The organism is Nocardioides sp. CCNWLW239 (assembly GCF_037137035.1).
Lineage (GTDB): Bacteria > Actinomycetota > Actinomycetes > Propionibacteriales > Nocardioidaceae > Nocardioides.
The window spans coordinates 399800-455995 of the sequence record NZ_JBBBNW010000002.1 but is presented as its reverse complement, the minus strand read 5'-3'; the positions used below and the strand labels follow the sequence as shown (position 1 = coordinate 455995).

General features: G+C 68.7%; 52 protein-coding genes and 2 pseudogenes (2 of these 54 only partly in view). 28 read left to right on the top strand and 26 right to left on the bottom strand.

All coding sequences use genetic code 11. The features are described from left to right. The 3 genes and pseudogenes from WBG06_RS08120 to WBG06_RS08110 form a co-directional block, all read right to left on the bottom strand. Window positions 1-861 carry the 5' portion of a tyrosine-type recombinase/integrase gene (locus tag WBG06_RS08120; RefSeq protein ID WP_336736084.1) on the bottom strand. Its footprint begins 270 nt before the window's first position, so 861 of the gene's 1131 nt are visible here — the first part of the coding sequence; its start codon is at window positions 859-861; its stop codon lies off the left edge, out of view. Continuing rightward, window positions 858-1097, bottom strand: coding sequence for a helix-turn-helix transcriptional regulator (locus WBG06_RS08115; protein ID WP_336736083.1), 240 nt, complete (start codon window positions 1095-1097; stop codon window positions 858-860). The genes WBG06_RS08120 and WBG06_RS08115 overlap by 4 nt, the downstream gene beginning before the upstream one ends. A 328-nt stretch (window positions 1098-1425) precedes the next feature. Continuing rightward, window positions 1426-2078 (bottom strand): annotated as a pseudogene (locus WBG06_RS08110) (DUF3631 domain-containing protein). A 72-nt stretch (window positions 2079-2150) separates the two neighbouring features. On the opposite strand from WBG06_RS08110, the gene WBG06_RS08105 reads away from it, so the two are divergent. The 4 genes from WBG06_RS08105 (at window position 2151) to WBG06_RS08090 (ending at window position 5469) form a co-directional block, all read left to right on the top strand. Further along, window positions 2151-2516 carry a hypothetical protein gene (locus WBG06_RS08105; RefSeq protein ID WP_336736082.1) on the top strand — a complete coding sequence of 122 codons (366 nt, stop codon included), beginning with the start codon at window positions 2151-2153 and terminating at the stop codon, window positions 2514-2516. Window positions 2517-2611: 95 nt separating this feature from the next. Continuing rightward, complete coding sequence (locus tag WBG06_RS08100) at window positions 2612-3436, top strand: hypothetical protein (protein WP_336736081.1); 825 nt, start codon at window positions 2612-2614, stop codon at window positions 3434-3436. Continuing rightward, window positions 3429-3959, top strand: coding sequence for a type II toxin-antitoxin system VapC family toxin (locus tag WBG06_RS08095; protein ID WP_336736080.1), 531 nt, complete (start codon window positions 3429-3431; stop codon window positions 3957-3959). Before WBG06_RS08100 ends, WBG06_RS08095 begins: the two co-directional genes overlap by 8 nt. Before the next feature lie 145 nt (window positions 3960-4104). Then, window positions 4105-5469 (top strand): hypothetical protein, encoded by a 1365-nt coding sequence (locus WBG06_RS08090; protein ID WP_336736079.1) that lies wholly within the window; start codon window positions 4105-4107, stop codon window positions 5467-5469. Between the two features lie 396 nt (window positions 5470-5865). On the opposite strand, the gene WBG06_RS08085 is transcribed toward WBG06_RS08090, so the two are convergent. Next, window positions 5866-6324: a tyrosine-type recombinase/integrase gene (locus WBG06_RS08085; RefSeq protein WP_336736078.1), complete on the bottom strand. Its 459-nt coding sequence runs from the start codon at window positions 6322-6324 to the stop codon at window positions 5866-5868. Here WBG06_RS08085 and WBG06_RS08080 point away from each other — a divergent pair. Then, window positions 6304-6762 carry a hypothetical protein gene (locus tag WBG06_RS08080; RefSeq protein ID WP_336736077.1) on the top strand — a complete coding sequence of 153 codons (459 nt, stop codon included), beginning with the start codon at window positions 6304-6306 and terminating at the stop codon, window positions 6760-6762. The genes WBG06_RS08085 and WBG06_RS08080 overlap by 21 nt on opposite strands. Before the next feature lie 54 nt (window positions 6763-6816). On the opposite strand, the gene WBG06_RS08075 is transcribed toward WBG06_RS08080, so the two are convergent. Further along, window positions 6817-7200 (bottom strand): hypothetical protein, encoded by a 384-nt coding sequence (locus WBG06_RS08075; protein ID WP_336736076.1) that lies wholly within the window; start codon window positions 7198-7200, stop codon window positions 6817-6819. 922 nt (window positions 7201-8122) lie between these two features. On the opposite strand from WBG06_RS08075, the gene WBG06_RS08070 reads away from it, so the two are divergent. From WBG06_RS08070 to WBG06_RS08055, 4 genes are all read left to right on the top strand, one after another. Beyond that, window positions 8123-8710 carry a type IV toxin-antitoxin system AbiEi family antitoxin domain-containing protein gene (locus tag WBG06_RS08070; RefSeq protein WP_442945415.1) on the top strand — a complete coding sequence of 196 codons (588 nt, stop codon included), beginning with the start codon at window positions 8123-8125 and terminating at the stop codon, window positions 8708-8710. 232 nt (window positions 8711-8942) lie between these two features. Beyond that, on the top strand, window positions 8943-9611 hold the full coding sequence (locus WBG06_RS08065; protein WP_336736074.1) for a nucleotidyl transferase AbiEii/AbiGii toxin family protein: 669 nt from the start codon (window positions 8943-8945) through the stop codon (window positions 9609-9611). Window positions 9612-10029: 418 nt separating this feature from the next. Beyond that, window positions 10030-10968, top strand: a complete 939-nt coding sequence (locus WBG06_RS08060) for an NAD-dependent epimerase/dehydratase family protein (protein WP_336736073.1) — start codon at window positions 10030-10032, stop codon at window positions 10966-10968. After that, window positions 10965-11459, top strand: a complete 495-nt coding sequence (locus WBG06_RS08055; RefSeq protein WP_336736072.1) for a nuclear transport factor 2 family protein — start codon at window positions 10965-10967, stop codon at window positions 11457-11459. The genes WBG06_RS08060 and WBG06_RS08055 overlap by 4 nt, the downstream gene beginning before the upstream one ends. Window positions 11460-11493: 34 nt before the next feature. Here the strand turns inward: WBG06_RS08055 and WBG06_RS08050 are convergent, their stop codons facing one another. From WBG06_RS08050 to WBG06_RS08035, 4 genes are all read right to left on the bottom strand, one after another. Beyond that, complete coding sequence (locus tag WBG06_RS08050) at window positions 11494-12291, bottom strand: SDR family NAD(P)-dependent oxidoreductase (protein ID WP_336736071.1); 798 nt, start codon at window positions 12289-12291, stop codon at window positions 11494-11496. 89 nt (window positions 12292-12380) lie between these two features. Then, window positions 12381-14744 (bottom strand): arylsulfatase, encoded by a 2364-nt coding sequence (locus WBG06_RS08045; RefSeq protein ID WP_336736070.1) that lies wholly within the window; start codon window positions 14742-14744, stop codon window positions 12381-12383. A gap of 71 nt (window positions 14745-14815) precedes the next feature. Next, window positions 14816-16438, bottom strand: a complete 1623-nt coding sequence (locus WBG06_RS08040; RefSeq protein ID WP_336736069.1) for a BCCT family transporter — start codon at window positions 16436-16438, stop codon at window positions 14816-14818. A 179-nt stretch (window positions 16439-16617) separates the two neighbouring features. After that, window positions 16618-17556 (bottom strand): LysR family transcriptional regulator, encoded by a 939-nt coding sequence (locus WBG06_RS08035; RefSeq protein WP_336736068.1) that lies wholly within the window; start codon window positions 17554-17556, stop codon window positions 16618-16620. A 257-nt stretch (window positions 17557-17813) separates the two neighbouring features. On the opposite strand from WBG06_RS08035, the gene WBG06_RS08030 reads away from it, so the two are divergent. The 3 genes from WBG06_RS08030 (at window position 17814) to WBG06_RS08020 (ending at window position 20953) form a co-directional block, all read left to right on the top strand. Continuing rightward, a complete protein-coding gene (locus WBG06_RS08030) occupies window positions 17814-18317 on the top strand; it encodes a hypothetical protein (protein ID WP_336736067.1) in 504 nt (167 codons plus the stop codon). 410 nt (window positions 18318-18727) lie between these two features. After that, complete coding sequence (gene wecB / locus WBG06_RS08025) at window positions 18728-19900, top strand: non-hydrolyzing UDP-N-acetylglucosamine 2-epimerase (RefSeq protein ID WP_336736066.1); 1173 nt, start codon at window positions 18728-18730, stop codon at window positions 19898-19900. 33 nt (window positions 19901-19933) lie between these two features. Beyond that, on the top strand, window positions 19934-20953 hold the full coding sequence (locus WBG06_RS08020) for an App1 family protein (RefSeq protein ID WP_336736065.1): 1020 nt from the start codon (window positions 19934-19936) through the stop codon (window positions 20951-20953). Between the two features lie 380 nt (window positions 20954-21333). On the opposite strand, the gene WBG06_RS08015 is transcribed toward WBG06_RS08020, so the two are convergent. Continuing rightward, window positions 21334-23823, bottom strand: coding sequence for a LuxR C-terminal-related transcriptional regulator (locus WBG06_RS08015; RefSeq protein WP_336736064.1), 2490 nt, complete (start codon window positions 23821-23823; stop codon window positions 21334-21336). A gap of 363 nt (window positions 23824-24186) precedes the next feature. Here WBG06_RS08015 and WBG06_RS08010 point away from each other — a divergent pair, with 363 nt between their 5' ends. Genes WBG06_RS08010 through WBG06_RS07990 form a run of 5 tightly spaced genes read left to right on the top strand, consistent with a single transcriptional unit; the run spans window position 24187 to window position 29575 of the window. Beyond that, window positions 24187-25488, top strand: coding sequence for an MFS transporter (locus tag WBG06_RS08010; RefSeq protein ID WP_336736063.1), 1302 nt, complete (start codon window positions 24187-24189; stop codon window positions 25486-25488). Continuing rightward, window positions 25485-25874 (top strand): RidA family protein, encoded by a 390-nt coding sequence (locus WBG06_RS08005; RefSeq protein WP_336736062.1) that lies wholly within the window; start codon window positions 25485-25487, stop codon window positions 25872-25874. Before WBG06_RS08010 ends, WBG06_RS08005 begins: the two co-directional genes overlap by 4 nt. Further along, window positions 25871-26527, top strand: a complete 657-nt coding sequence (locus WBG06_RS08000; RefSeq protein WP_336736061.1) for an RraA family protein — start codon at window positions 25871-25873, stop codon at window positions 26525-26527. Before WBG06_RS08005 ends, WBG06_RS08000 begins: the two co-directional genes overlap by 4 nt. Before the next feature lies 1 nt (window position 26528). After that, window positions 26529-28208, top strand: coding sequence for a thiamine pyrophosphate-dependent enzyme (locus WBG06_RS07995; protein ID WP_336736060.1), 1680 nt, complete (start codon window positions 26529-26531; stop codon window positions 28206-28208). After that, the gene (locus tag WBG06_RS07990; RefSeq protein ID WP_336736059.1) at window positions 28208-29575 is read left to right on the top strand and encodes an aldehyde dehydrogenase family protein; all 1368 of its coding nucleotides are present in this window, start codon (window positions 28208-28210) and stop codon (window positions 29573-29575) included. Before WBG06_RS07995 ends, WBG06_RS07990 begins: the two co-directional genes overlap by 1 nt. A gap of 12 nt (window positions 29576-29587) precedes the next feature. On the opposite strand, the gene WBG06_RS07985 is transcribed toward WBG06_RS07990, so the two are convergent. Next, complete coding sequence (locus WBG06_RS07985) at window positions 29588-30733, bottom strand: PucR family transcriptional regulator (RefSeq protein ID WP_336736058.1); 1146 nt, start codon at window positions 30731-30733, stop codon at window positions 29588-29590. A 137-nt stretch (window positions 30734-30870) separates the two neighbouring features. Here WBG06_RS07985 and WBG06_RS07980 point away from each other — a divergent pair, with 137 nt between their 5' ends. The 4 genes and pseudogenes from WBG06_RS07980 to WBG06_RS07965 all read left to right on the top strand — a co-directional run bounded on the left by WBG06_RS07980 (window position 30871) and on the right by WBG06_RS07965 (window position 35869). After that, window positions 30871-32196 (top strand): MFS transporter, encoded by a 1326-nt coding sequence (locus WBG06_RS07980; protein WP_336736057.1) that lies wholly within the window; start codon window positions 30871-30873, stop codon window positions 32194-32196. A gap of 13 nt (window positions 32197-32209) precedes the next feature. Then, window positions 32210-33520, top strand: coding sequence for an ArgE/DapE family deacylase (locus WBG06_RS07975; protein WP_336736056.1), 1311 nt, complete (start codon window positions 32210-32212; stop codon window positions 33518-33520). A 164-nt stretch (window positions 33521-33684) separates the two neighbouring features. Then, window positions 33685-34968: pseudogene (locus WBG06_RS07970) on the top strand (acetate--CoA ligase family protein); the annotation flags it as partial. A gap of 124 nt (window positions 34969-35092) precedes the next feature. Continuing rightward, complete coding sequence (locus WBG06_RS07965) at window positions 35093-35869, top strand: acetate--CoA ligase family protein (protein WP_336736055.1); 777 nt, start codon at window positions 35093-35095, stop codon at window positions 35867-35869. On the opposite strand, the gene WBG06_RS07960 is transcribed toward WBG06_RS07965, so the two are convergent. The 7 genes from WBG06_RS07960 to WBG06_RS07930 are packed head-to-tail and all read right to left on the bottom strand — an operon-like array spanning window position 35797 to window position 43756. Further along, window positions 35797-36771: a bile acid:sodium symporter family protein gene (locus WBG06_RS07960; RefSeq protein WP_336736054.1), complete on the bottom strand. Its 975-nt coding sequence runs from the start codon at window positions 36769-36771 to the stop codon at window positions 35797-35799. The genes WBG06_RS07965 and WBG06_RS07960 overlap by 73 nt on opposite strands. Continuing rightward, window positions 36768-37631, bottom strand: coding sequence for a PaaX family transcriptional regulator (locus WBG06_RS07955; RefSeq protein WP_336736053.1), 864 nt, complete (start codon window positions 37629-37631; stop codon window positions 36768-36770). The genes WBG06_RS07960 and WBG06_RS07955 overlap by 4 nt, the downstream gene beginning before the upstream one ends. 22 nt (window positions 37632-37653) lie before the next feature. After that, window positions 37654-40035 carry a bifunctional salicylyl-CoA 5-hydroxylase/oxidoreductase gene (locus WBG06_RS07950; RefSeq protein WP_336736052.1) on the bottom strand — a complete coding sequence of 794 codons (2382 nt, stop codon included), beginning with the start codon at window positions 40033-40035 and terminating at the stop codon, window positions 37654-37656. Further along, window positions 40032-41675, bottom strand: coding sequence for an AMP-binding protein (locus WBG06_RS07945; protein ID WP_336736051.1), 1644 nt, complete (start codon window positions 41673-41675; stop codon window positions 40032-40034). The genes WBG06_RS07950 and WBG06_RS07945 overlap by 4 nt, the downstream gene beginning before the upstream one ends. Further along, window positions 41672-42574: an acyl-CoA thioesterase gene (locus WBG06_RS07940; protein ID WP_336736050.1), complete on the bottom strand. Its 903-nt coding sequence runs from the start codon at window positions 42572-42574 to the stop codon at window positions 41672-41674. The genes WBG06_RS07945 and WBG06_RS07940 overlap by 4 nt, the downstream gene beginning before the upstream one ends. Beyond that, window positions 42571-43056 carry a cupin domain-containing protein gene (locus WBG06_RS07935; protein ID WP_336736049.1) on the bottom strand — a complete coding sequence of 162 codons (486 nt, stop codon included), beginning with the start codon at window positions 43054-43056 and terminating at the stop codon, window positions 42571-42573. The genes WBG06_RS07940 and WBG06_RS07935 overlap by 4 nt, the downstream gene beginning before the upstream one ends. Window positions 43057-43084: 28 nt before the next feature. Further along, the gene (locus tag WBG06_RS07930; protein ID WP_336736048.1) at window positions 43085-43756 is read right to left on the bottom strand and encodes a fumarylacetoacetate hydrolase family protein; all 672 of its coding nucleotides are present in this window, start codon (window positions 43754-43756) and stop codon (window positions 43085-43087) included. A 57-nt stretch (window positions 43757-43813) separates the two neighbouring features. Between WBG06_RS07930 and WBG06_RS07925 the strand changes: the two genes are divergently transcribed. Continuing rightward, entirely contained in the window at window positions 43814-44245 is a 432-nt protein-coding gene (locus WBG06_RS07925; protein WP_336736047.1) for a RidA family protein, read from the top strand. 120 nt (window positions 44246-44365) lie between these two features. Here the strand turns inward: WBG06_RS07925 and sodN are convergent, their stop codons facing one another. Together sodN and WBG06_RS07915 are read right to left on the bottom strand one after the other, a co-directional pair. Beyond that, window positions 44366-44761 carry a superoxide dismutase, Ni gene (sodN, locus tag WBG06_RS07920; protein WP_336736046.1) on the bottom strand — a complete coding sequence of 132 codons (396 nt, stop codon included), beginning with the start codon at window positions 44759-44761 and terminating at the stop codon, window positions 44366-44368. A 47-nt stretch (window positions 44762-44808) separates the two neighbouring features. Beyond that, on the bottom strand, window positions 44809-45336 hold the full coding sequence (locus WBG06_RS07915; RefSeq protein WP_336736045.1) for a flavin reductase family protein: 528 nt from the start codon (window positions 45334-45336) through the stop codon (window positions 44809-44811). A 209-nt stretch (window positions 45337-45545) separates the two neighbouring features. On the opposite strand from WBG06_RS07915, the gene WBG06_RS07910 reads away from it, so the two are divergent. The 4 genes from WBG06_RS07910 to WBG06_RS07895 are packed head-to-tail and all read left to right on the top strand — an operon-like array spanning window position 45546 to window position 49583. Then, complete coding sequence (locus tag WBG06_RS07910) at window positions 45546-46556, top strand: TerC family protein (RefSeq protein WP_336736044.1); 1011 nt, start codon at window positions 45546-45548, stop codon at window positions 46554-46556. A gap of 15 nt (window positions 46557-46571) precedes the next feature. Further along, window positions 46572-47762 carry a sensor histidine kinase gene (locus WBG06_RS07905; RefSeq protein ID WP_336736043.1) on the top strand — a complete coding sequence of 397 codons (1191 nt, stop codon included), beginning with the start codon at window positions 46572-46574 and terminating at the stop codon, window positions 47760-47762. Window positions 47763-47772: 10 nt separating this feature from the next. Continuing rightward, on the top strand, window positions 47773-48468 hold the full coding sequence (locus tag WBG06_RS07900) for a response regulator transcription factor (protein WP_336736042.1): 696 nt from the start codon (window positions 47773-47775) through the stop codon (window positions 48466-48468). Window positions 48469-48524: 56 nt separating this feature from the next. Continuing rightward, window positions 48525-49583, top strand: coding sequence for a hypothetical protein (locus WBG06_RS07895; protein ID WP_336736041.1), 1059 nt, complete (start codon window positions 48525-48527; stop codon window positions 49581-49583). A gap of 54 nt (window positions 49584-49637) precedes the next feature. Here WBG06_RS07895 and WBG06_RS07890 read toward each other — a convergent pair whose 3' ends face one another. From WBG06_RS07890 to WBG06_RS07865, 6 genes are read right to left on the bottom strand one after another with little or no spacing between them, the layout of a single operon-like run. Then, a complete protein-coding gene (locus WBG06_RS07890; RefSeq protein ID WP_336736040.1) occupies window positions 49638-49964 on the bottom strand; it encodes a putative quinol monooxygenase in 327 nt (108 codons plus the stop codon). Between the two features lie 27 nt (window positions 49965-49991). Further along, on the bottom strand, window positions 49992-50786 hold the full coding sequence (locus WBG06_RS07885) for an acetoin reductase (RefSeq protein ID WP_336736039.1): 795 nt from the start codon (window positions 50784-50786) through the stop codon (window positions 49992-49994). A 54-nt stretch (window positions 50787-50840) separates the two neighbouring features. Next, on the bottom strand, window positions 50841-51320 hold the full coding sequence (locus WBG06_RS07880; RefSeq protein ID WP_336736038.1) for a DUF1097 domain-containing protein: 480 nt from the start codon (window positions 51318-51320) through the stop codon (window positions 50841-50843). Between the two features lie 12 nt (window positions 51321-51332). Continuing rightward, window positions 51333-52367 (bottom strand): NAD(P)-dependent alcohol dehydrogenase, encoded by a 1035-nt coding sequence (locus tag WBG06_RS07875; protein ID WP_336736037.1) that lies wholly within the window; start codon window positions 52365-52367, stop codon window positions 51333-51335. Continuing rightward, window positions 52364-53122: an iron-sulfur cluster assembly protein gene (locus WBG06_RS07870; RefSeq protein ID WP_336736036.1), complete on the bottom strand. Its 759-nt coding sequence runs from the start codon at window positions 53120-53122 to the stop codon at window positions 52364-52366. Before WBG06_RS07870 ends, WBG06_RS07875 begins: the two co-directional genes overlap by 4 nt. 1 nt (window position 53123) lies before the next feature. Next, entirely contained in the window at window positions 53124-54167 is a 1044-nt protein-coding gene (locus WBG06_RS07865; protein WP_336736035.1) for an amidohydrolase family protein, read from the bottom strand. A 152-nt stretch (window positions 54168-54319) separates the two neighbouring features. Between WBG06_RS07865 and WBG06_RS07860 the strand changes: the two genes are divergently transcribed. Then, window positions 54320-55822 carry a GAF domain-containing protein gene (locus WBG06_RS07860; RefSeq protein ID WP_336736034.1) on the top strand — a complete coding sequence of 501 codons (1503 nt, stop codon included), beginning with the start codon at window positions 54320-54322 and terminating at the stop codon, window positions 55820-55822. Window positions 55823-56036: 214 nt separating this feature from the next. Beyond that, window positions 56037-56196, top strand: the start of a protein-coding gene (locus WBG06_RS07855) for a nitrate- and nitrite sensing domain-containing protein (RefSeq protein ID WP_336736033.1). Its footprint extends 1466 nt past the window's final position; only the first 160 of its 1626 coding nucleotides appear in the window; its start codon is at window positions 56037-56039; the stop codon falls past the right edge of the window.

Genomic DNA, 56196 nt, shown 5'->3' with positions numbered 1-56196 from the left:
CCGATGACCGGTGGCGGTTACGAAGAGCAGGTCGCGGCTCGTGCGCCCTGCCATGAGTGCTACGACGGTGGGAAGTACCCGATCGGCGAGCGGGACAAATCTCGACTTCCCCGACTTGGTTCGTTTCGCTTCACCTCCCTCTGGGGCGGCGCGTCGTACGTAGATCCCCGGGATTGGCTGTAGCGCGACATCGCTAACCCTCACCTCTCGCAGCTCCGACCACCGAAGCCCGGTCCAGCCAGCGACCAGCAGAATGTCCGCGAGCCTCGCCAGATCGCGGGCCCTGTCCGTGGCGCGTATCAGACTCACCGAATCGCGGGCAGCGAGCTGGGCGGCATCAGCGACGAGCGTTTCCAACTCCGCCTCACTGAACGGCTGCATCTCGGTCGCGACCTCGCTCGCCTTAGGCACCCTGGTCGGGGTCACAGGGTTGTGCTGGACCATTCGCTCGCGCACGGCCCATGCGAAGAACGACGACAGGGAGGCGCGGTATCGCTTGACCGACTTCTCGGCGAGCCCGCCCCGGTGGAGCGACACCAGGGCGCGTGAGACCTCGCGTTCGGTGACGCTCCCGATCTGAAGGGCCGCGAGCGACGTCGGGGTGAGTCGCACGACCGCCGCATCGGCAACGTACGTCTTCGGGGCAACGGTGGCCTTGCGCTCCTCCAGCCACATCGGCAGAGCTTTGCGTACCGTCACCTGACCGGCGCGGCGGTCGAACCCACCCGCGAGCGCTGCACGCTCGCGGGTGAGCCAGTCGACAGCCTCGCGCCGCGTGTCGAACATCTTCGTTCCGATGTCGGTGCGCCCCTGCTTCAGGCGGGCCTGCCAACGGCCGTTCGGCATCTTTCGGACGTTCACGCGGCCACCTCCTCGAGCCAGGACAGAACATCGCTCCGGCGGTAGCGGGGAGAGTCGGGTGAGAGCCAGTAGACCCGCGGGCCCTTGCCAGTTGCTCGCCAGCGGCAGAGCGTCGAGGGTGTGACCTTCAGGGCTTTCGCCACCTCCCGCGATGTCCACAGGATCGGGAGAGCGTCGGCGATCTCCTCGTGCAAGTCAGCGACCGTCAGGTGGTCGCGGCGGGTGTTCTTGCTCATCGCTGGGCCTCCGATGCAAAGGTCGAGTGAGTGTTTGATCCGTCGTGGTTGGCGAGCTGTAGTCGGCAGGTCGGGAGGGGGTAAGCCGTACCAGCCGTACCAGCCGTACCAACGGCGTATTTCGGCTGGTCAGATGCTGTTTTGGGGTGGTACGGCTTTGGTACGGCTGGTACGGCTTGGGGATTTTGGTACGGCTTTGGTACGGGCCGATTTTTCAAGCCGTACCACCCGAAATCGCGGTTTGACCTGGGAAAACAGTGGCTTGGTACGGCTGGTACGGCTGGTACGGCTGGTACGGCTTGGGGCCCTAGAACCGTGGTCGGGTTGGTCATCGGTGGGCCTCCGGATCGCAGGTCGGGTGGGTATGGGTGCCGTCGTCGTGGGCCAGAGGTTGGCGACAGACGACGCAGGTTGGGATAGCGAGTTGGGTCTCGGCTGTGGGGGTGCAGTAGCGGGCCCAGGCGTCGGCGAACACGGTGCGCTGGTAGCCCTTGGCCTGTCCGGTGTCGAAGCGGATGGTGTCGGAGCGGATGTCGAAGTCTCGAAGCAGGAACCCGAGCTTCATCGCGGTCAGCCCGGTGTTCTGGTAGGTCGCTCAGGGGGCCTCGATATCGGCCTTCAGACGCTCCAGGAGCACCGCGGTGGGCAATGCCTCGGCGTCACCAAATGCGGCCCTGCAGTCGGTCAGGAGACGCGTTTGCAGGGTGGTCTGTGCGTTCGCGTCGCGGGTCTCGGTCAGGATCACGCATGCGTCACGGGCGAGGTCGGCCAGGACCCGCCGGCGAGATCGGCGATCGCGAGGAGTGGCTCCCAGGTGTCGGCGGCGCGGTCCTCGACCGGCATGTCGGGCATGGCGGATCCGAGGTGGTCGAGGTGGGCCCTGACCCACTGGTTCAGCCGGTTGCGGAGGTTGTCGAGGGCTGGACCATCACGGCGGGTTCGGTAGGGCGCGACCGACTCACCAGGTGCGCGCCGGCGCATCTGGATCACGACGGCGCGGTCCTCGATGGTGTCGGGCAAAGGAGTCGACCCGACGTGACAAGAGGACGCCGTATGCGGCCGATCAAGCGGCCGAACCGACGCGACGACGAGATCACGATCGCTGGCCTGACCGGCGCCGCGGTATTCCTGGCTGGAGAGCGCGGTGACAGGGCCGCAGCTGAGGCCGAGCTTGCCGCCAGGGCGACGCAGCCAGACCCCGACACCGGACGATCGCGGGTGCGCGCCGAGCTGCTCGAGGAAGCCGCCGGCTACAACCTCGCCACCTGGCAGCACGACCCCCATGGACATTGGCTAGGTCGAGACGCCGCTCTGCTCCTGGTCGACGCGGGCGCCAACGCCGAGCGGGTCAAGGCGATCGCCGCCGAGAGGCTCCCCAAACTCCAAACCTCTGAGCCGCCTGGCATCGGTAACCCCTAGGGTGCCGCTCCTCGTATCCCCAGAATGGGTCAGCTTCTTTCCTGGAACGTGTAAAGCCCCGACCGAAACGCGGGGTCAGCGCTAGCGTCAGCCGCATGGCAGCAGTTTCAGCGATGGAGGTGCAGGTCACCCAGGGTGAGCGTCAGCCGGACTTCACGCAGTGGCTGAGCACGCTTCGAGCGATGCCGGTTGTGCTTCTTGACCTCGATCGAGCGACAACTCCTGGCAAGAACGTGCCGAGACCGCATTGGGTCGTTGACGACATTCGCCATGAAGGTGCGTCGTTCTACGTGCGCGTGACGGCGGCGCCGCACAGTCGCCGTCGAGACCATGAGTCGCTCATGGCTCCAGTCACGACTCTCGTGTCTGGCGTGAAAAGTCTCCGCCGCGATCCTGAACTCCCAGCGTTCTTCAGTGAGGACACGGTCCGGCGACTTCTTGATGTCGCCAACCCGCGGGACGGCATCCGCGAGGTATCCGTCGCTGCGGTCAATGGTGCTGTCGGGCCGTACGAAGCGTTGGACGAAGTTGTGCGTGAGCATGCTCGGACAGCGGTGCGCCAAGCGGAGAAGTCCATCGGATCCATTACTGGCCGGCTAACAGCACTCAACGCAACGAGCAAGGGACTACGGATCGCGCTTCACGACCCCGTCTCGCGGCGGACGGTCAAAGGGACCGCGCCCCTCTCGCTGAAAGAAGATCTGCGGATGTGGTGGGACCATCGCGTAACGCTTCGCGGCACTATTACTCGAAATCAGGCTGGGCAGGCACTGATGATTGCGGTCAGAGACGCTGAGTTGATGCCGGAATCAGCGCCAATGGGTGGGCCTGTCGCGGATCAACTGTACGGTGCTGACGAAAATTGGACCGGCGGCATGAGCGTCGATGACTACGTGAGTCGGGTGCGTCGTCGTGCCTAAATACAAACCAGAAGAACCGCCTCTGATCTACGCCGACTCTGACGTCTACCTCGACCTGATCACGAAGAACAAGCAGCCGCACCTCGGCACCGGCGAGCAGCGAGGCAGGGCTGCCTACGAATTGTTCCGTGCGGTCGATGAAGGCCGAGTCAAGCTTGCGGCATCGTCACTCGTGCAGGCGGAGGTCGGAGCTAACGGGGAGTCCCAGAAGCAGACTGAGCGTATCCGCATGCTACTTGAACGTTGGTGGACAAGCCCCGAGACAATTTGGCGAGAAGTCGATCGCCACATTGCTCGGAAGGCGATCGAGCTGTCCATTGAATGGCGGGGAAGGGGGATTGGTGATAGCAAGATGTCAGCAGCCGACGCGACGCACCTGGCCGTGGCGGTCGATCTCGGCTGTGACTTCTTCTTCACCTACGATCATGGATTCCCGCACAATCAGAGTGTCAATGGCGTCCAGGTGATGCGTCCCGAAGTTGTCTGGCCTCAGACGTTGCTCGACCAGGCCGTGGGCGAGTAGTTGTCCCTTGAGCTCGCTCATCGAGCCCGGCCGGGTCTTGGCGCCATCGTCGACAGGTCGACCACGAACGATCGTCGGGGTAGTAGAGCCCCGAAACATTTCAAACCTCATGCGCGCAACCAGTTAGCCGTGCCAGTGTTGTCTCGTGGAGAGCGAAACTGCGTCGATGCACTCACCGGACTGGACTGCCGAGGCGGGGAAGATGGGCGACGAGTTCTTGGCTCGCATGGATGCAGCCGCCGAACTGCTGGACTTCGCTGCGGCATCACCAGAGCGCGAAGTCGACTTCGAGATCATGAGCTTCGGGCTAACAGGCGAGCAGCTTAAGAAATTTGGCAAGAGTGCTAGGGATCTTGCTCAAGTGCTGCTGAAGTTCGTGGACAAAGACCCCGACTTAAGGCCAAAAGAGAGGCAAGTGGTTAAGCTCGAAGACCCCACAGTGGCGCGCGTCATATACAAACTGTTAAACCGGGTCGGTCACAACGGACGTATGCCGTCCCGTCGCACGGTTCTCCTCCGCTCGATGCTTGCGCATCAAATCAGCGAGTTTGAATTCACCTTGAGTCAGCTGATTCGCCTGATTCTTGTGTCGCGCCCAGAACTTCTAAGCGGGAATGCGAGCATCACCCTGGCGGAACTTGAAGGGTTGGGCGATGTCGCGAGTGCTCGTGAGTTGGTCATCGAGCGCAAGGTCGACGACATTATGCGCTGCTCGATGGACGAATGGTCTTCGTGGTTCAACGGCATTGGGGTGAAGTTCAAAGAAATGACCGATGACTGGTCGACCTTCGTGGAGATCTTTGCTCGCCGAAACCTTATGATTCATACAGGCGGGAGGGTTTCGGAGCAGTACGTGCGGCAACTTAGAGATGCGAACAAGTCGCCCGCTGAGATGCCCGGTGTTGGTGATCAGTTGGACTTAGACGAAGAGTATCTGCTCGAAGCTAGCGAACAACTATTGGCGTTTGGGTTCCTGCTCATAACTGGAACTTGGCTGCAGGTCAACAAGGCTACCGCCAGCAAAGCCGAGGCTTGGATCTCGACGCGGTTGGAGCAACTGCTTGAGAGGCAGCACTACCGCGCTGCTCGCGTCATAAGCAACACTGTCCTATCCAAATCCCGGGGGCGGCTTCGAAGGCCGACAGAGATTTCGTTGCAGATAATGCTGTGGACAGCGCGTAAAGAGCTCAACGAATCTGAGGCCGTCATGCGCGAGGTCACCGCATGGGATCCCGGAGGCCTCGATCTCCGATACTCCCATGCTCGCTCGGTCCTCATCGAGGACGATGACCGAGCCGTATCGGAGATTAAGGAACTGCTTCGCCGGAACGACCTTACGACGGTTGACCTTCTAACCTCCCCGCTGTATCGCGAGATCATTGATCGCCGCGGGCAGGAATTGATATCGACTAAAGCCGTCGAAGCCCTCATCGCTGAACAACGGGTCGCAAACGCTCTCCCGGCCTCGGTCGCCCTGGATCCCGGAGACGGCGGCCAGAAGGACCAATGAGTAGCGTTCTTCTACATCCGGTTTCGTGGGGAGGCACGGCAAGAGGCTGGCGATGAGAGTGGGGCGGGCCGCTACCGACAGGGACACTTCCGGGGAGGCTTCCCATCGGTGCAGGCAGACAGCGTCGGGGAGCCACGTCACCGCCAAGGATTCTCCTGATGCACGTGGTCGTGTGCCGACCGGTCATTCGAGACTCTGAACGTTCCCCCCCGATTCCCCCCGATGGTGCAACGACGTGCAATCGATACAACGCTCGACCGCAGCGCGCAGCGGATCGAACGCTGCCGACAAGCCTTCGCAATGAGAAGGCCAGGGGTTCGAATCCCCCAGCTCCACCACTAGAAACCCGGTTCTGACCAGCCACAACACGGCGGTGAGAGCCGGGTTTTTTGCTTGTCATTCGTCCCCCTCGGCGGTTTGTGGCCCCCCGGTGGCCCCCGGGCCGTTCTGGCGTCCCTTCTTGGGGTCGTCGTTGAGCCGATCCAGGCCCGCCGCGTCAGCGCCAGTGCCGAGGAAGTGGAGGTAGAGATTCGTGGTCGCGATCGACTCGTGACCCATCCACTCCTTGACTGTCCCGACATCGACACCACGAGCCAGCCACGGGCAAGCCGCAGTGTGGCGGAGGTCGTGAAGTCGTCGCCCCTGGCCGGTCTGCTCCCACTTCAAGGTTCGGGTGACGGCACCTCGGTGGAGGGTTGCCCCGGTGTCGGTGGTGAACAGAAGATCGTTGGCCTTCTTGCCGGTGGTCATCTGCTGCACGAGCGGGAGTACGCGGTTGGCGAGGGGGACCCGACGAGAGCGACGGCCTTGGTGGACTTGGTCTCGTGACCCTCGGTGTCGAGGGAGTACGCCCACTTCGAGCGGCTCAAGGTTGGGCCAGGGCGGACGGTTGGCTATCGGCTGGCCGACGCGGGAGCGCTCCAGGCGCTGAGGGAGCGAGGCGCGATCGTCTGGGAGAACCAGCGATACGGAGCCACGTACGTAGTCGACGAGCCTGGGTTGCTCGACGCTCTCAACCGAGGCGTACCGATCATCCATCTCGGGCAGCCCGAAACAGTTGACGCCGTCCTCGCTATCGAGGCTCCCGTCACTTGGACCGTCGTCGAACTCACCTGCCCGGAGCCCATCGCCTTAGAGCGACTTCGAGCACGCGGTAGCCACGATCTAGACGAACGCCTCGACGCTTGGCGCGAGACTCCGAGACTCCCGACCGCAGACGTCAGGATCGACACCAGCGAGACAGCGCCCGACGGGGCAGCGCACCGGATAGATCGAGTCGTCCGACCCGTGTGATCCAGACCGGTGGCTGATGACTTGGTCGACCGGCATCGAGGCGACAAGGTTCGATCAGTGTTCTGGCTCCCAGCGAAGGAACACCCAGTCCTCACCGGGCAACAGATCGCGGGTCGCGTGAGGGATTGCCCGGAACTTCACGGACACCTCGGGCGGGTAGTCAGCGATGCAGTACGTCTCGGCCAGGGCAACGCACTCCGCTTGCACCTCGCCGACGTCGCCCTCGTACAAGAAGCGACCTTCGATCGTGCCTTGCTCCGAGGAGCCTTCGTACCGCACGGCCACGCCACGCAGGTCCGCCGTGACCTGCTCCCAGAGGGCGCGCATCATCGACAGCATCACGTCTGACCGCATGTTCGTCACGGGGTCGAGTATCGCCTCCTCTTGGGCGACCCGGGTCAGAAGGTCCCCGACCGGTTTCGTGAGAAATTTCTTCACTGACTAAATTTCTCCACTGACTCAAGGCGGCCTTCGGCCGCGTGCGCGGCCTCCGGGGGCGTGCGGCCTGGCGGCCGGTCCCCCTACGTGCCGCGCAAATGAAGAAGAGCGCCCAGTCCCTAGACCAAGCGCTCACTCTCCAAGCCGTCGACCAGATCGACCCGACCCGCTAGCCGTCCGGGACCCTGCGCCCCGACGCCGACCAGGCCGACAGGTTCAGCAGCTCGACGACCGGACCCGCATCGTCACGTACGTATCCGGTGCCCCCGGCGATCATCGTCACGTCGGCCGCCAGGCACGGCAGGGAGCCGATGACGAGGGGGAGGGGGCCGCCGCTACCGGCAGAGACATTCCCCGCGATGCTTTCGGGATCGATGTAGTTAGGCAGCGTGGGGGCGAGCCCCCAGACCCCCCGCCAAGGGGGCCAGGTGCCGGATCAAGTGACGCTCCGCCCCCGCGATACGGACTTGGTGGGTGGATTGGATTTGTGCCCCCAGGTGCCCCCCCCGGCGTCGAAATTGGGGTGTCGGAATGCAACGCATGCATTGGCACCTCCACGCGGGGAAGACATCGATTCCATGGGATGACACGCCTTCCCAATGAGAAGGCCAGGGGTTCGGATCCCCTCAGCTCCACCACCTGAAACCCGGTTCTGACCAGCCATAACAAGGCTGTCGGGGCCGGGTTTATTGCTTGTCATTCGCCGGTCTCCTTGTCGCGCGTACCTCCGGCGTACCCCGCGGCCGACTCCGATAGCCACGCGGATCCCGCGCGGCCCAGGCGCCAGGCGCTGCAAGCCACATCGAGTCGCCACCTGGGCCAGTGACGAACGGTGTTCGCGATCGGGCCTGGTGGGTCGAGGCGTAGCCGTGTGTGGATCAAAACCATACACCCTGACTTTGAGCGTGTATGGTTTTGATCCATGGTGGGGTTGGAGTCGCTCCCGGCGACGTTCACGGCCAGGATGGCCCGTGGGATGGAGGTGCATCCCAGGGATCTGTATCGCTGGCGAGACAGCGGCGAGGTCGTTGAGTTGTCGCGAGGGGTGTTTCGCCGGGCGGATGCGCCCGAGCCCTCGCACCCGGATCTGTTGGCCGTGGCGACGCGGGCGCCACGGGCGGTCGTTTGCTGTGCGAGCGCTGCAGTGGTTCATGGGCTGAGCGACGAGATGGAGCCGTCCGTCCAGATCGCGGTCTCCGTGGCTCAGAACGCGCCGCGCATTTCCTATCCGCCGACCACAGTGTTCCGGTTCGATGCCGAGACGTTCGAGTTCGGCCTTTCGCGGGTGGAGGTGGCCCCGGGAGAGTTCGTACGCATCTACGACTCGGCGCGGACAGTGGTGGACCTGATGCGCCTGCGACACCGACTCGGCGAACCGCTGGCTCACACGGTGCTGAACCGATACCTGGAACGCCCAGGCAACAGACCCGCACCAGTGCTCGAGTACGCACGCGCACTCGGCGTGGTCGGGCCGGTGCGGTCGGCGCTGGACATCGCGGGGGCACGATGAACAGGCCGACGAGGGAGAGCGCTGCCGGGCGGGCATATCTGGATCTGCAGAACCGCGCCCGCCGGGAAGGACGACGCACCCAGGACCTGCTGACGATGTACGTCGTGGAGCGATGGCTGGCTCGGATGAGCGCATCACCGTACGCCGGTGACTTCATCCTCAAGGGCGGGATGCTCCTGGCGAGCTTCGGGAGCCGGCGCCCGACCACGATGCGGACGCACTGGCTCGGAACATGCCCGCCGAGGAAGACGCTGTCGCGGCCAGAGTCGTCGAGATTGCAGGGATGGCCGACCCTGACGACGGCGTCGTTTACCTGCCCGAGACCGTCAAGGCGGCGATGATCCGGGACGACGCGCTCTACTCCGGGGTCCGTGTGACCATGGATGCGACGCTGGGCACGGCCCGGTTGAAGCTCAAGTTGGACATCAACTTCGGAGACCCGATCACGCCGGAGCCGTCCGTGATCGAGCTGCCCGCGCTGCGACCAGGCGCCGACCCTGTGCGGATATTGGGGTATCCGATCGCAACCGTGCTGGCGGAGAAGATCTCGACCGCGATCGATCTCGGGCCGGCGAGCACAAGAGTGCGGGACTGGGCCGACATCTACACCCTCGTCACGACCCATGACCTCGATGGTGCCGAGGTGCGCGCGGCAGTGACGGCCACCATGAACTTTCGAGGCGTCGTCGTCAGAACACTGTCTGACGCGGTCGGTGACCTGGTGAAGGTCCGGGCTTCGGCGTACGTGGCGTATCGACGCGGGCTCGGTGCCGATGGCGAGCATCTCCCTGCGACCTTCGATGATGTCGTGGAGATGGCGGTCCGGTTTGCCGACCCGGTGCTGAGTGCCGACGCCCCCGGTGCTGCGCAGTGGCGGGCAAAGGCGCGGACATGGTCCTGAACTCCGCGAATACTCCGCGAAAACCCCTTCGCGAGACTCCGAGATCGGTCGAGACGATGAGGTAGCGTGGAGTTCGTCAGCGACGTCGATGACGGACGTTCGCCCAGGTCAAACGGTGGTTCTCAGAAACCGGCCGAGAAACTCCAAGGGATCCGGCGCCCGAAGAAGGGCGCCGGGCACCAAGAGAAGGCCGGGGGTTCGAATCCAATCGGTTCCGCCAGCGGAAAGCCGGTTACTACTTGCAGCTTCATGGAAGGAAGGCCCGGTTTCTAAGAGCCAAGGAGAGGATTACACCGAGGAACGTCCGTCTCCTCGACCCCGGAAACGGTGACCTGGCTCCCGGTCATCGGGATCGACGAGCCATCGAGAGAGCCGAAGGCGTTGGGTGGGTGATGACGCCGTGGAACGAGGAGGACGTATGAAGATCTTGGTCGTGGGTGGCACCGGCATGATCGGCGGGCACATCGCTCGGTTGCTGGCCGAGCGGGGCGAGGACGTCACGATTGCGGCACGCGGCGAGGTCGCGGAGGACTCACTGGTCGTCGGGTTCCCGGTGCTGCGTGGCGACTATGTCGAGGGCACCTTCACCGCGGCTTCGCTGGCGTCCTTCGACGGGGTCGTGTTCGCCGCCGGCCAGGACATCCGGCACAAGCCGCGCGACCTCGAGGAGGCTGACGAGTCGGCGTACTGGGACGCGGTGCAGAGTGAGGGCATCCCGCGGTTCGCAGAGCTGTGCAAGCGCGCCGGCGTGCGTCGCTTCGTGCAGGTGGGCAGCTACTACCACCAGGTTCTGCCCGAGATCGCCGAGCGTGATCCGTACGTGCGCGCACGCCAGCTCGCCGACGAGCGCACGCGTGCTCTGTCCGACGAAGACTTCGCCGCGATCACCGTCAACCCACCCAACATCGTCGGTGTCGTCCCCGGCATCGCGTTGCGGCGGTTCGCGACGATGGTCCGGTGGGCTGACGGCGACCTGCCGGACATCCCCGACCATGCACCGGCCGGTGGCACCAACTACATGTCGGTGCGCTCTCTCGCCGAGGCGGTCGCCGGCGCGCTCATGAACGGCGAGGGCGGGCGGGCGTACTTGGTGGGCGATGAGAACCTCACCTTCACCGAGTTCTTCCAGCTGATCTTCGACGCCGCGGGCGGCGGGCGGAGCCTGGAGGAGCGCGATGAGCCGCATCGGTTCCTGCCGGATGCGGCGATCGTGCCCGGACGTGGCTACGTGCTGTCCTACGAGCCAGATCCCGATGAGACCGACCTGCTCGGCTACGCCCGTGGCGACGTCCGTCGCGAGATCGAGAGCATCGTCGCGCAGGTGCGCGAGCTCCAGGCGGCCGAGGCCGCGGGGTGACCGCCGAAGTCGGCCCGGGCCAGGGCGAGGTCAGCGGGGGTGACCGGGCAGCGCTCGGCGACCTGGTCCACCGCTATGCGGCCGCCGTCGACGATGGTCGACCAGAAGTGGTCGCCGGGCTCTTCGTCGAGCAAGGGGTCCTGGTCGTGCCGGCAGACCCACGCCGCGTCGGGGAGACGCTCGTGCACCAGGGACGGGAGGCGGTGGCGGCCGCGGTGATGCAGGCGACCGGTCTGCACGTGACGTACCACGCGATCGTCGGCGCGACGTTCACGCCGGGCCGGGATCGCGACGAGGTGATCGGCCGGGTGGCCTGCACCGCACATCATGTGCGGGCGCCCGGCGAGGACGACGCGGCCGTGGATGACGTCTGGTACATCGTCTATCGAGACCGCTACGTGCGTATCGCCGACGGGTGGCGGTTCGCACGCCGCGAGCTCACGCTCGGCTTCCGGGAGAGACGCTCGGTCAAGGTCCCTCGGGAGGGGTAGTGGTCCGGCTCGACCGCGCGCGTCCGACCAGGGCTCAGGTGTGCTGGGGAAAGTTGGTCCAGCCCTTGCCGTCGACGCGTGCGTACCACCCCGACGCGGCCAGGGTGCCGCCGTCGACCGGGATGGTGTGCCCGGTCAGGTAGGAAGCACCGTCGGTGGTGAGGAACTCGATGACCCGCGCGTACTCGTCCACATGGCCGAAGCGGCCCACGGGCACCCAGGTGGGGATCCTGGCCTCGTCCTTCCCGCGGAGCATCGCTGCCGCCGGCGTCTGCTGGCTGTCGGCCAGATCCGGCGCGATCGCGTTGACCCGGATGCCGTGTCGCGCGACCTCGACCGCCAGGCTCTTCGTGAAGGCCGAGACTCCGGCGTTGAAGGCGGAGTACGCCGCATGGCCCGGGATGCCGCGGAAGGCCTCGACGGTCGAGATGTTCACGATGTAGCCGCTGCTCTGCTCGATCATGTGGGGCAGTACGGCGTGGCTGACATCGAGCACGTGGCGCAGGTTCAGCTCGTAGAGCCGTTGCCATTGCTCCGGCGTGCTGCGCACGAAGTCCTTGGAGGCGGGCCGGAAGTCGCCGACGTTGTTGACCAGTACGTCGATGCGTCCCGCGACGCGCAGAGCCCGTTCGACCAGCCGGTCGGCGACCTCGCGTTCCACGATGTCGCCGACCACGACCTCGCAGCGACCACCGGCCCGCTCGACCTCGGCCCGGGTCGCCTCGGCACCGTCGGGATCGATGTCGTTGAGCACGACGATGTCCCCGCGGCGCGCGAGCCGTCGCACGGTCGCGCCTCCGATGCCGTGCGCTCCGCCCGTCACGATCGTCACGTTGCCATTGTCCACGCCAGCAACCTAGCACTTGTTTGGTTGCTGCTGTCCGGTCTCTGCTCACTCACCGGGAGCTTCGTCCTCCGCCCTCACTGGGAGAGGAACACGCGTTGGCGACGCTGCTCCTCGGTGCCGGCATCGTCGGATGCGGCCGGCCCGTCGAGGTCGATCCGCACCGTGTGTACGGTGCCGGTGAAGGCGTTGTCGGCCGCGGCGTACTCGTCGGAAACGGGTGTGCCCAGGTCGACCCCGACGTCCAGCGTCTCGTCGAACGAGAAGTAGTAGGGGATCGTCCGCTCGACCCGTCCGTGAGCGACCTTGACCCCGTCGACCACCAGGACGGTGTCGCCACCGCGGCCGTGCCCGCCCCCGTCGTAGTGGAACTCCATCCGGATCTGGTGGCGCCCGGGGGACAGCTGCTCCTCGGCGCCGACGGTGAAGTGGGTCAGGTCGAAGTAGTTGTAGTCGTAGCGGACCGTGCCTCCGACGCAGTAGAGGGACCAGCCTCCGAAGCGTCCGCCCTGAGCGACGACGACTCCGTCGGCGCCGGTCGCGGGCACCTCGATGTCGGCGGTGATGCTGTGGGAACGGTTCTTGACGTTGGGCGTGGTCTCCTCGGTGAAGCGCCGCATGCCACCGCGGTAGGTGACCGAGCGGCGGTCTCCGATCAGGTCGACGCGTCCGGCCAACGTGGGGTTCTCCCGCTCGGTCACGCGGGGATCGAGCGGGAACACCTGGTGCTTCGCGGCCTCGATGAGGAACAGCTCCTGCAGCTCGCGCAGCAGCTGCGGGTGCTCTGCGGCCAGGTCGTGGGCCTGCGAGAAGTCCGAGTCGACGTGGTAGAGCTCCCAGACGTCGTCGCTGAAGCGCTTCCCTCCCTGCGGGACCATCTCCCAGGGCGTCCCGTGCCGCGTCACCGCCATCCAGCCCTCGTGATAGATGCCGCGGTTGCCGCACATCTCGAAGTACTGGGTACGCCGCCGCCCGGCCGCGTCGGCGTCGTCGAAGGTGTAGCGCATGCTCGAGCCCTCGATCGGCTGCTGGGCGACCCCGGCGACCGAGGCGGGCTGGGGAACGCCGGCGCAGTCGAGGATCGTGGGGAGGATGTCGATGACGTGGTGGAACTGGTCGCGGACACCGCCACGTTCGGCGATCCCCGCGGGCCAGTGCACGACCAGGCCGTCCCGGGTCCCGCCGAAGTGGGATGCGACCTGCTTCGTCCACTGGAACGGGGTGTTGAGCGCCAGCGCCCATCCGACGGGTGCGATCGGATAGGTCTCCGGGCCACCGATCCGGTCGATGTCCGCGATCATCTCCTCGGGATCGTCCACGAGGCCGTGGCCGAGCCGGTGCTCGACCGTGGTGCCTTCGATGCCGCCCTCGCCGGATGCGCCGTTGTCGCCGAGCAGGTAGACGAACAGCGTGTTGTCGAGCTCGCCGAGCTCGTCGAGCGCGGCGACGAACCGCCCGACCTGGTGGTCGGCGTGCTCGGTGAACCCGGCGAAGGTCTCCATGAAACGTGCCGACAGCGCACGTTGCGTGTCGGAGAGCTCTTCCCAGTGCGGTACGCCGTCTGCCCAGCGGGCCAGCTCGGCATCGGCCGGAGCCACGCCGAGCCGCTTCTGCTCGGCCAGCGTGAGCTCTCGTTGCTCGTCCCAGCCGTGGTCGAACCGACCTTGATACCTCTCCCGCCACTCCGGCGCGACGTGCAGCGGGGCGTGCGAGGCGCCCAGGGCGAGATAGGTGAAGAACGGCCGGTCCGGCGCCAGGGTGCGCTGGGTGCGTACCCACTCGATCGCTCGGTCGGCGAGGTCCTCGGAGAGGTGGTACCCGTCCTCGGGCCGCCGGTCCGGCTCGACCGGCGTCGTGCCCTCGTACAGCAGCGGGTACCAATGGTTCATCTCCGCACCCATGAACCCGTAGAAGCTGTCGAAGCCCTCGCCGGTCGGCCAGCGGTCGAACGGGCCCACCGGGCTGATCTCGCGCGGCGGGGTCTGGTGCCACTTGCCGAAGGCCGCGGTGCTGTAGCCGTTGCCCTGCAGGATCTGGGCGATGGTGGCCGCCGACTGCGGCCGGAACCCGTTGTAGCCGGGCGCCGATGTGGCCATCTCGGTCGTGCCGCCCATCCCGACGGAGTGGTGGTTCCGACCGGTCATCAGGGCTTGGCGGGTCGGTGAGCACAGCGCTGTCACGTGGAAGCGGGAGTAGCGCAGACCGCCCTCGGCCAGAGCCTCTGCTGTCGGCATCGTGCACGGGCCGCCGAATGCGCTGGACGTCCCGTAGCCCAGGTCGTCCATGACGACGATCACGACGTTCGGCGCTCCCTCCGGAGGCGAGGTCGGGCGCACCGGTTCGAAGTCGGCGGTCTGGTCCTCGATGCCGTGGGCGGTGGCGACGACCTGCGCTCGGTCGGGCTCGGGCAGCACATGCCGGTCAGCGTGGAATCGGGTCATGACGGGTCTCCTCGGAGGCTAGGCGGGGATGGATCAGGTCGGGCGGAGGGCTCAGGTCGTGCCGAGGTACGTCACGGTGGGTCGTCCCCGGCTGGTTCGGTCGCGCGGCCGGCCCTCGGGGTCTCGAGCTCGGCGCCCTCGAGCTGCGGGACAGGTCCTCTCCACGCGACGCGCGGTCTCGATGCTGTGGAGCGTTCGACTCGCTCCTCTTGCCGGAGCGCCTTGACCCAGCACCAGGCGACGCCGACCAGTACGAAGGTGAACGGCACGGATCCGAGGACAGCCGCCTGCTGCAAGGACACGAGTCCGCCGACGAGCAACAGTGCACAGGCGATGCCGCCCATCAGGATTCCGAGCGTCGCCACGATGATCCGGGGCGGTCTGATCTCGCCGTGGGAAGCCATGGTCGCCATCACCACTGACGCGGCGTCCGCGCCGCTGATGAAGAACAGCGCGATCAGCACCACGCAGACCGCCGAGGTCAGCACGGGGAGCGGCAGGGCGTCGAGAGCCGTGAACAACGACAGCTCCGGTGTTGCCAGCGCTCCCACGATGTCGGCGGCGCCGCTGCGTTGCAGCTCGATGCCGGTGCCGCCGACGACGGCGAACCACAGGAACCCGAAGCCGGTCGGCGCCACCACGACACCCAGGACGAACTCGCGGATCGTGCGTCCGCGGGAGATGCGGGCGACGAACATGCCGACGAAGGGGGCCCACGAGACCCACCAGGCCCAGTAGAAGATCGTCCAGCCCGCCATCCACTGCTCGTTGCCCACCCCGGTCTGCAAGGACATCGGGAGCACCTTGATGACATAGGTGCCGATGGACTCGATGCCCTCCGAGATGACGAGCACGGTGGACCCGCCGGCGATCAGGAAGAAGCAGAACATCAGGATCGTCGCGCGCATGCCGAGGGTCGCGAGGAAGTTGATCCCCTTCTCGACGCCCGAGGTGGCCGAGACGACGAAGATCCCGGTGACGACGAGGATGAGCAGCACGGCCGTCAGGTTGGATTTCGGTACGTCGAGAAGGTAGTTCAGGCCGCTGTTGAGCTGGAGCCCGTTGAGACCGAGCGCGGTCGCCGTACCGAAGAGAGTTGCCACGATCGCCAGCGCGTCCACGAGTCGCCCGAGCGGTCTGTGCGATGCGTTCGGCCCGAGCACCGGTGTCAGGGTCGAGCTGACCAGGATCGGCAGTCCCTTGCGGAAGCCGAAGTAGGCCATCGCGCCGCCCATCACCGCGTACATCGCCCAGCCGTTGAATCCCCAGTGGAAGTAGGTGTAGCGGAGGGCGACCAGCGCTGCCTCCTCCGACTGTGGCTCTGCCAGGCCGTGCGGAGGAGTGGTCCAGTGCGAGACCGGCTCCGCGATGCCGTAGAAGAGCAGACCGGCTCCGAGGCCGGCGGCGAACATCATGGAGATCCACGAGAAGGTCGCGAACTCCGGGCGTGAGTCGTCGGGTCCGAGTCGGATGCGGCCCCAGGGGTGCACGAGGAAGAAGATGCAGAGCACCAACCCGCTGAACGCGATCAGGACGAAGGCCCACCCGAAGTTGCTGATCACCCAGTCGAGCGCGGTGGACATCACCGCTCCGAGGGTTGCGGGGGAGAGGAGACCCCAGGTGACGAAGCCGGCGATCAGCGTTGCCGACCCCCAGAAGACGGCTGGGTCCACGCCCTTCATGTACCGATTCATCGGGGCCTCCCGGCGCTCATCGGAAGCGGCTCGTCGTGCCGGTCCCGCTCGGTTCATCGAGTTTCGGTCCAGGGCGTTGGTGCGAGCAACGGCGACTGGGCTAGACCAGCGATAGCCGCTGGCTATGACCCAGGACACAGGGAGGAGCGGGTCCACGCGTGTGGTGACCGCGCTGGTCGCTAGTGGCCGGGGGCCGCTCTGTCAGGTGCGTCCTGAGCACCGGCGGCGCAGGCTCTGACGCAGAAGTCGACGAACCGCAGGGCAAGGTCGCTGGCCTTGCGCTTGCGCCAGATCACGTGCACCGACCGGTGCAGCGGAGGGTCGAGCGGGTGTACGCGCGCCCCCTTGGCGGCGGCGTCGTCGGCCATCGCCTGCGGCAGGACCGCGGCCCCAGCGCCCGCCAGGACCAGGGGCGCCACCGCGGCGAGGTGAGCCGTCTCGACGGCCACATCGGTCGAGAGGCCGACGGCCTCAAGCGGTTCGGCGACGATGCCGCGCAGCACGGTGCCGTCGGGGGTGCACACCAGACCCTGCTCCGAGAGCGCACCGATCGTGATGGGTTCCTCGTCGTCGCGGCCGAGCGTCGGCACCGCGGTCGCGTCTGGTGGGCAGACGGCCATCATCTCGAGGTCGGCCAGCCATCGGCTCGCCAGGGTTCCGCCGGGAGGAGTGCCGTCGACGAGGCCGAGCTCCGCGCCGCCCATCCGCACGGTGTCCAGCACGTCGCCGTGCCACACCGGGTCAGCGACGGTGACCTGGACGCCGGGATGTAGCGCGCGAAATTCTCCGATCAACCGGGCCAGTGGCTCGACCGCCCACAACGTGTTGGTGATGACGGACAACCGGCCGAAGCCGGCCTGCGACACGGCGCGCACCGCGCCGCGCGCCACCTCGAACGATCGCAGCGACCGTCGGGCGGGCTCGAGCAGGGCCTCGCCGGCGGGGGTGAGACGTACGCCCCGGCCGTGTCGGTCGAACAGCCGGGTGTCGAGATCCCGCTCGAGCCACCCGATGGCGTTGGACAGCGACGGCTGGGCGATGGACAGCGCTTGAGCCGCGCGGGTGAAGCTTCCCAGCTCCGCTACCGTCACGAAATACTCGAGGTGGCGCCGGTCCATGCGGGGAGCATAGTGCGTCGACACGGCGGTGAGCCGCGGGCGAGGACGGGGAGGAGCCGTGCTGTTCGAGTCATCGCGGGATCACGGACGGCCACGTCAGAGCGGTCACGGCCACCACCGCCACTCCCGGCAACGCCGCCGAAGACGCGGTGATCGACGATAACGGCGATGAGCGCGCCGCGCCGGGCGTAGCATGAACGTGCGCCGTGTGCGTCAACCGGGGGGCGGCGCAATCGCCGGCACCACCGGAGGGCCCTGTGAACAAGGCTTTGCTGAACTCGCTGACCGAGAAGGAAGCGGCTCTCGTCCGCGAGGCGGACCCTGCTGCTCTACGCGAGCTGGACGAGGACCAGCTGCTCGAGCTCCACGAACGAGTGAGACGCGAGCGCACCAAGCACCTGAAGGTCTATCGGCGCGGCGCCAGCGCCGAGGTGGAGGCTGCTGGAGGGCGCGGTAAGGCCTATGACCGCAACCAGCGCGCCCGGGCCAAGGCGGAGGTCTTCGAGTCCGTGCTGGCCCAGGTCAGTCGGCAGGTCAGCGCTGCGGCCAGAAAGGCTTCGCAGGAGCTGCGGGAGGAACGCCTTGCCGAGGCCCGGGCCGCCACCAGCGCTGGGCCGCGCCGGGCGACTTCCACGAACGACGGCGGCACGCCTGTGCCCAGCACCCGGCGGGACGCGACGCGGACGACCGGAGGTCTCAAGCGTGACGCCTCCTCACGTGCGCAAGGTGCTCGCCGCCAGGCTGCGCGCGACGCTCGCTGACTGCGGCGCTCGGGGCGGCGTACCCCGCATCACCCTCGATTCACCCTCGGTTCACCCTCGAATCGGTGTCGGAACTGTTTTCTCGGGCCTCGGTGGCCTGCAGACTTCTGGCAAGGTCCCGCTGCGTCGTCGAAACCTCGCAGCGGAGCTGATCGCCGAAGGGGTCTGGACACCCTGGAAGCGCCTTGGGGGAGGAAGCACATGAGCCTGATGAGTGGTACGCCGCGGCTGTGCCGCGCGCCCGTCAGCTGTTCGTGAGCGTTCTTTCGCCTGCACAGACATGGGTGGGTGCGTCGGGGGGCGCACCCATCCATCTCTTCTCACTTCGTCGACGGCGCCATCCCCCGGTCTGGGCATCGGCACGACTCGAAGGACCTGACTTGTCACATTCGAACTTGTCACACTCGAAGATGAATGTCGCCGTGGTCCTCGGTACGCGACCGGAGGTCATCCGGCTGGCGCCACTCATCCACGAGTTCGGACGTCGCCTCGGGCCGGACAATGTCTCGGTGCTCGACACCAGCCGGCAGGACGACCCGTCGATGTCGGGCGAGATCTGGGCAAGGCACGGGCTGAGCGAGCCTGCGGCTCGTCTGGGCGGCAGTGAGATGTCCGGGCTGGAGAACATCGACAACCTGGCGGCCGTGCTCGGGGAGGAGCTCGCGCGGCAGCAGCCCGACGCCGTGATCGTCCACGGTGACACCAACTCGGCCCTTGCGGGCGCGCTGGCAGCCAAAGCCAACAGCGCACCCCTGGTCCACGTCGGGGCCGGCTTGCGCTCGTGCGATCACCGGGCGCCGGAAGAGCACAACGGCGTCATCACGGACCAGGTCGCCGATCTGTGCTGTGCGGCGACGTGGGGCAACCTCGAGAATCTCCTGGCCGAAGGGATCGACCCGAGGCGCATCGTCCGCACCGGAAGCACCGTCGTCGAGGCGGTCGCGTCCCGTCTCCCCGCGGCGTTGGTGCAGGAAGCGACCAGGACGAGCTTCGGGGTCGCGGAGGAGCGATACATCCTGGCCACGATCCATCAGCCGGAGAACACCGATGATCCGACGGCGCTCGCGACGATCCTGGCGGATCTCGGCCGTGCCGGGCGGGTGTCCCACCGGGACGTCGTGCTCCTCATGCACCCGCGCACCCGGATCACGGTCGCTCGCTTCGGGCTGTCCCATCTGCTCGGGATGTTCCACGTCATGGACCCGATCGGTCACGCCGACTTCCTCTCGCTGCTCGCCGGCGCATCGGCCGTCGTCTCCGACTCGGGCGGTGTCGCCGAGGAGGTGACGATCCTGAAGCGGCCGTTGGTCGTCGTGCGTCGTTCCACGGAACGTACCGAGTCCGTCGCCGCGGGCTTCGCGGTGCTGGCCGCCCCGCAGGACGTGTTCGACGCGACCATCCGAGCGCTGTCCGAGCCGGGCCTGTTGACCCGCCTCGCGGAGACGCCCAGCCCGTACGGCGACGGCACCGCGGCCCGCCAGATCGTCGCCCACACGATCACCCGCTTCGGAGGTCAGCGCGTGCGCAACGTCCGTCCGGTCGCCTTCAGGAGCGGCATGTTTCCCCAACCGAGGAGGGCATGAAGCACGGTCGCCCCCGCGTCTTAGGCTGTGGCCATGTCGGTACGACGATGGGTGCTCGGGGTGGAGCGTGCGTGGGATGCGGCGAGGCTCCGCCGGGCGGGGTCGCAGGTGCCGGCGGACTTCCGGATCACGTGCTACGGCGGGCACGGGAGCGCTGAGGGCGTGGTCGTGCGTGGCCGGGTCGTCGACGATCCGCCGCAGTCGGAGGCGGTGGAGGGCGAGGGGGTGGTCGCCGCCGTACGCCGGACTGTTCGCCACTTCCTGACCGACGAGCTGCCCGGGGTGCCGCTGCGGGTCACCGTGGGCGACGCCTCGGTGGACACGGTCACCGACGACGAGGGCTATTTCATCGCGCGGCTGCGGCCGGAGCCGGCGACGCTGGAGGCGCCGTGGACCCGCGGCACCGTCGAGCTGGCGGGTGACTACCGTGGCCTGACCGGCGCCTACCAGACGCCGGTTGAGGTCCGCGTGGCCGCCGACGAGGCGCAGTTCGGGGTGATCTCCGACATCGACGACACGATCCTCGAGACCGGGGTGCAGCGCGTCGGGCGGATGGTGCGGCAGACCCTCACCGGCTCGGCGCTCACGCGCACTCCCTTCCCCGGCGCGCCCGAGCTCTACCGCGACCTCGCCGCCGGTGCGAACCCGGTGTTCTACATCTCCTCCAGCCCGTGGAACCTGCATGCCTTCCTGAAAGCCTTCGTACGCCACCGCAGCTTCCCTCGCGGGCCGCTGCTGCTGCGCGACCTGCTCGGTGGTGCCGAGGGCCGCGAGACCAAGGCCGTACGCATCGACGAGGTCCTCGCACTCCATCCCGGCCTGCCGTTCGTCCTCTTGGGCGACTCCGGTGAGCACGATCCGGAGATCTATGCCGACACCGTCCGTCGGCACCCCGGCCGGATCCTCGCGGTCTACATCCGCGAGGTCAGGCTCGACCCGCACGACGGCCGGGTCGAGCAGGTGTGGAGCACCATGGGAGACGAGGTGCCGCTCGTGCTCGTCGCCGACAGCGAGGCCGTACGTCGCCACGCCAGCGGACTCGGCCTCCTCTGACGTTGCGGCGGTAGGTCACGGTCGCCGGTCGTCCAGGGCTGTCGTCTCCGCTTCGGCAGGGTGTTGCCTCCCGCCAGTACTGGGAGCGCGGCGGGAGGCAACGGGTCGTCCCCGTTCGGGCTGTCAGGATCACTGGATCCGCGCCCGTGCGGTGCGACCATCGGCCAGGAAGCGGTCCGGCACCCGGTCGGGAGCCAGATGATCCGGACAACAGCGCTCGGGTGTCGCTGTGTGCTTCCCGGACGTCTTCGACGGTGGGACGGGCTGCATCCCTGGCCGCCTGTATCCACCTGTGTCTACGGCCGAGTATGCACGGCCAAGCGCGGCCGGATCCGCCCGAACGAGGGTGAAACCAAGGTGATCCGAGGGTGAATTCGAGGTCATCCGGGTGGCCGGTGGGGCCCGCCGGTGGCTGACGACCGCGCCGGGATCAGGCCTCGTCGTATCGCTGCGTTGACGGCCCCCTCGCGGCTGGACACGCCCAGCTTGCGGTAGAGCGACTGGGTCTGTGTCTTGACCGTGTTCGCGGATACGTGGAGGTCGGCCGCGATCCGCCGAACGCTGGCCTTGCCTGCGAGATGCTCCAGGATGACGCGCTCGCGGTCGGTGAGGTTCACCGGCGCACGCAGCACGTTCAGCTTGTCCCAGACGGACTGGAGACGCACGACGTGCGCCACCGACAGATCATCGAGGGTGAGCTCGGCGGCACGGTCGATGATCGTGCGGAGCTCGTCCAGGCCCATCCGGACGAACGGCCAGACGAGACGGTTGCGCCCGCTGGTCACGAGTGCGATCTCCAGGCACCGGTCGGCCGCCTCCTCGTCATCGAGCTGACGGTAGGCCAGGAACAGCAGGAGGTGGGCCATGACGGCGAACCGGCCGCGGTCGCCGCCGACCGGTTCGAGCACGGCCGGCAGTCGTTCCACGACTGCGGCGTAGTCACCCAGCGCGAGCTGGACATGCGCGCGCACCAGGGCGTCGTTGATCGGGTCGATGCTCGGCGGTGCCGCGTCGAGCACTGCCATCGCCTGCTCGGGCCGGCCCGCGTCGAGCAGCAGCTCCGCCCGAGCAAGGATGATGTTGTACGCCTCCATGGTGCTCAACCGCCTGCCTCGGAGCGCGGCGTCAGCGAGATCCAGCTCCTGCGCGGCGATCCGCGAGTTCTGCAGGACTTGGTGGGCGATGATCCGTCCCTGGAGATCGAGCAAGCTCACCGCCAGCGGGTCGTCGATGGCGAGACCCGGTTGTGACAGGAGCGTCTGCAACGCCGTCATATCGACGGTGTGGATGGCGCGGGCGATTCCCAGGGTGGGGGATATCGCCGTTCCTCGGTCAGGGAGGGTGTCCGGGCCGAGACTGATGTGTCTCCACCACGCGGCGGTGTCGTCGACGATCCAGTGCATGAGCTCCTCGAGGTCGGCAGCGAGGGCTGCCATCCGCGGATCGCCGCCGATGGTGGCGTCCGCGCCGGCGTCGATGAAGTGGGTCAGCGCCTCCTCGACTCGTTCGCACGCGTAGGCAGTGAGGCCCGCCTGAAGGCGCACGATCGCCGCGGCGAGCTCGTTCGTCGGTGGTCTGTCAAGGCATGCCTGCAGCGTTGCGTACCCGTCTTCGATACGCCCGGCCGAGCGGTCCTCCGCGGCCCGTAGCGAGGTGATCACGGCGAGGACGTCCTCGGCGCTAGAGCTGCCCCTCGACTCCTCCTCGACGGCTCGTTCGGCGCGGTCGAGCAAGCGCTGGGCGACCTGGCGGTCGCGCGGCGCGACCGGAACGGAGCGGCCGAGCTGGGCGATGTCGATCAGCGCCCGTGCCTGGGCGACGAGGAGCTCAGCAGACAGATCGGTCGCTGAGGAGGCCGAGAGCAGTTCCAGGACCACGCTGGCCGGCACGTCGGCCAGTCGCATCCACTCGTCGCGCAGCAGGTCGAGGAGCAGTGGTCGGAGCGCGGGGTCGCTGGCGACGCTGATCGCATCCGCGACGAGCCCGTGGCCACGGAGGACCGCCACCGCCGCGCCGATCAGCTCGAGCTGTCGAGCGCTTGCGACGTCGATCGACAGCCGACGACGGAACGCGCGTCGCAACGGCGGCGGAAACCCGAAGCTCATCGGTCGTCGGCTGCTCGGCCCGAGGATCTGCGCGTCGAGCATGGCACGAAGAGCGAACGGACCGTCCGGACCGGATCCGTCGAGCACGTCCATGGCTGCTGGGGTGAGGTCCTCGGCGCCCGCTGCGACCAGGAAGTTCTCCCACAAGCCCCGGGAGATCTTCCCGGTCGACGCTCGCCGGGAGATGACATCGACCGCCCGGTCGCATCCCGTCGCCAGCACGTCGTCGTCCGTCTGCCCGCTGATGGCGATCTGGTGGATCACCGCGTCGACCACCAGTGGATATCCGCCGGTCGTCTCGACGATCCTCTCCAGGTCTCCGTCGGCGAGGTCGATGGCGCGGTGGCGGCCCAAGGCGTGGATCTCTTCGCGCGTGAAGCGCAGCGTGCGGCCGGTGATCACCGTCGACGGACGGATGCCGGCGGCTCGCAGGGCCTTGGGCCATTCCCCCGAGGCGATCACGACGAAACGGGCCTGCGGCCGAGCAGCGAGCGACTCGATCGCCGCCTCGACCGTTTCCGCGGTGCCGCCGTCCAGCACGATGACATCCGGGGCCGAACGCTCATGATCGGCGTGGCCAGGTGCCGACGGATGCCATCGGGCCGTGTGGCTCTCGGCGGACAGCCACTGTCGGACAGCCGACGTACGGCCGCTGCCGAACGGGCCATCGAGCCAAGCGACCTCGCCCGGTTCGAGACCCCTCAGTCGATCGATCACCCGGTCGCGGACCACTGTGACATCGACCCCGGTTGTTCCATCGTGCATCTGGTGCTCATCCCTCCCGCAGGGAAACGGCATCCCCCGATGCCGCTATCGATTCATCGTAGGTTTCCCGATGCCTAATGGGAGGTTGCAGCACGCGGGTAGATCACTGCTCCGAGGGCGGACCCGGACGGGCCACGCCGGACACGAAGGTCCGCGTTTCGATCATCTGGCGACCGGTGGAGCTCGGAGTAGGCAGATGCACACTTGACGTCCTCGTTCTGGGTGGCGATGCCGATTGTCGGGGGTACCTGAACACCGGTGAGATGGGGTGACCCCCGCCACACACCGCCACCTGGAGTTGCCATGTCAGAGCACGGCCACCGCCGGCACGCCTCAGAGCGTGACCGCCTCGCACCCGCGAGGATGAGAAAGATCGCCACCGCGAGCGTGATCGGAACGACGGTCGAGTGGTACGACCTCTTCATCTTCGCCACCGCGTCGGCGCTGGTGTTCAACAAGGTGTTCTTCCCGGAGGTCTCACCGGCCGTCGGGACGATCCTGTCCTTCCTCACGTTCGCCTCGGCCTACCTCGCGCGGATCGTCGGCGCGGTCCTCTTCGGTCACTTCGGCGACCGGCTCGGCCGCAAGTCGATGCTCCTGGTCTCGCTCCTCACGATGGGCGCGGCGACGTTCGCCATCGGTCTGATCCCCGACGCCGGCACGATCGGTCTCGCCGCGCCGTTCATCCTGCTGACGCTGCGGGTGATCCAGGGCCTGGCTCTCGGTGGTGAGTGGGGCGGCGCCGTGCTGATGACGGTCGAGCACGCGCCGCGCGAGCAGCGAGGCTGGTACGGCTCGCTCGTCCAGGTGGGCGTCCCGGCAGGCACCCTGATCGCGAACCTGGCCTTCCTCCTGATCAGCGCCTTCGCGTCCGAGGAAGCGCTCGTCTCGTGGGGTTGGCGGGTGCCGTTCCTGGCCTCGAGCATCCTGGTGGCCGTCGGGATCTACATCCGTCTCAACATCGAGGAGACGCCGAGCTTCCAGCAGGTCAAGGAGAAGGGCGCCAAGGCCAAGCTGCCGTTCGTGGTGCTCATGCGCGACTACTGGAAGCAGGTCCTTCTCGCCGCAGTCGCCACCCTGTCCACCGGTTCGACCTTCACCCTCCTCGTCGCCTCCGGCGTCAGCTACGGCACCTCGGAGCTGGGCCACTCCAACGACCTCATGCTCTGGGCGGTTCTGGTCGCCTGCCTGGTGGCACTCGTCGCGATCCCGGTGTTCGGGCGGCTCTCGGACCGCTACGGCCGGCGTCGCATCATCTCGCTGGGCATCCTCGGTGAGGCCGTCTTCGCGATCCCGTTCTTCCTGCTGCTCGACACCGGCTCGGCGGTCGCTGTCTTCGTCGCGTACGCCGTCATGATGCTCGCGTTCTGCGCGAACTACGGGCCGATCGCGACCTTCCTGGCCGAGCTGTTCGGCTCGAAGGTCCGCTACTCGGGCCTGTCGGTCGCCTACATGTTCTCGGGCCTCCTCGGGTCGGCGATCACGCCCGCCGTCACCGTCGCCCTCCTCGAGGCCACGGGGCGTAGCTCGTCGATCGCCTGGTACGCCTGCGGTGCCGCCGTCGCGTCGCTGGTCGCGCTCTCGCTGCTGACCCGCTACCACGGCACCGACCTCGACCCCGCGGGCGACGACGAGGCCGCACCGGTGGCGGAGGCGGCCCGATGAGCATCCGTCGCATCCGCACGATCGCCGAGCTCGGCGAACCGGTCGGGGCCTTCTCCCAGGCGGTGGTCGCCAACGGGTTCGTGTTCACCTCCGGACAGATCCCGGCGACGAGCGCCGGTCCGGTCGAGGGCGACTTCGAGACCCGTCTGCTGGCGACGCTCGACAACCTGCGTACGCTCCTGGAGGCCAGCGGCAGCGGGTTCGACCGGATCGTGAAGATCAACGGATACCTGACCGACCCCGATCACCTCGACACGTACAACCGGGTCTTCAACCGGGTCTTCGGCACCGCTGCGCTCCCGGCCCGGACCACCGTCGGCGTCACCCTGTGGGGTGTCGAGCTGGAGATCGACTGCGTCGCGCTCGTCAGCGAGGACGACGCATGACCGAGGTCTCGACCGCCCTCGCGGCGCTGGCCGAGGTGGAGGTGCCGACGCTCGGCCACTTCCTGGAGGACGGCTTCTGCGATCCCGGCATCGTGCGCGTGCAGCCGGAGGCGCGCCCGATGGCCGGCATCGCCCACACCCTGCACCTGCGCACTCCCGACGCGTTGGCGGTCAACCGTGCCCTGCGTGAGCTTCCTGCCGGGGCGGTGCTCGTCATCGAGGTCGCTGGTGGCGCGCACGCGCCCGTCGGTGCCGTGACCGCGGCGGTCGCCGTGGCGCGGCAGGCGGGCGGCATCGTGGTGGAAGGTCCGGTCACCGATGCCGCCCAGCTGCGCAGGAGCGCGGTCGCCGACCAGCTGCCCGTCTACTCCCGCGGTCTCACCTCGAGGACCACCAAGCGGCTCGGTACGAGTCTGGAAGGGCTGCACCGCCCCGTACGCGTGGGCGGTGTGACCGTCCGCGACGGCGACATCGTTCTCGGCGACGAGAACGGTGTGCTCTTCCTCGACCCGGCCGGCATCGACCCCGCCGTCATCGAGCGGGCCCGACGCTCGGACGAGGCCGAGCCCGCACTCCTGGACCAGATCTCGCGGGGCGCCGACCTCGCTCGACTTCTCCCCACGTCGCCCGAGGCGACCGACAGAAAGGCCTGACATGTACGCCGCCAACGAGACCTCGACCGGCCAGCTGTCCGCCGGGCACGCCATCGTCGCGCAGCTCGAGCGGGAGGGCGTCGAACGCGCCTACGCGGTCCCGGGGGAGTCCTTCCTCGACGTACTCGACGGACTGCACGACTCCACGATCACCACCGTCGTGACCCGGCACGAGGGCGGGAGCGGGTTCATGGCCATGGCCGAGGGTCGCCTCACCGGACGGCCGGGCATCGCGATGGTGACCCGCGGACCCGGCGCCGCGAACGCCTTCATTGCCGTCCATACGGCCTGGCAGGACGCCACCCCGATGGTCCTCTTCGTCGGGCTGGTCCCGGTGGCCGACCGCGGTCGCTTCTCGTTCCAGGAGTTCGACCTGACCGGCTGGTTCGGGTCGACCGCGAAGAAGGTCGTGACGCTCGACGACCCCACCCAGGCGGCGGCCGTCGTGGCCGACGCGATGCACACCGCGCGTACCGGCCGCCCCGGACCTGTCGTGGTCGGGCTCCCCGAGGACGTCATCCGGCAGCCGACGCCGACCCGTACCGTGGTGCCGATCGCCGACCCCGAGCTCGCTGTCAGCGAGGCCGTCCGTGAGCGGCTCCAGACCATGCTGAGCGCAGCCCGCCGCCCGGTCGTGGTCGTCGGCGGCGAAGGCTGGTCCAAGGACTCCGGTCCCACGCTGAGCCGTTGGGCTGCCGAGCAGGGCATCCCGGTCCTCGGCGACTTCCGCGCCTACGACGCGGTGCCGCACGTCCTCGAGGACGGCCCCGGTGCGTACGTCGGTTTCACGGGCTACGGCCGTGGTGACCACGTCGCCGAGATCCTCGACACCGCCGACCTGGCGATCTATGTCGGCGCTCCCCGGACCGACGTCGGCAGCGACGGTTACACCCGGGGACTCGACACCCCGACCGTGGTCGCGGTGCCCGGTGAGCCGCTCGGCCACTCGGGCCGGTTGGACGCGCTCGTCACGGCCGCACCGCAGGCCTTCGTCGACGTGCTCGTGGGCCTGTCGACCGAGGCGGTGGAGGCCGACTGGCTTCCGACCGCCCGACGTCGATACCAGGAGTTCGTCACCCCGCAGCCGACGCCGAGCACCGAGTTCGTCGACATGGATGCGGTGATGACGGTGCTTCGCGACGAGCTCGACGACGACGCGGTGATCACCTATGGCGCGGGCAACCACTCCGTGTGGCCGAGCCGCTACCTGCGCCACACGTCTCCGGCCTCGCTGGTGGCGCCGCGCAACGGCGCGATGGGGGTCGGGATCCCGGCTGCCGTCGCGGCAGCCATGGTCCACCCCGGCCGCCAGGTCGTGTCGGTCGCCGGCGACGGCTGCTTCATGATGAATGGGCAGGAGATCGCCACGGCGGTCGGCTACGACGCCCCCTTCATCGCGATCGTGGTGGACAACGGCGTGTTCGCGACCATCCGGGAGCACCAGGAGCGCCACTACCCCGGACGACCGTCCGGCACCCACCTGACCAACCCCGACTTCGCCGCCTGGGCGGAGTCGTACGGGGCGTACGGCGAGCGGGTCGAGACAGCCGACGACTTCGCCGGTGCCTTCCGGCGCGCCGTCGCCAGCGGCCGTCCGGCAGTGCTGCACCTGATCCAGGACCCCGATGTCCGTGCCCCGGAGACCGCGGTGCGCGACGCTCAGGCAGGAGAGGACGCGTGATGACCGACTACCGAGTGGTCGACCCGGCCACCAACACCGTGCTGGCGACGTACCCGGCGGTGACCGACGACGAGGTCGCTGCCGCGGTCGAGGGCTCGGCCGAGGCGTTCCGCGCCTGGCGGGCCCGTCCGGTCGCCGACCGCGCTGCGGTGCTCGCCGAGGTCGCCGCGGCGATCCGGGGCGAGATCGACGAGCTGGGCGCGATCGCGACCCGAGAGATGGGGAAGACCGTCGCCGAGGCGCACGGCGAGCTCCAGATCGTCGCAGACATCTTCGACTACTACGCCGAGCAGGGGCCGGGTTTCATCGCGGACCGGACGCTCCCGGTCGCGGAAGGCGAGGCGACCGTACGCTTCGAGCCGCTCGGCGTGCTCCTCGGGATCATGCCGTGGAACTACCCCTACTACCAGATCGCCCGGCTCGCGGCCCCCAACCTGCTGCTGGGCAACACCGTGCTGCTCAAGCCGGCTCCGGCCTGTCCGGAGTCGGCGTACGCCTTCCAGCGGCTCTTGCGTGGCGCGGGCATCCCCGAGGGTGTCTACGAGACCGTCCTGGCCACGAACGAGCAGGTCCGTTCCGTGATCGAGCACCCCGCCGTGCAGGGGGTCTCGCTGACCGGGTCCGAGCGGGCAGGCCGTGCCGTCGGCGAGATCGCCGGTCGCGCGCTGAAGAAGGTCGTGCTCGAGCTCGGCGGCTCGGACCCCTTCATCGTGCTCGACGACGCCGACGTGGTGGAGGCGGCGAAGGCCGCGGTCGTCGGGCGCATGGGCAACGCCGGCCAAGCGTGCACCGCCGCCAAGCGGATCATCGTGGTCGAGGACGTCTACGACGAGTTCCTCGCCGAGTTCACCCGCGGGGTCGCCGCGCTGCGGGTCGGTGACCCGGCGGTCCCGGGAACCGACCTCGGCCCGCTCTCCTCGGAGTCGGCGGCCGCGACGATCACCGAGTTCATCGAGGACGCCGTCGCCGCCGGCGCCCGCGCCGTCGCCGGTGGACCGGAACGGCCTGCGACAGGTGCCTTCGTCCAGCCCACGGTGCTCGTCGACGTACCGGAAGCCGCGCGCGCCTACCGCGAGGAGGTGTTCGGTCCGGTCGCCGTGGTCCACAAGGTGACCGACGTCGAGGAGGCGATCCGGGTCGCCAACGACACCCCGTTCGGGCTCGGCAGCGCCGTCTTCGGGAAGGACCCGGACAGGCTGCGTCAGGTCGTGGACCGGCTCGAGGTCGGCATGGTCGCCATCAACCACTCGTCACGGACGCAGGCGGACCTGCCGTTCGGTGGGGTCAAGGCGTCCGGCATCGGCAGGGAGCTCGGCGAGTTCGGGCTCCACGAGTTCGTCAACGTCAAGCTCGTGCGTACGGTCTGAGAACAGTCGCCGCTATCGCTCGCGTCCCTCGTCGCGCATGTCCGGCGCGTTCATGAGGACGTGGGCGAGCGCGGCCTGCTCGGGCACGGTGATGTCGAGCCCCGTCAGCGACTGGAAGCGGTGCAGCCGCTTCAGGATCGTGTTGCGGTGGCAGAACAGGGTGTCGGCGGTCGCCGAGATCGACCCCGTGCTCAGGTATTCCCTGGCTGTGCGGACCAGGGTCGTGCGCGCATGGTCCGGCAGCTCGCGTACGGCATCGAGGCGATCCGCACCGAGCGCCGCGATGGCGGGACCCAGGTCGTCGTTCAACAGCTGGGGCCAGTGGTCGTCCATGAGTGCCGCGTGCCCGGGCCGGGCCAGCTGGGCGAGCTTGCGGGCCACCGGCCACAGGCCCGGCAGCTGCCCGAGGTCGCGGGCCCGCGGGGAGACGCCGGCCGGGAGACGCAACAGACGCTGCCACCCGGTCCTGCCCAGCTGCGGCGGGTGCACGATGGCCAGCTCGTAGCCGTCGCTGGAATGGACCGCGAGCCCTCCCTGGAGCGCCTCGACGCCGTTGCGGAACGCCCGACTGTGATCGGGGCGGGCGACGACGAGAACCAGGTCCTCGGTCGACGCGACGCCGAGCGTCCGGGCGGTCGCCTCACGCTGTCGCTGGTCGTCGATCCCGGTGACCAGGAGCTGGCGTACGAGATATCCACGCTCCAGCTCGGTCTCACGCCGCAGGCTCATCAGCTCTTCGGTGTAGGCGGACTGCACGTGGTTGCTGTGGGTCTCGACGGTGTCCCACAAGGTGACCACGTCATCGGTGAACTCGTGCGCCTGCTCGGGGCCGACGACCGCGGTCAGCGACTCCCACAGGAACCGGAAGTCCATCCGAACTGCCCGCAACAGAGAGTCCAGCGGAAGGCCCTGCCGCGCGCGATGGCGACCGATGGCGGCCGATCGCTCGGAGAACGCGTCGGCGACGTCCTCCCCGGCCAGCTGCCGCAGCATCAGCTCGAGAACGGCCCGGGCCGACCGGTCGAGCTCGTCGTCGCTCACCGTCGCCGGCAGGTATCCGGGCAGTGCCCGGACCTCGGCTCGGTAGCGGAGCGCCATCGCGTCGACGTCGCCGAGACACGTGCGTGCGGCGGCCTCGAGACGCCCGTGGGGATGCATATGCACATCGTAGGCATCACATTGCGATGCGGGTGTCACTGGCTCCCGGTCGTCGGCTGGACCAGACTCGTCGAGTACGACGCTGATGACGCCCGGCGCGCGGAGATGCGCGCAGGGGATGAGCTGACGGAGCAGAGATGACCACCATGACACCGCCCGATGGCGAGGTCGCCGTGACCGACAGGGAAGCCGCCCGCATCGCCCGCGCCGCGTTCGTGGGGACGGCGCTCGAGTGGTACGACTACTTTCTCTTCGGCACCGCTGCAGCGCTCGTGTTCAACCGCCTCTTCTTCACCGAGCTGAACCCCACCGCCGCGACCATGGCGGCATTTGCAACCTTCGGTGTGGGGTTCGCGGCCCGCCCGATCGGCGCGGTCATCTTCGGCTACGTCGGCGACCGGTTCGGTCGCCGCCCCGCGCTCCTGACGACGATCGTGATGATCGGGGTCGCGACGGGCGTCATCGGTCTGATCCCCGACTACGGCAGCATCGGTCTCGCCGCTCCCATCGCCCTCGCGGTGCTCCGGCTCGTCCAAGGACTTGCCGTCGGCGGGGAGTGGGGCGGCGCGGTCACGATCGCGGTCGAGCACGCGCCACCGGAGCATCGCGGCCGCTTCGCCGCGCTGGTGCAGATCGGCTCGCCGGTCGGCACCCTGCTCTCCTCGAGCGCCTTCTCGCTCGTGCTGCTCCTGCCCGACGACTCGTTCGACGCGTGGGGCTGGCGCATCCCGTTCCTGCTCGCCTTCCCGCTGCTGGGCATCGCCCTCTACATCCGGATCAAGATCGAAGAGTCACCGGTCTTCGAGCAGATGGTCGACCTCGAGGAGCACGCCAAGGTCCCCGCCCTCGACCTCTTCCGCTACGCCGGCGGCCGGCTCGTCGTGGCGGTGGCTGCTGCTTTCCTCGGCGTCGGCGGCTTCTACGTCATGACCACCTTCGCCGTCAGCTACGGCGTCAACAACCTCGGCGTGGACCGCTCCGTGATGGTCAACGCGACCCTGATCGCCGCGATCGTCCAGATCCCGATGACCATCGTCGCGGGCCGTGTCGGCGAACGCTTCGGTGCCGGCCGGATGACCGTCGCCGGCGGTCTCGCCACCGCGATCGGCGCCTACCCGCTGTTCCTGCTCATCGACACCGGGAACACCGCGACCATCATCGTCGCGATCACCGTCGGCATCGTCCTGCTCACCATCGCGTACGCCGTCACCGGGGCGCTGCTCACCGAGCTGTTCCCTCCGCACCTCCGCTACAGCGGGGTCGCGCTCGGCTACAACCTCGCCGGCGCGCTCAGCGGCTTCCTCCCCCTCGCCGCGACGGCGCTGCTCTCCGCGAGCCACGACCAGTCGTGGTCCGTCGCCCTCCTGCTCGCCGGCATCGCTCTCGTCACCGCCGTCGGTGGGGTGATCGGCTCGCGCCTCCGCATCACCGACGACCGTCTTGTCACCTCGGCTCACTCCTGAAAGGACCCTTCACATGTCCGAGACCGTCACCCCCACCGCCGTCCTCAGCGAGGCGCAGCGTCAACGGATCCTCGACGCCGTCGACGCGGCGTTCGACGACCAGATCTCCTTCACCCAGGAGCTGGTACGGCACCCCTCTGTGCGTACGAACGAACGGTCCGCCCAGGACCTGATCTTCGGCGCGCTGGAGCAGCGCGGCCTGGAGATGGACCGCTGGCAGCTCGACACCGACGAGCTGGGCGAGCACCCCGGCGCGGGCTACGTCGAGGTCTCCTACGACGGGGTCGACAACGTCGTCGGCACCTACCGGCCGGCGAGCGAGGACGGGCGGTCGCTGATCCTCAACGGACACATCGACGTGGTGCCCGAGGGGCCGGAGGACCAGTGGTCCCGCTCGCCCTGGGACGCCGCCATCATCGACGGTTGGCTGCACGGCCGCGGCGCCGGTGACATGAAGTCCGGCCTCGTCGCCAACATGTTCGCCCTCGACGCGGTCCGCGCCGCCGGGCTCACGCCGAAGGGCCGCATCCACCTGCAGTCGGTCGTCGAGGAGGAGTGCACCGGCAACGGATCGCTCTCGGCCCTGATGCGCGGCTACACCGCCGACGCCGTGCTCATCCCGGAGCCGGAGGAGGACATGCTCGTCCGCGCCAACGTCGGGGTGATCTGGTTCCGCGTCCGCGTCTCCGGCCAGCCGACCCACCCGCGCGAGATGTCCCACGGGTTCAACGCGATCGACGCGGCGTACCACGTCGTCGGCCGCCTGCGTGAGCTCGAGGAGCGGTGGAACGAGGAGAAGGTCAAGCACCGCTACTTCGAGGACCTCGACCACCCGATCAACCTCAACGTCGGCAAGATCAACGGTGGCGACTGGGGCTCGAGCGTCCCGGCGTGGTGCGAGGTCGACCTGCGCATCGCGCTCTACCCGGGCGTGACCGCCGAGGACGCGTGGGAGGAGATCACCGCCGAGCTCGCGAAGATCACCGAGGACGACGGCGGGCACGCGATCGAGGCCGTCGCGACTCGCACCGGCTTCTTCGCCCAGGGGTACGTCCTGGAGGAGGGCTCCGCGGCCGAGGAGACCCTGCGTGAGTCGCACCGCGCCGCCTTCGGCGGTGCCGAGCTGGGCAGCTTCACCACCCCGGGCTACCTCGACGGACGGGTGTTCGTGCAGTACGCCGACATCCCGACCCTCGTCTACGGCCCGATCTCCGAGGCGATCCACGGCAACGACGAGCGCGTCGACATCGAGTCCGTCCGCCGCATCACCAAGGCGATCGCGCTGTTCATCGCCGAGTGGTGCGGGGTCGACGAAACGGCCTGATCGCATCACGTTGACCCGGCTCCGACCTGCACTTCACCGCGGGTCGGAGCCGGTTCGTCTCCGGGGGTCCGCCCGGCCGTCCCCTCCCGGGAGCGGCACGAGGGTCTTGCGTGGTTCGCGACGGGTGTGGTGCTGTGGCGCACCACCATGAGCTCGGTCCGTCGATGCCGCGGTCTCGAGGCGCGAAGGGAGCATTCGTGGATCTGGTCCGTCATCTGTTCGCGGCGCGCAGCGTCGCGGTCGTGGGTGCGTCGTCGAACGGTCTCAAGGCAGCGGGACGTACGTTGCGCTACCTCCTGATGCATGGCTTCCAGGGTGAGATCTATCCGGTCAATCCGAGCCGTCGCGAGGTCCAGGGCCTGCGTTGCTACGCCGCGCTGAGCGAGCTTCCTGCCGTTCCCGAGCTGGCTGTCGTCGTGGTCCAGGCCTCCGAGGTGGCGACGGCCGTCGCCGAGTGCGGGAAGCTCGGCGTCCCGGTCGCGATCGTGTTCGCGTCCGGGTTCGCCGAGACCGGCCCTGAGGGCGCTGCGTTGCAGGACGAGGTCGCGGCGGTCGCTCGGCGCCACGGAGTCCGGGTGCTCGGCCCGAACTGCAACGGGGTGATCGGCGCTGCGGACGCGGTGACGGCGACCTTCATGACCGGGATCGACGACGAGTCGCTCGTGCTGCGCGACGACGGCGTCGCCTTCGTCACCCAGAGCGGCGCGATGGGCGCCTTCATCCTGACCGAGGCGCAGACGTCCGGCCTCGGTCTCGGCCGGTTCGTCAGCACCGGCAACGAGATGGACATCTCGCTTCCGGAGGTGATCGACGGCCTCGTCCAGGACGAGGCCACGAAGGTCGTGCTCGGGTACGTCGAAGGGGTCCGGGCCCCGCAGCGCCTGCGCCAGGCGTTGGCGACCGCCCGCGCGAACGGCGTACCGGTGTGTCTGATGAAGGTGGGACGTTCCCGGGCGGGCGCGGCCGCGGCCGCCTCGCACACGGGTGCGCTGGCCGGTGCCGACGCCGTCTTCGACGGGCTGCTCGCCCAGTACGGTGCCGTACGTGCCCACGACGTCGATCATCTGCTCGACCTCGGGCGGGTGTTCGGGCTGAGTGCTCGACCCCGGGGAGGTCGGTTGACGGTGATCACGCTCTCCGGCGGGGCGGGGGTGCTGATGGCCGATGCCATCGAGGACCACAGCCTCGAGCTCGCGCCCTGGGATCAGGCCTGGTCGGAGCGCTTGGCCGCGGTGCTGCCGGCGTTCGCATCGGTCCGCAACCCGATCGATGTGACCGGTGCGCTCGTGACCGATCCCGAGCTCCTCGGCAAGGCCCTCGACGTCGCCATCGACCATCCCGACACCGACATCATCACCGTGCTGGTCGGCAACATGCAGCGTCAGGAGGACCAGGTCTGCGAGATCGTGGAGGCTGCTGCCGCACGCACCGACAAGCCCATCGTCACGGTGTGGGTCGGTGGCACCGGCCGTGCCGTACCCCGCCTCGCGCGGGCCGGGCTGGTCGGGTTCACCGAACCGGTCCGAGCAGTCCGGGCGATGTCTGCCCTCGTCCGGTTCTGGGCGCCAGCCGATGCCGCGCGGGCAGCCGCGGCGACGACGGACCTCCGGGTCGAACCGGGCACCGGGCCAGGTCGTCGACGAGATCGAGGCCAAACGGCTGCTCGCGGCCCACGGCGTACCCGTCGTGCCCGAAGCGGAGGCCGTGACCGAGGACGACGCTGCGGCGGCAGCCGCCCGGCTGGGTTTCCCAGCGGTCGTGAAGATCCTGTCGACCGAGGTCGCGCACAAGTCGGATCTGGGACTGGTGCAGGTCGGGCTGGCGGACGCGGACCAGGTGCGCGCCGCTGCCGCCCGGATCCTCGCGGCCGCCGAGCAGCACGGCGTGACCGATCGCCGCCTCGTCGTCCAGCCGATGATCTCCTCGGAGACCGAGCTGATCCTCGGCATGCGCCGTGATCCCGTGTTCGGTCCGGTGGTGGTGCTGGGCATCGGCGGCGTACTCACGGAGATCGCCGCCGACGTCCAGGTGCGACTGCCGCCGCTGACCACCGATGACGCGCACGCGATGATGGATCGGCTGCGCCATGCCGAGCTCCTCGACGGTCCCCGCGGACGGGTCGCCGTCGACAGGGACGCGCTCGCTGCCGCGGTGGTCGCCTTCTCCGATCTCGTCCAGCGAGAGGCCGACGACCTGGAGGCACTCGAGATCAACCCGTTGATCATCGACGCGTCAGGCCGGCCGGTCGCCGTGGATGCGCTGCTCGTCAGAGCGAGTCAGGGATTGACGGCCGAGGTGGCCTCCGGTGAGGCGACGTCCTCGGCCTCGGTGGGCCGCCGCGACCAGTAGCTCGCCAGGATCGAGCCGGAGACGTTGTGCCAGACCGAGAAGATCGCGGCGGGCAGCGCGGCAGCGGGTGAGAAGTGGACGGTGGCGAGGGCGGCGGCGAGGCCGGAGTTCTGCATGCCGACCTCGATGCTGATCGCGCGGCGGCTCGAGACGGGCATGCCGCAGACGCGCCCGACGGCGTAGCCGAGGGCAAGGCCTCCGATGTTGTGCAGGACCACGGCGAGCACGACCAGGAGACCGACGGAGAGCAGGGTCGAGGCGCTGCCGGCGACGACGGCGAGCACGACCGCGGTGATGCCGGCGACCGAGATCAGCGGGAGCACGTCGATCACCCGCTCGATGAGCCGGGGCAGCAGCAGCCGGAGGACCAGCCCGAGCAGCACCGGCACGAGCACGATCTCGACGATCGAGACGAACAGGTCCTTCCCGGAGACCGGGAGGTCCTCGCCGATCAGGAGCAGCACCAGCAGGGGTGTCATGACGGGCGCGAGGAGCGTGGACACCGAGGTCATCGCCACCGACAGCGCCGTGTCGCCGCGGGCGAGGAAGACCATCACGTTGGAGGCGGTGCCGCCGGGCGCGCAGCCCACCAGGATCATGCCGGCGGTGAGCACGGCGGACAGGCCGAGCAGGTGAGCGATGCTCCACCCGAGCAGCGGCATCAAGGTGTATTGCGCGGCGACGCCCAGCAGCAGCGCCCACGGTCGCCGTCCGATGATCGCGAAGTCGCTGGGCCGCAGGGTCATGCCCATGCCGAGCATGATGATCTGGAGCAGCAGGGGCACCTGCGCCGCCCACCCGTCGAAGGTGCTGGGTGTGGCCAGCGCGACGGCGCCGGCGACGAGGACGATCAAGGCGAACCAGCGTCCTACGAAGGTGCTGATCTTCCTGACTGTGTTCATGCTCTTCCTTCCCGGACGGTGAGCGGCCAGTGGGCGCTCGCATGCGCGAGTGCCGGCTTCTCGAGGACGTCGACGAGGCGCTCGAACAGGGCGGTCGCGGCAGGTGCGCTCCAGTCCGGGGCGAGCACCTCAAGGGGCAGTCCCGGGTCGCGGAAGGGCAGCTTGCGCCACTGGCTGACGATGCCGAGGTACGTCACGAAGGCTTCCTGTCCCGACGGCGCGGCACGCTCGAGCCGCCCGGAGAGATCGCTGTGGGCAGTGATGAAGTCGCGGTAGCTCTGGTCGATCGCCGCCAGGTCCCAGCTGTTGTAGAGCAGCTCGGTGAGGTCCTGGGTGCCCTGGTAGCCGCCGACGAAGATCGCGGCGTACGACTCGAGCCCGAGCTCGGTCACGGCCCGTTCGGCCGCCTCGCGCATCCGCGCGGGCGCGATCCACAGGGCGGTGCCGACGTTGCCGAAGCCCAGGTGCGAGAGATGGGCCCGCAGCTGGTGGCGCTTGGCGCGCAGCGACTCGGGTATGCCGAAGTGCACGATGCACCAGCCGTCGGCCAGGTCCGCGGGCTTGCGGGCGTGCCAGATGACCTCGTCGCCGGCGGCGAGCGTGGTCAGGGCGGTCGGGGTGAGGCCGTAACCGCGGGTGCCCGCGCGGGTCTCCGAGACGAGCCAGCCGTTGCGCTTGAGGCGGTGCACCGCGGTGCGTACGCTCGGCGCGTCCAGCCCGGCCTGGGTGAGCAGGTCGACGGCGCCGGCGATCGGCATCCAGTCTCCGAGCGGGCGCACGACGGCACCGAGGAAGGTCACCACGGTGGTGCGCGAGCGCTGGCTCTGCTGCGCTGCCGGTGCAGTCTCCTCCTCCGTCACCTGCGGCATTCTGCCGGATCCCTCAGCGCTGCCGGTGCGGCGTCCACCGCACGTGCACCTGGTCGGTCTCGCCCTCCTTGAGCAGCTGCAGCCGGGGTGGGATCTTGTCGGTGCGCGAGGTCGGTGGCTTGCGCCGCCCAGCCGCCCACTGCACCGGCCAGGCCGCGGCCTCGCCCTGGTAGTCCTGCTCGACGGCGGCGTGCAGCGTCCAGCTCGGGTCGTAGAGGTGGGTGCGACCGAGCGCGCAGAGGTCCGCGCGACCGGCGAGCAGGATCGAGTTGACGTCGTCGTAGGAGGAGATCGCGCCGACCGCGATCACCTTCGCGCCGGCCGGCTCGGCGACCCGGTGACGGATCTTGTCGGCGAACGGGGTCTGGTAGGAGCGGCCGAAGGCGGGCCGCTCGTCCTTGCCGACCTGTCCGGACGATACGTCGATCGCGGCTGCGCCGTGCTCGATGAACGCCCGCGCGATCTCGACCGCGTCCTCGTCCGTGTTGCCGTCCGGCATCCAGTCGGTCGCGGAGATCCGCACGGTGACCGGGACATGGGCGGGGACCGCGCCGCGGACGGCGTCGAAGACCTCGAGCGGGAAGCGGAGCCGGTTGGTCAGCGGCCCTCCGTACTCGTCGTCTCGGTGGTTGGCGATCGGGGAGAGGAACGAGCTGAGCAGATAGCCGTGGGCTGCGTGGATCTCGATCAGGTCGAAGCCCGCGTCGACCGCTCGCCGGGCGGCGCTGACGAAGTCCTCGACCACCGTGTCCAGGTCGGAACGCGTCGCCTCCCGCGGGACATGGCAGCCGTCGCCGTAGGGGAGCGGCGAGGGGCCGATGACCTCCCAGTTCCCGTCGTCGAGGGGCTCGTCCATGCCCTCCCACATCAGCTTCGTCGAGCCCTTGCGCCCGGAATGTCCCAGCTGCATGCCGATCTTGGCGGTGGAGTGGCGGTGCACGAAGTCGGTGACCCGGCGCCAGTGCGTGCCCTGCTCGTCGGTCCAGATGCCAGGGCAGCCGGGCGTGATCCGGCCCTCGGGAGACACGCAGGTCATCTCGGTCATCACCAGGCCGGCGCCGCCGAGCGCCTTGGAGCCGAGATGGACCAGGTGGAACTCGTCCGGGACACCATCGGTGGCGGAGTACATGTCCATCGGCGAGAGCATGATCCGGTTCTTCAGCTCGAGCTCGCCGATGCGTACCGGCTGGAACATCGCGGGCGCGTCCTCCGAGCCGCCCTGGTGGCGGGCGAACTCCGCCTGCATCCGGGCCGCGAACTCGGCGTCGCGTTCCTTGAGGTTCTCGAAGGTGATCCGGCGCGAGCGGGTCAACAGGTTGAAGACGAGCTGCGCGGGCTCCTGGTCGGCGTACATGTCGATGTTCTCGAACCACTCCAGGGACGCCTGGGCGGCCCGCTGGGTCGACTCCACCACCGGCTTCCGCTCGGTCTGGTAGGCCTCCAGCGCCTCCGCCAACGAGCCGTGCTCGTGCAGACACGCCGCGAGCGCGAGCGCATCCTCCATCGCAAGCTTGGTGCCCGAGCCGATCGAGAAGTGGGCGGTGTGGGCGGCGTCGCCGAGGAGCACCACGTTGCCGTCGTACCAGCGCTCGTTGCGTACGGTCTGGAAGCTGATCCACCGGGAGTTGTTGGTGAGGATCGTGTGCGTGCCGAGCTCGTCGGCGAAGATCTCGGCGACCCGGCCGACGGCGTACTCGTCGGAGACGCCGGGCGGGAAGGTCTGGTTCTCCGTGCTGTCCAGGCCGGCACGGCGCCACACGTCCTCGTGCATCTCCACGATGAAGGTCGAGCCCTGGTCGGAGAAGGGGTAGCCGTGGATCTGCATCGTGCCCCACTCCGTCTGCTTGACGAAGAACTGGAACGCCTCGAAGACGAGGTCGGTGCCGAACCAGATGTATTTGTTCCGGCGACGGTCCAGGCTCGGGCTGAACCGGTCGGCGTACTTGGTGCGGACCGCGGAGTTGACGCCGTCGGCGGCGAGCACGAGGTCGTACGAAGCGCGCAGCTCGTCGGGGTCGGGAGCCTCCGTCCGGAAGTGGACGGTGACCCCCAGCTCGGCGACCCGTTCCTGCAGGATCTGCAGGAGCTCCTTGCGTGACATCGCCGCGAAGCCCTGTCCGCCGACGGTGAAGGCATGGCTCCGGCCGGCCCGATCGGTCAGGGCGACGTCGATGTCGGTCCACCGGGCGAAGCGCGACTCCATCCGGTCGTGCACGACGCGGTCGGCGCCCTCGATGCTGCCGAGGGTCTCGTCGGAGAAGACCACGCCGAAGCCGAAGGTGTCATCGGGCGCGTTGCGCTCCCAGACGGTGATCTCGTGGCCGGGGTCGAGGGTCTTCATCAGTGTGGCGAAATAGAGGCCGCCCGGGCCACCGCCGACGATCGCGATCTTCATGCCGTGCTCTCCGACTCGACGATCTGACGCAGCTTGAAGTGCTGCAGCTTTCCGCTGGTGTTGCGCGGCAGGGAGTCGGCGAAACGGACGCTGCGCGGGTATTTGTAGGGAGCCAGCCGGTTCTTGACGTGCTGCTGGATCTCCTCGACCTTCGCAGCGTCGCCGACGACCCCGTCGCGGAGCACGACGAACGCGCAGACGATGGCGCCCCGGTCGGGGTCGGGCCTGCCGACGACACCGGCCTCGAGCACGTCAGGATGGGTGCCCAGCGCCTCCTCGACCTCCGGGCCGGCGATGTTGTAGCCGGAGGACACGATCATGTTGTCGGTGCGGGAGCGATACCAGTAGTAGCCGTCCTCGTCGCGGACGAAGGTGTCGCCGGTGACGTTCCAGCCGTCGACGATGTAGCCGCGCTGGCGCTCGTCATCGAGATAGCGGCAGCCGACCGGGCCGATCACCGCGAGCCGTCCCTCTACGCCCGGACCGACCTCGTTGCCCTCGGCGTCCAAGACGGCCGCGCGGAACCCGGGCACCGGTCGTCCGGTCGCCCCGGGACGGATGTCGTCGCCGGCCGCGGAGATGAAGATGTGCAGCATCTCGGTGGCACCGATGCCGTCGATGACCCGCAGCCCGAGCTCGCGCTCGAGCTCCTCCCAGGTGGCCTGGGGCATGTGCTCGCCCGCGGTCACCGCGACCCGCAGGCCTGCGAGCTTCCCGATCGCCTCCGCCTTGAGGATCTGCTTGTAGGCCGTCGGCGCGGTCGCCAGCGCGGTGACGCGGTGGTCGGCGATCAGGTCCGCGAGCTCGACCGGCGTCGCCTTCTCGGTGAGCAGCGCACAGGCGCCCGCCCGGAGCGGGAAGACGACCAGCATGCCGAGGCCGAAGGTGAACGCGAACGGAGCCGTGCAGGAGACCACGTCGGTGGGCTCGAGCCGCAGCATCGTACGCCCGAAGGTGTTGTCGATGGAGAGGATGTCGCGGTGGAAGTGGGTCGTGATCTTGGGTACGCCGGTGGTGCCCGAGGTCGGGCAGAAGAGCGCGACGTCGTCGGCCGCGGTGTCCACCGCGACGAAGTCGGTCGGCTTCGTCAGGACCCGGGCGGTCAGGTCGTCCTCGGCGTCGCCGCCGTACGTCACGACGGCAAGGTCAGGGGCGATGGAGTCGCGGACCGCGTGGATGTCGTCGACGAACCGGTGGTCGACGAGCGCGATCGCCGGCCGGGTCTTCGCGACGATCGGTCCCAGCTCGGTCGCGCGTAGCGCCGCCATGGTGGTCACCACGATGCCGCCTGCCTTGAGCACCCCGAGCCAGGCCGCGACGGTCCAGGGGTTGTTCGGTGAGCGCAGCAGCACTCGGTTGCCGCTGACCAGCCCGAGGTCGTCGACCAGCACGTGGGCGATCTGGTTCGCGCGGGAGAGCAGTTCGCCGTAGGTCCACACCGTGCCGTCGGGGGTGCGCAGGGCAGGCCGGTCAGGTCCGTGCACGGCGATGGTCGCGTCGATGAGCTCGGACGCCGCGTTGAGCCGCTCGGTGTAGTCCAGCAGCGGGGTGGTGAACTCCAGCGTCGGCCACTGCTCGGCGGGTGGCAGGTGGTCGCGGGCGAAGGTGTCGGCGTAGCCGGTCGGGCTCAGGGCGCTCATGACGAGGCCCCCGCGCGGATCATGCCTTCCTGCACGACGGTCGCGACGTGCACGCCGTCGGTGGTGAAGAACCGGCCGATCCCGGTGCCTCGTCCTTCGTCGACCGACACCGCCTCCTGCGCGTACAGCAGCCAGTCGTCCATCGCGACCGGCCGGTGGAACCACATGGCGTGGTCGAGGCTGGCCGTCACCAGGCCCTCGTCGGCCCACGCCAGGCCGAGCACCCGCAGCGCGGGCTCCAGGATCGTGTAGTCGCAGACGTACGCCAGGGCCGCGGTGTCACGCTGCTCGTCGGTCAGCCCCTCGACCGGTCGGAGGGCGTCGTACGGCCTCACCCAGATCGCCTGATGCGGTGACCGCTCGCCCTCGACGGTGAGGTAGACCGGACCCGGCACGTGTCGCATGTCGAAGCTGCGCCCGCCCGACCAGTACGCCTTGGAGGTCTCGGTCATGGTGCCGCCGGTGCGGTCGGCGAGATAGGCCGCGGACGTCGGCACCGTCTCCGGACCGGGGACGTCGGCGGGCATCGTGACCTGGAAGCTGCCGCTCGGCTCCCCGGCGGCGAAGCTCGCCAGGCACACGTACACGGGCTTGCCGTTCTGGAAGCCGCGGACCTGGCGGGTGCTGTAGCCGCGGCCGTCGCGCAGCACCTCGACCTCGTAGCGGACCTCGGCGCCGATGTCGACGGGCCGCATGAAGTAGGAGTGCATCGAGTGCATCGACTTCCCGTCGGTGACGCTCCGGGCCGCGGCGACCAGCGCCTGGGCCACCATGTCACCCCCGTACGCCTTGGGCCAGGGGCACGGCTGGGTGGTCACGGTGAAGGCGAGGTCGAAGACCTCCGCCTCGCACTCCTTCAGGGTGATCGCGTCCGTGAAGGTCTGCGAGCCGGGGTTCATGGCCGGTCCGCCCAGTCGCGGAGGTCGGCGTCGTCGACCTGCGGCAGGTTGACCACGATGTTCTCCGGGGTGCGGGTGGTCATCCAGGTCAGCGGGTTGTTGCGGTCGAGGTTGCACTCGACGTGCGGCATGAACGGCGGCACGAAGACCCAGTCGCCCTCGGACATGTCGATGTAGTCCTCGAACTTCTCGCCGAAGTAGATCCGGGCACGGCCCGAGAGCACGTAGCCACCGGTCTCGGCCTCGCCGTGGTGGTGGGGGACGGAGCGGTAGCCGGCGAGGTTGTGCACCTTGCCGAACCACAGCTTCGTCGCCGGTGTGTGCTGGATGCTGACGCCGCTGATGCGGGTCGCCCCTTCGCTCTGGCCGGTGAGGTCGGGCTCGGCGCCGGCGCGGGTCACGAACGGGACGACGAGACCGTTCCGGTCGGCGTAGGCGGTGTTGTCGCCCTCGAGCAGGTAGCTGTCGGTGGTGGGGTCCATGGGGGTCCTGTTCTCTCGTCGGGGCGGTTCAGGAGGTGAGGCGGACGGTGTTGGTGAGCGTGCCGATCCCGGGGATCTCGGTCTCGACGACGTCGCCGTCGGCGAGGTAGGTCGGCGGGTCCGTCGCCATGCCGACACCGCCCGGGGTGCCGGTGAGGACGACGTCGCCGGGCCGCAGCACGGTGAACGTGGAGATGTAGGAGAGCAGCGTGGCGCTGTCGAAGACCAGGGTGCTGGTGTTGCCACGCTGGCGCTCGACGCCGTTGATCCGGCAGATCACCTCGACACCGGCGACCGGGTCGATCTCGTCGGGGGAGACGACCACCGGCCCGATCGGCGTGGTGGCGTCCCAGGCCTTGCCCTGGAACCACTGCAGGGTGCGGCGCTGCCAGTCGCGCACCGAGATGTCGTTGGCGACCGTGTATCCGCCGATGGCGCTCGCGGCCTCGTCGGGTGTCACGTGGCGGATCTCGCGACCGACGACGACCGCCAGCTCCGCCTCCCAGTCGACCTCGAGACCGGCGGGAAGCACGATGTCGACGCCGTCGGGGATGAGCGTGTCGGAGTACTTGGCGAAGAGCGTGGGGTGGGCCGGTCGCTCTCGGCCGGTCTCGGCGATGTGGTCGCCGTAGTTCAGGCCACAGCAGATGACCTTGCCGGGTGGTGCCATCGGGAGGTGCGGAACCGTGGGGGGCTGCATATTTCAATTTCTGCACGAACGTTGTGCGTATGTCAATAGATGCTCTACGGTCGAACCATGGACACGGACCTCACGCCGACTCCGGTGAACCCCGCCTCGCTGCCCGCTCCGCGCGGCTACTCGCACGGCACGCTGAGCGGCAACACGCTCTACCTCGGTGGCCAGACGGCCCTGGACGAGAACATGCAGATCGTCCCCGGGGGCATCGTCGAGCAGTTCCGGCAGGCGTTCGGCAACGTGCTGACCACGCTGAAGGAGGCGGGCGGCATCCCGGAGGACCTGGTGTCGATCACCATCTACCTGACCGACATCCCCGACTACCAGGCGCACGGCAAGGAGATCGGCGCCGTCTGGCGCGAGCTCGCCGGACCGGTCTACCCGGCGATGGCCGGGATCGGCACGACGGCGTTGTGGCAGCCCGAGGCGATGATCGAGATCCTCGGCGTGGCTGTCATCCCCGACGACCGGCTGGTGCGGCAGGGGAAATGAGAAGTCCCGCCGCGCCCGAGTGAATCAGGGGCGCGACGGGACGGTGGAGGAAGTTCGTTCCTCACGCCTTCTTGTTACGACGGCTTCGCAAGCTCAGCCGTCGATCAAGACGAAGAAGGCTCACGCCTTCTTGGTCTCCCAGAAGATCTCGGCGATCTCGTCGATCTTGGCGAGGAGCTTGTCGGCGACCTCGAGGTCGAGGGTGCCCTTGGTGCCGGAGGCGCCGGCGAGCTTGGTGGCCTCGTTGACGAGGGTGTGGAGCTGGGGGTATTTCTCGAAGTGCGGGGGCTTGAAGTAGTCGGTCCACAGCACCCACAGGTGGTGCTTGACCAGCTCGGAGCGCTGCTCCTTGATGAGCACCGCGCGGGTGCGGAAGTCGGGGTCGTCGCTGTCGAGGGCCTTGGCGATGACGGCCTTGACGGACTCGGCCTCGATGCGGGCCTGGGCGGGGTCGTAGACGCCGCAGGGCAGGTCGCAGTGGGCCGAGACCTCGATGGTGGGAGCGAAGAGACGCATGCTGGTTCCTCTCGGTAGTGATGGGGAAAGACCGTCTCGAGTGACGGTCAGGAGGCTTTCTCGGACGCGACGCGATCGAGCGGGAGGCTGACGGAGGGGCCGAGTGACCAGTAGCTACGGTCGTGGTGCAGCAGGGGCTCGGTGGTCTCGCCGAGGTCCATCGTGTCGACCTCGAGCAGCACCAGCCACGCCTCGCCGGCGGGGACGACCCGGACCACCCTCCCGTAGAAGCTCGCCGCCGCGTCGCGCAGGACCGGCGGCTCCCCGTGGGGGAGCGTCCAGCCCTGGGCAAGGGTGAATCGGGGCGCGTTCCGGTCGGCGAAGGCTGCGGCCACATCGGCCTGCGACGCGGTCAGCGTGTGCACCGCCACGCGTTCGCTCGCACTGAGCGCCGGCCCGGACCGGCCCAGCCGGGAGACCGAGAACGACAGCATCGGCGGGTTCGCGCTCACCGAGGCCAGGCTCGAGATCGTCGCCCCGACGGGGCCTGTCGGGGTCGAGGCCGCGGCGATCGCCACGCCGGTCGGGTATCGACGGAAGCCGGCCTTGAACTGGTCGGTGAGTGTGTCGCTCACACCCCCTCCTCTCTCTTTCACCGGCGACGCTAGAACATCAAGTCCGGTTGAGGTCCAGTCGTCCGGGGTGTGATCGCGGACTCATCTCCCTGTCTGCGCCTGAGATCATCGGGTCGGGATGCTGGCGTCCGCTGCGACTTCGAAGGTTTGACCTCGGTCGCCTAATCTTCCCGTGTAACGCCCTGCCTCACGATCTAAGGAGTCCCTTCGTGGACGTCTCACCGCTCATCTGGTGGTTGACCATCGGCATCGCCAGCGCTGTGCTGCTCTTCGACGTACTCGTCATCGGCCGTCGTCCGCACGAGCCCTCACGTCGTGAGCTGATCGTGGCGCTGAGCGTCTACATCGGCCTGGCGATCCTGTTCGGTATCGGCGTCTTCGTCTTCTCCGGCCCGAAGTACGGCACGGAGTTCTTCGCGGGCTGGCTGACGGAATACTCGCTCTCGGTCGACAACCTGTTCATCTTCATCATCATCATGTCGAAGTTCGCGGTGCCGAGGCAGTACCAGCAGAAGGCGCTGCTGATCGGCATCATCCTGGCGTTGGTCTTCCGCGGCATCTTCATCGCCGTCGGCGCGGCCGCGATCGAGAACTTCAGCTGGGTCTTCTACCTCTTCGGGGCGTTCCTGATCTACACCGCGGTCAAGCTCGCCCTGGAGGGCGGCGAGGACGAGGACGAGTACGAGGAGCCCGCCGTGGTGAAGTTCCTCGAGCGCCACATCCCGCTGACCTCGCAGTGGACCAGCGCCAAGATGTTCATCCGGGAGAACGGCAAGCGGGTCGCCACCCCGATGTTCGTGGTCATCTGCGCCCTCGGCACCACCGACCTGCTGTTCGCGCTCGACTCCATCCCGGCGATCTACGGTCTGACGAAGGAGCCCTACCTGGTCCTGACCGCCAACATCTTCGCGCTGATGGGTCTGCGGCAGCTCTACTTCCTCATCGGTGGTCTGCTCGAGCGCCTGGTCTACCTGTCCTACGGTCTGGCGGTCCTGCTCGGCTTCATCGGCCTCAAGCTGGTCTTCCACGCGCTCCACGAGAACGAGCTGCCGTTCATCAACGGTGGCCACCACGTCGAGTGGGCCCCGGAGGTCTCCATCGAGGTCTCCCTCAGCGTCATCGTCGGCATCCTGGCGATCACCACCATCCTCAGCCTGCTGAAGTCGCGCAGCATGTCCGCGAAGGAGCGCGACGACGCCACCGGCCCGCGCAGCATGTAGCCCTACGCTGAGGTCATGACGTCAGTCCCTGCCCCAGGTCCCCGTTGGCTCGGAGACCTGGGGCAGGTCGCGTTGGCAGGGGCTCTCGCCCTCGTGCTGCTGCCGGTCGGATGGACGTCGGTCGTCGAGGGCGAGGTCGCGACGGGGTGGGAGATCTCGCTCGTGGCCGCCCTGGTCGTGCTCCACGCTGCGGTGGCCACCGCCCGGCGCTGGCCGCTGGGGTCGTACGCGGCCGGGGCTCTCGCCGAGCTGGTGCTGGTCGCCGCCCCGGATCTCGCTGGGCCGACGGCGGCGGCGGCCGGTAGCGAGTACGGGCCGGTGCTGCTGCCGAGCAGCCTGTGCTTCTTCGTGCTCCTCTACGCGGTGAGCGCCCAGGACCGGCGACCGTGGCCGGGGATCGCGCTCGGCATCGGGCTGGTGGGATGCCTGCTGACCGTCGTACGTCTCTCGGGGTTCGAGGGCACCGGGCTCGAGGGGTGGACGTGGTGGCTGATGGTCGCCACCGCGACGCTCGCGGCCACGGTGGCGGCGTGGGCGCTCGGCCGGTTCCGGGCCACCCGGGCCGCCTGGATCGATCAGCTCGCCGACCGCGCCGCCGCCGAGGAACGGCAGCGCATCGCGCGCGAGATGCACGACGTGGTCGCCCACTCGCTGGCCGTCGTGGTCAGCCATGCCGAGGCCGGCCGGATGGTCGTCGGGCAGCAGCCGGAGCGGGCCGAGGGGATCCTCGACACGATCGCGACGACGGGCCGGGAGGCCCTGACGGAGATGCGTGGCCTGCTCGGTGTGCTCGGCGGCGATTCATCTCGACAAGCTCGATACATCGCCTCGACCGAGCCGCAACCGGGGCTGGCCGACATCGGCGATCTCGTCGAGCGGATGCGTGCGGCCGGACTGACGGTCCGTTTCGAGGCCGACGAGCCCGGTCAGGTCCCGCCCGCGGTCGGTCTGACCGCCTATCGCGTCGTGCAGGAGGCGCTCACCAACGTCACCCGCCATGCCGGCGCCGGAGCGGTTGCGACCGTGTCGGTGACCCGCACCGCACGCCAGCTCCGGGTCGAGGTCGGCGACGACGGGGTCGGGATCCAGCGTCCGCCCGGGCGCGGTCTGCGCGGGATGCGCGAGCGGGTGGCGGCCGTGGGCGGCACGCTCGAGGCCGGGCCGAGCGGCGAGGGGTGGCGGGTACGCGCCATGATGCCGCTATGAGGGATCAGCCGTGAACGAGCCAGAGACTCCGATCCGGGTCGCGATCGTCGACGACCAGGAGCTGATGCGCTCGGCGCTCCGGATGATGGTCGAGAGTCAGCCCGACCTCGAGCTCGCCGGGGAGGCGGCCGACGGGCACGAGGCGCTCGCCCTGGTGCGTACGAAGCGGGTCGACGTCGTCCTGATGGACCTGCGGATGCCACGCCTCGACGGGATCCAGGCGACGGCCGCGATCACGAGCGAGCAGCCCGCGACGAAGGTGATCGCGCTGACCACGTTCGACCTCGACGACTACGCGTTCCCGGCGATCCGGGCCGGGGCCAGCGGCTTCCTGCTCAAGGACGCCCGGGCGGAGGAGATCGTCGCCGCCATCCGCACCGTTCGAGCAGGTCATGCGGTGGTTGCGCCGTCCACGACGCGCCGGCTGCTCGAGCACGTGGCGACCGCGCCAGCGCCCGACGGTGGCCGTGCCGCCGACATCCGCGCGGCTCTCACGCCGCGCGAGCTCGACATGCTGCTCGAGCTCGCCACCGGCGACAGCAACGCCGAGATCGCCCGGCGCGTGCACCTCTCGGAGGCGACGGTGAAGACCCACGTCGGTCACGTGCTCGCCAAGCTCGGGCTGAGGGACCGGGTGCAGGCGGTGGTGCTGGCCTACGAGACCGGGCTGGCCGGACCCCGAGGTGACACTCATCCTGGGGGATGAGATCCGCGCGACCTGAGGGCGACGAGCCGCCGGCGCGCGCGGGCCAGTGTGGAGGCATGACCACAGAACACACCTCCTCTCGTCAGAACGAGACCGCCACCCCGCCACGTACCCCGCCACGTACGCAGCCACGCTCGGTCGTGCGCCGCGCAGCGCCGTGGGTGGCCGGCGCCTGGGCGCTCGTCTTCGGCGCCCTGTCCGGGCTCGCCCTGCTGGGCCGGGCGCCGGACCCCTGGGTTCCCGACGCGGCGTCGCCGCTGGGCGCCCTGAGCGGCACCCAGATGTCCTGGGTGATCGCGGTGCTCGCACTCCTCGCCCTGATCTCCGCTGGTACGGCCGCGACCGCGCGGACGCCACGTACGACGAGAACGGCCGGGTGGCTCCTGGTCGCGCTCGGGCTCGTCGTCGCCGTGGTCGTCTCGGACGTCCGTGCCCTGATGTTCCTCGGCTATCTGCCTCAGGTCCTGCTGGCGACGGTCGATGTCGGTCCCGGCGCCGGACAGCTCGAATGGGCGCTCTTCGTCGACTCCGGCGTCGCGCTGGCGCATGCTGTCGGCGGGTTGGCAATGGTCGTCACCGGTGTCTCCCTGCTGGGGCGGGCCGAGCCCGGTGGACGTCTGGACTGGAGCCGCTGGGCGCGCTGGGGGCGTCCTGCGGTGGCGGTCGCCGTCGTCGTACCCGTTCTCTACGCCGTCACCCGGATCGCGTGGGCGCTGGACGTCCCGCTCGGGATCAGCCGCGAGATGCTGGACGAGCTCGGCGAGGGGAGGTGGGCCGGCTTCGGGCTCGGGGCCTTCGCCGTGGTCGGGGCGGTCCTGACCTGGGGGCTGATCGCTCGCTGGGGCGAGGTGTTCTGGCGCTGGGTGCCCCGGATCGGCGGGCGCCCGGTCCCGCTCGCGATGGCTCTCGTGCCGGGGATCCTGGTCGCCAGCGCGGCGACGTCCGCCGGGCTCTCCTTCTGGCGGATGGCGATCGCCGACGACCTCTGGACGGTCCCTGGCGCCACCTCGGACTGGGCCGCATGGGCCCCGGAGATGCTCTGGCCGCTGTGGGGCGTCGCCCTCGCCGTCGCCTGCCTCGCCTACCTCGGGCGGCGCACCTCGACGCGCGGGTGACGTAGCGGATCCCGCTTGGCCTGGGGCCACCCAGGCCAAGCGGGATGTGTGGGTTCAGTCGATTGTCGCGAGTTCGCCGAGCTCAGACCACTCGATTCCCGGGACGTTGGTGTTGACGATCCGCGGCGTCTCGGCGAGATGGCGCGGCAGGTCTGCCTGGGCCTGCTCGAAGTGGGCTGACGTGACATGAGCGGCGCCCGCGTCGTCGTCGACGAAGGCCTCGAGCAGGAAGTACTCGTTCGGGTCATCGAGGCTGCGGGCCCAGTCGAACCAGAGGTTGCCGGGCTCGGCCCGGGTTGCCTCGGTGAACGGGACGGAGATGGCCGGCCAGTCCTCGGCGTACTCCGGCTTGATGCGGAAGCGGGCGGCGATGAAGATCATGGGTTCTCCTTCAAGGTCGGGTGGGAGTCACGAGAACTGGATGCCCCCGTCGATCATCACGGACTGGCCGGTCATGTAGTCCGAGTCCTCGGAGGCGAGGTAGGACACGAACGCGGCCACGTCCTCCGGAACCGACACCCTGCCGAGGTGGATCAGCTCCGAGTGCTTCTCGATGGCCGCGCCCTTGCGCAGGCCTTCGTGCTTGGCCAGCTCCTCGTCGATGTGGTCCCACATCGCGGTGCCGACGATGCCCGGACAGTACGCGTTGACGGTGATGCCGTACTGAGCCCACTCCATCGCAGCCGCCTGGGTGAGCCCGCGGACGGCCCACTTGGAGGCCGAGTAGGGGCCGAGCAGTGCGAAGGGCCGGTACGCCACGATCGATGCCGCTCCGATGATCTTGCCGCCACCGCCCTGCTTGATCATCTGCTTCGCAGCGGCCGTGTAGCAGAGGTAGACACCGCGGAGGTTGATCGACATCAGGTGGTCGAACTCCTCGGGTGTGGTCTCGAGCAACGGCTTCACGTCGGCGATGCCGGCGTTGGCCACCGCGACGTCGAGCCGTCCGAGGCCGGCAGCCACCCGGTCGATCATGCCCTGTACGGCTGCCGGATCGGCGACATCGGCCTCGATCGCGGTCGAACGCCTACCCATCGACTCGATCTCTGCTGCGAGGGCCTTGAGCTGGTCGCCGTTGGCGCCGATGTCGTTGACGGCGACGTCGAGACCATCAGCGGCGAGACGTAGGGCAATGCCTTTGCCGATGCCCTGGGCCGCCCCGGTGACGAGAGCGACGCGCGGCGTTTCTTCGGTGGTGGACACAACTGCCTCCAAGATGTTGTTCGGTACGGGTTTCGTGGGGATGGGTTTCGTCGTTCAGGGCTGGGGCGCGCGGACCGGTTGTCCGGAGCGTTCGACCGCGGCCTGGATCCGCCGGCCGGCGATGTCCGAGAGCCACCCGAGCCCGGCCCCGACCGCCAGCGCGATGAGCGTGCCGCCGAGGTCGAACGAGGTGCCGAAGACGACTGCCGTCCCGGCGAAGGCACCGGGGATGAAGGACAGCAGATCCACGGCCGCCTGCAGGCAGAGGATGAACGCGACGACCGTGACCACCAGGGCCACCGCACCGGTGAAGGTGGCGTACGTCAGGACCAGGCTCGCGCCGTAGCCCCACAGTGCGCCGGCGAGGTTGGCCGCGAGACCTTTCAGGAAGCCTTCGCGGCCGCCTCCCGCGGCGAAGTAGCAGGCCCAGGCCACGAACCCGACCCAGGTGATGAGCGCGAGCTCGATGCTCACCTGTGTCCAGATGCCCGCGAGCACTCCGACCGAGATGCCGATTCCGAGGAGCTTCTTCATGTCGTCGCCCCCTCAGGGAACCAGGATCGCGCGGCCGCGGACCCGGCCGGCGTCGAGGTCGGAGATGGCGGTCTGGAAGTCATCGAGGGCGTACTTCTGCGTGTGCAGCGTGACGGCCCCGCGGGCGGCGAGCGCCATCAGGTCGCACAGGTCGTTGTAGGAACCCACCAGGTTGCCGATGAAGTTGATCTCGGCCGAGATGATGTCGATGGTCGGCACGTCGATGTTCTCGCCGTAGCCGACGACGTGGTAGTCGCCCGCCCGGCGGAGCATCCGGACCCCTTCGGCGGTCGCACCGCCCTCGCCGACGAAGTCGACGAGGACCTCGGCGCCGTGGCCGTCGGTGAGCTCCAGGACCTGGTCGACCTGGGTGCCCTCGGCGACGACACCGTGGTCGGCACCGATGTCGAGGGCGAGCTTCACCGCGTCCGGGTTGCGGTCGACGACGATGAGCTCGGCCGGGCTGAGCGCCTTGAGGACCTGGATGCCGATGTGCCCGAGCCCGCCGGCGCCGACGACCACGCACCGGTCGCGCGGGGTCAGGCGCCGGGCGGCCTTCGCGGCCGCGTGGTAGGCGGTGAGGCCGGCGTCGGCCAGGGCGGCCACGTCGGCCGGCTCCAGGGAGTCGTCGATCTTCACCACCGAGCGTGCGGAGGTCTTCAGGTACTCCGCGTAGCCGCCGTTGGTGTCGATGCCGGGAAACTGGTTGAGCTCGCAGTGCACGTCGTCGCCCGAGCGGCAGGCGCGGCACAGGCCGCAGGTGATCAACGGGTGCAGGATCACCTTGTCGCCCTCGGCGACGTGGGTGACGGCGGCGCCGACCGCGTGCACCCACCCGGCGTTCTCGTGGCCGATCGTGTACGGCAGCGTGACACCGGACTTCTCCTCCCACTGCCCCTCCAGGATGTGCAGGTCGGTGCGGCACACGCCGGCGCCGCCGATCCTGACGACGACGTCGAAAGGCCCGGTCGGCTCGGGGGCCGGGACCTCGGCCATCGCCAGCGGCTGGTGGTAGCCGACCACCTGGACGGCTCGCATGGTGCTCATGAGGATGCTCCTTCTCGGTGCAGGTCGGTCAGGGGTACGAAGGCGGGTGCGGTGACCTCCTCGCCGTAGCGCGTCGCCAGCAGGCCGCGGCAGAAGTGCGCGTTCCCGTCGATCGAGATCCGCGTCGAACGCGCCCTCCGCAGCGCCAGCGGAATGTTGTCGGGTCGCTCGTCGTCGTGGTCGACCAGGACGTACGCCTCCGGTAGGTCGGGCAGCCCGAGGGTCGCTCGACGGCGTCGGAGCGAGGCGGTGAAGTCGTCGTCGGGCAGGTCCCCGAGACGGACCTCTCCCACGGCGTCCTCGGCCAGCTCCGGCTGCCCCCTCAACAGCCGGGTCAGGCAACGCTCGAGCGCCGCCGTGTGTGCCTTGCGGTGGAACGTGGTCCGCAGCTCGTCCAGGGACGACTCGGCCTCGTGACGGAACGTCCCGACATAGCCGGCATCGGCGGCCAGACCGGCGTTGATCAGGTCGGAGTCGTGGTGGTCGTCGAGCTCGACGACCACCGGGTCGGTCCATGGCAGCGCGGTCAGCGCGTCCTTGGCATCGCTCGCCATCAGGTAGGCGAAGTTGGGCGAGCAGAACGACGTCGGCAGCCGCAGGTGGACCTCGACCCGGACAGGTGCGGTCGAGGAGACGGTCAGGGACCGGACGAAACCGAGATCGGTGATGGGCTCGTCGAGCTCGGGGTCGACGACGGCGTGGAGCGCGGCGTACGCCTGGGCGGCGCGGGTGCTCTCCTGGGTCAGCAGCGACATCTCACACCGCCGCGAGGTCGGCCCGCTCGGGCTCACGGGGACCGGTGGCGGTCTCGTCGGCCGCAGGCAGGCGCAGCTCGGCGGGCACCTCGAGGTCGTACATCTTCGCGGCGTTGAGGCCCAGGATCTTCTTCTTCTGCACGACGGTGAGCGGGGCGTACTCGGTCATGTCCTCCGGGATCTGGAAGTCGACGAACCGCTCGATCAGCCACTTCGGCGTCCAGATCGCGTAGTCGGAGGAGAACTGGATCCGGTCCTCGCCGATCCAGTAGACGAGCTCGCCGAGGATCTGCGCGAAGTAGCGCGGCCGGGTGTGGATGAACGGCATCGCGACCGCCAGCCCGCCGTGCACGTTGGGTTCCTGGGTGGCGATCCAGCAGAAGTCCTCGAGCCGTGGCAGGCCGACGTGCTCGACGATGAAGTTGAGGTCGGTGAAGTCGCTGGCGACGTGGTCGATGTCGGCGACGTCGAACGCGTCGCGGTCGAGGGGCCGGATGGTCGGGCCTTTGTGGATGTGGATGTTGGTGATCCCGAGCTCGCGGCAGGCCTCGAAGTAGCGGTAAGCCCACGGGTCGGTCAGCTTCCAGCCGCGCGACTCCCCGTGCCACTCGGCGGTGTAGAGCTTGACGCCCTTGAGCCCGAACCGCTCGGCGTCGGCGTGGAGCTGTTCGAGCCCCGCCTCGCCGTTGCGGGGGTCGAAGTGGTGGTTGTACGTCAGCCTGTCGGGGTGCTTCGCCGCAAGCTGTGAGGCTTCCTCGGTCTGCCCGAACCCGTTCGTGTAGAACTCGCCGAGGTGGGCCGGCTGGAAGATCGCGTGGTCGACGTAGCCGACCTCGAACAGGTCGTGCATCAGCCGCTCGCCACCCTGGTAGAGGTAGTCCTCGTAGGACCAGTGCTCCGCCTCGGGGGAGAGGTTGCGGTGGTAGTCGTAGAAGCAGTCGATGAACTGCTTGCCGTGGATGTTGCGCTGGTTCTCCGGACGGGCGTCCCAGAGCGCGACGTGGGCGTCGACGATGAAGTACGACTCGTTGTCCTTGGTGTACACGGGGTCTCCGATCTGTGGCTTACGTCACAGGACGCTAGGGCGGCCGCGGCGCGCAGATCAGGGGTGCGGCGTCTCAATGTGAGACCTCGACCGTCTCAATCTGAGACGCCGCCGGCCTGGTGACTTCCGCCGACGGATGTAACGTCGATCACATGACAGGCCGCCCTCCGATCACGCAGCGCACCGGAGCCGTCGATGCTTCGGCGCTGGCGCCCCGGGTGCGCGCCTCGTGGCAGCGCAGCCAGGAGTACGGCGTCTCCGTCGAGGAGGTCGCCCCGGTCTTCTCGGGTGCCTATGACCAGGAGTCGCTCTTCTATCAGTGCGGCCAGGAGGTGCTCCACGACCTCCACCGGACTCTCGTCGGCGAGCCGGTCAGTCTGATGCTCACCGATCCCGGCGGATTGGTGCTCAACCGGTTCAGTGGCGACCGGCAGCTGCTCCGCGATCTCGACGCGGTTCACCTGGCCCCGGGGTTCAGCTACGCCGAGCGCGCGGCGGGCACCAACGGGCTCGGACTGGCCCTGGCCGACCGGACCCCGACCGTGGTCCGGGCCGACGAGCACTACTCGCTGTCGCTGTGCAGCTACACCTGTGCGGCCGCGCCGGTGATCGACCCGATCAGCGGGCGGCTGGAGGGCAGCGTCAACCTGACCACCTGGTCGGAGTCGTCCCACGACCTGTTGCTGGCCTTGGCCCAGTCGGCGGCCAACAACACCGCGTCGCTCATGCTCGCTCGAGCCCATGGCCGGGTTCCGCGACCAGCTCCCCGCGGTGAGGTGTTCCGGGTCGAGGCGCCCCGGCTTGAACCCGGCGCCGGGAGCCTTCGCGATCTCTCCGTCGTCTGGCGCGAGGCGCTTGGGAACGTGCGCGACGCGATCGCCACCGGCCGTCGGGTCGCGGTGGTGGGAGAGCCGGGTGTGGGCCGTACGACTTTGGTTGCCCAGGCCTTCCGTGACCTGCGCCCCCGTGACCGGATCCTGGCCGCCTCTGCCCCGGATCCGGCCGACGCCGAGGCCTGGTTGTCCCTGTGGACCCCGGAACTCGCCAAGCAGGACACTGCGGCGGTTGTACGTGACGTGGACATGCTCCCTGCCTGGGTCGCCGAGCAGCTGCATGCTCTCTTGGTCCAGGCAGCGCCGGGGGAGGTCGACGGTGTTCTGGCCTCCGGTGCTCCGGTCGCCGGAGTTCCGTTCGCGATGACATCCGGCAGCTTCGATGGCATTCCGGCGGCCCTGGCAGACCTCGTCGACACCGTGGTCGAGGTGCCGCCCCTGAGGGAGCGGCCGGAGGACGTACTTCCGTTGGTGCAGCGGGTCGGCCTCCGGATGCGGGGCAGGGAGATCGCGCTGACAACAGCTGCGGAGCGGGCGCTGCACGACCACGCGTGGCCGGGCAACGTCACCGAGCTCGTCCACGTCGTCCAGCGGGCGGTCAGCGCCGGTGACCAGATCGATCTACGCCACCTTCCCGCTGACGTCCTCTCCGACACCCGGCGACCGCTGTCCCGAATCGACGCCTTCGAGCGCGCTGAGATCGTCCGCGTTCTGACCCGTCCTGACATCACGATGCACGAGGCGGCCGCGGAGCTCGGGATGTCGCGTGCCACCGTCTATCGAAAGGTGCAGCAGTACGGGATCCGGCTCCGCCCGAGCTAGTGGCGTGTCGTGGAAGTTCCTGAACGTTTGGCGTTGTCAGGGTGTGTGCATCGCGGCGCCAACGCAGCCAGGTGCGTGCCACGGCGGCGCGAAACGCCCAGGAACTTCCGGGACGCGCCACTAGTCCATCGGCCAGTCGAACTCTTGGCCACGCCCAGGAAAACTCTCGGCTCACCAGGGGGTTTCTGAGCCGCTCACCAGGGACTATGAGCCCATGCGGATCCGTCCCCCACGTGCCGGTCGCCAGCAGCTGAACCATCCGACCGGACAGAGCGGCCCCGCTCTGAAAAGTCGGAGCGTTGCCGGCCGGCTTGTCCAGGAACAACGATTTCACCCCGAAGAGGCCGCGGCGGTCGTCGGGCAGGTCGCGCGCA

Bases quoted from the DNA above. Each gene is read 5' to 3' on its own strand.
- sodN (WP_336736046.1), bottom strand. From the start codon at position 44,761: ATGCGTCTCTTCGCTCCCACCATCGAGGTCTCGGCCCACTGCGACCTG.
- WBG06_RS08005 (WP_336736062.1), top strand. From the start codon at position 25,485: ATGAGCATCCGTCGCATCCGCACGATCGCCGAGCTCGGCGAACCGGTC.
- WBG06_RS08115 (WP_336736083.1), bottom strand. From the start codon at position 1,097: ATGAGCAAGAACACCCGCCGCGACCACCTGACGGTCGCTGACTTGCAC.
- WBG06_RS07925 (WP_336736047.1), top strand. From the start codon at position 43,814: ATGGACACGGACCTCACGCCGACTCCGGTGAACCCCGCCTCGCTGCCC.
- WBG06_RS07930 (WP_336736048.1), bottom strand. From the start codon at position 43,756: ATGCAGCCCCCCACGGTTCCGCACCTCCCGATGGCACCACCCGGCAAG.
- wecB (WP_336736066.1), top strand. From the start codon at position 18,728: ATGAATGTCGCCGTGGTCCTCGGTACGCGACCGGAGGTCATCCGGCTG.
- WBG06_RS07940 (WP_336736050.1), bottom strand. From the start codon at position 42,574: ATGAACCCCGGCTCGCAGACCTTCACGGACGCGATCACCCTGAAGGAG.
- WBG06_RS08020 (WP_336736065.1), top strand. From the start codon at position 19,934: ATGTCGGTACGACGATGGGTGCTCGGGGTGGAGCGTGCGTGGGATGCG.
- WBG06_RS08100 (WP_336736081.1), top strand. From the start codon at position 2,612: ATGGCAGCAGTTTCAGCGATGGAGGTGCAGGTCACCCAGGGTGAGCGT.
- WBG06_RS07960 (WP_336736054.1), bottom strand. From the start codon at position 36,771: ATGAACACAGTCAGGAAGATCAGCACCTTCGTAGGACGCTGGTTCGCC.
- WBG06_RS07890 (WP_336736040.1), bottom strand. From the start codon at position 49,964: ATGATCTTCATCGCCGCCCGCTTCCGCATCAAGCCGGAGTACGCCGAG.
- WBG06_RS08045 (WP_336736070.1), bottom strand. From the start codon at position 14,744: ATGACCCGATTCCACGCTGACCGGCATGTGCTGCCCGAGCCCGACCGA.
- WBG06_RS07935 (WP_336736049.1), bottom strand. From the start codon at position 43,056: ATGGACCCCACCACCGACAGCTACCTGCTCGAGGGCGACAACACCGCC.
- WBG06_RS08035 (WP_336736068.1), bottom strand. From the start codon at position 17,556: ATGGACCGGCGCCACCTCGAGTATTTCGTGACGGTAGCGGAGCTGGGA.
- WBG06_RS07860 (WP_336736034.1), top strand. From the start codon at position 54,320: ATGACAGGCCGCCCTCCGATCACGCAGCGCACCGGAGCCGTCGATGCT.
- WBG06_RS07870 (WP_336736036.1), bottom strand. From the start codon at position 53,122: ATGTCGCTGCTGACCCAGGAGAGCACCCGCGCCGCCCAGGCGTACGCC.
- WBG06_RS07995 (WP_336736060.1), top strand. From the start codon at position 26,529: ATGTACGCCGCCAACGAGACCTCGACCGGCCAGCTGTCCGCCGGGCAC.
- WBG06_RS07965 (WP_336736055.1), top strand. From the start codon at position 35,093: ATGCCGCGCGGGCAGCCGCGGCGACGACGGACCTCCGGGTCGAACCGG.
- WBG06_RS08060 (WP_336736073.1), top strand. From the start codon at position 10,030: ATGAAGATCTTGGTCGTGGGTGGCACCGGCATGATCGGCGGGCACATC.
- WBG06_RS07905 (WP_336736043.1), top strand. From the start codon at position 46,572: ATGACGTCAGTCCCTGCCCCAGGTCCCCGTTGGCTCGGAGACCTGGGG.
- WBG06_RS07875 (WP_336736037.1), bottom strand. From the start codon at position 52,367: ATGAGCACCATGCGAGCCGTCCAGGTGGTCGGCTACCACCAGCCGCTG.
- WBG06_RS08000 (WP_336736061.1), top strand. From the start codon at position 25,871: ATGACCGAGGTCTCGACCGCCCTCGCGGCGCTGGCCGAGGTGGAGGTG.
- WBG06_RS07990 (WP_336736059.1), top strand. From the start codon at position 28,208: ATGACCGACTACCGAGTGGTCGACCCGGCCACCAACACCGTGCTGGCG.
- WBG06_RS07895 (WP_336736041.1), top strand. From the start codon at position 48,525: ATGACCACAGAACACACCTCCTCTCGTCAGAACGAGACCGCCACCCCG.
- WBG06_RS07980 (WP_336736057.1), top strand. From the start codon at position 30,871: ATGACCACCATGACACCGCCCGATGGCGAGGTCGCCGTGACCGACAGG.
- WBG06_RS07975 (WP_336736056.1), top strand. From the start codon at position 32,210: ATGTCCGAGACCGTCACCCCCACCGCCGTCCTCAGCGAGGCGCAGCGT.
- WBG06_RS08070 (WP_442945415.1), top strand. From the start codon at position 8,123: ATGGTGGGGTTGGAGTCGCTCCCGGCGACGTTCACGGCCAGGATGGCC.
- WBG06_RS07985 (WP_336736058.1), bottom strand. From the start codon at position 30,733: ATGCATCCCCACGGGCGTCTCGAGGCCGCCGCACGCACGTGTCTCGGC.
- WBG06_RS08065 (WP_336736074.1), top strand. From the start codon at position 8,943: ATGCCCGCCGAGGAAGACGCTGTCGCGGCCAGAGTCGTCGAGATTGCA.
- WBG06_RS07880 (WP_336736038.1), bottom strand. From the start codon at position 51,320: ATGAAGAAGCTCCTCGGAATCGGCATCTCGGTCGGAGTGCTCGCGGGC.
- WBG06_RS07950 (WP_336736052.1), bottom strand. From the start codon at position 40,035: ATGAAGATCGCGATCGTCGGCGGTGGCCCGGGCGGCCTCTATTTCGCC.
- WBG06_RS07945 (WP_336736051.1), bottom strand. From the start codon at position 41,675: ATGAGCGCCCTGAGCCCGACCGGCTACGCCGACACCTTCGCCCGCGAC.
- WBG06_RS08015 (WP_336736064.1), bottom strand. From the start codon at position 23,823: ATGCACGATGGAACAACCGGGGTCGATGTCACAGTGGTCCGCGACCGG.
- WBG06_RS08040 (WP_336736069.1), bottom strand. From the start codon at position 16,438: ATGAATCGGTACATGAAGGGCGTGGACCCAGCCGTCTTCTGGGGGTCG.
- WBG06_RS08105 (WP_336736082.1), top strand. From the start codon at position 2,151: ATGCGGCCGATCAAGCGGCCGAACCGACGCGACGACGAGATCACGATC.
- WBG06_RS08010 (WP_336736063.1), top strand. From the start codon at position 24,187: ATGAGAAAGATCGCCACCGCGAGCGTGATCGGAACGACGGTCGAGTGG.